Source organism: Geodermatophilus ruber, from assembly GCF_900114385.1.
GTDB classification, from domain to species: domain Bacteria; phylum Actinomycetota; class Actinomycetes; order Mycobacteriales; family Geodermatophilaceae; genus Geodermatophilus; species Geodermatophilus ruber.
This window is the reverse complement of record NZ_FOSW01000010.1, coordinates 57,114-114,784: the sequence shown is the minus strand read 5'-3', so window position 1 is coordinate 114,784 and position 57,671 is coordinate 57,114. Positions and strand designations below refer to the sequence as shown.

Below are 57,671 nucleotides of genomic sequence, written 5' to 3'. Positions count from 1 at the left end.
GCCCCCGTCGGGCACCGCGACGACCGGGATGGCCGCGCTCGGGACCAAGCTGTTCGCCAGCCCCGAGCAGCTGCAGGGCGCGGTGCTCACCGAGGCCAGCGACGTCTACAGCTGGGGGATGGTCATCGCCTATGCCGCCGGCGCCGTCCACCCGGTGGACCCCGACGACGTGCTGCCCGACGCCGAGTACTTCCTCGCCCTGCGCGCGGGCCGGCTGAACCTGTCGGCGGTGCCGGCCAACCTGCTCGACAGCGTGTCGCAGGCGCTGCGGTACGCCCCGGAGCGCCGTCCGTCGGTGGCCCGGCTGGCCCGGCAGGTCGAGCAGAGCACCCGGTGGCTGGGGCAGGCCTCGCAGATCCCCGACCCGCGGACGACGTTCGCCGACCTGCAGTCCCTCGGCGGGGTGGTCGAGGCGGCGCGGTTCGAGCTGGCCCGGCTGGAGCGGGCGGTCGCGGACACCCGGTGGGGGTACGCCGCGGCGCTCGGGGCCGCCGCGGTGCTCGGGATCGTCGCCGCGATGGTGCTGGCCGTGCTGTGGCACATGGCGGTCTGAGCAGATGGTCTTCTGAGGGAGGTCGAGCCGTGTCCGGGATGTACGAACGGGCCCTCGCCCAGCAGCGGCTGGACGCGCGCCGGCACCGCTTCCGCGAGCGGCAGCGCGTCCTGGTGGCCGTGTTCTGCGCGACGGCGATCGTCTTCTTCGCCGTCTTCGTCCGCTGACCGCGATGCCGCGCCGCGTCTGCCCCCGCTGCCTGGAGGCGCTGCACACCCCGGTGTGGCGCGACGCCGTCGGCCGCCCCCAGCCGCCGCCGGTGGCGCGGCGCACCCGGTGGCAGCGCTTCCTCGATCCGCTGCTGGGCGACGCGCCTCCAGCGCCCACGCCCAGGGCCGCCGCCGGCGCCGCGGCCGCGAACGTCAGCCCCACCTGCCCGAACGGGCACCGGCTGCCGCCGGCCTTCCTGGACCGGCCGGCCGCCGTCGTCGGCCTGGTCGGGCTGACCGGGGCGTCGAAGAGCACCTACCTGACCGTGCTGATCGACCTGCTGCACGAGGGGGCGCTGGCGCCGCTGGGGATCTCGGTGGAGATGGACGAGGACAGCGCGGCCCGCTTCGACGAGCACCGCTACCGGCTGATGGTGGAGCGGCGGCAGCTGCCCCTGACCCCGCCGCTGCTGGGCGCCGGCAGCTCACCGGAGCCGTTCGTGCTCGTGCTCCGCGGCCCCGGGCGGAGCGGCACCGAGCGGGCGATCAACCTGGTGTTCTTCGACGCCTCCGGCGAGCAGCTCTACCGCAGCGAGGACATGGGGCAGTACGGCAAGTTCCTCTACGCGACGTCCTCGGTGCTCGTGCTGCTCTCCCCCGGCGTCTTCCCGCGGCTGCGGCACCTGGCCGACCCCGGCGAGGAGGGCATGGGGCTGTCCCGGCACACCCAGATGGTGGTCAACCTGGCCACCCTGCTGCGCAGCGCGCGCAACCTGCACCCCGACAGCCACCTGGAGGGCGTCTCCACCGCGGTCGTCCTGAGCAAGGCGGACAAGGTGCGCGACGTCGAGGGCTTCCCGGCCGAGGTGCTGCGCGACGCCGACCTGGCGAGCATGCCGCTGGCCGCCTGCTTCGAGGACGTGCGGCGCACCAGCTCCCGGCTCGTGGACTTCCTCGAGGTCAACGGGGGCTCCAACCTGCTGACCGCCGTGCTCAACCGGCTTCCGCAGCCGACCGTGCACGCGGTGTCGGCCACCGGCGCCGACGCGCGCGACGGCGGCTACCCGCGGATCGCCCCGGTGGGTTGCCTGGAGCCGCTGCTGGTGCTGCTGGCCCGGCACGGCTTCCTCACCGACGAGGGGCTGGACCCGGAGGAGTCCACCGCCCGCGGCGAGTGGTCGCGGTGAGCGGCCGCGCCTGCCCGCAGGCGGTCTACACCTCCGCCCGGCGGACGCTGGAGGGCCCGGGCTTCGGCGTGTTCGCGCTGTCCCCGGACTGGCCGGCGGAGCTGGGCCGCACCCGCACCGCCCTGGGCGCGTTGGTCGGCTTCGCCGCCGAGGCCGGTGAGGCGTTCGGCGTCGTGCAGCGGGACGCCGGGCGGGTGCTGTTCCGGAAGGTCGCCGTCCGCGCGGACGGCTTCGGCCGGGACGGCAACTACCTGGTCCACCTGCTGTGGGACGACAGCGACCGGCTCGGGGTGCGCGACCTGCTCGGGCTGCGCCGGGCCGGCCGGTTCCTCGACGCGCTGCCCGACGGCGCGTCGCCGACGCGCGACCTCCCGCCGCTGCGGGTGCCGTTCGCGCCGCGGACGCCGCCGGCGCTGACCACCGACGAGATCGAGGCCCTCACCCCCGGCCTGGCGCTGCTGCTGGCCGCGCTCGCCGCCGGGGAGGGCGCCGTCGCCCTCCCGCGGCGGACGGCGGCCGGCCGCGCCCCGGCCGACGTCGTCTTCGACGTGCTGCCCCGGGCGCTGACCGCGGCGGTGACGCTGCGCTGCGGCGCACCGGGGGACGCCGGGGACCGCGCGGCGGTCACGGTGCAGCTCGACGACGTCCCGGTCGCGCGGGCCGCCGCGGGCGGGCGGCGGCTGGCCGCGGAGGCGATCGACACCGAGCGCGCCCGCACCCTGCTGGAGGCGGCCAGCAAGGGCGAGCTGCCCCCGGACGAGTGCGCCGACCTGCACCGGCTGGACCGCTGGCTGTTCGCCGGCACGTGGGCCGAGCAGGACGCCGCCGAGCTGACCGCGGAGCAGGTGGCCTGCGTGCTGGAGTCCGACGCCGCGCCGCGCTGGCTGGACCGCGGCGGCAACGCCCGCGCCGCGCTGGACGCCGTCGCCACCAGCCGGCCGCTCGGCGCGGCGCTGCGGGCGGCGGTCGAGCGGCACCCGGGGGCGGCCGCCCGCGTTCGCGCGGAGGTGCTGCGGGCGCTGCTCGACGAGGTCTTCGACGGCGCTGCGGGCCCGGAGGAGCAGGCGGTGGAGCTGGCCGGGCTGACCCAGGGCGACCTGTGCGCCGCGCTGGCCGACGCCGCCGCCGCCGGCCGGCGGATCGCGCACCTGGACCCCGCGGCCGGGCTGCTGGTGGAGCAGGCGCTGAGCCTGGGCTTCCCGCTCCCGCTGCTCTCGCTCACCGGCGACCACTGGGAGCTGGCGCTGCTGGCCGGCCGCCGCCCGGTGGTCGGTGACGCGCTGGCGGAGCAGTGGCGGGCGTCCTGGACCGCCTGGGACGAGCAGCACCGCGCGCTGCTCGGGCACCTGCTCGTGGCCGACGTCGGCTGGCTGGACCGGCTGGCCGACGCCGTCCCGCCGTCGGGGCTGCCGGCGGTGCTGCGGTGGGCGTCGCTGCGGCTGGACGTCCCGGGGGTGGAGCGGCTGGCGGCGGCGGTCGCCACGGGGGCGACCGCCGGCAACGGGTGGGCGCTGCGGGAGGTCGTGTTCGGCGCGGAGCTGCCGCCGGCCGAGGTCGCCGGCATCCTCGACCGGCACCTGGCGCTGCTGCTGGCCGACGACGGCTGGCCGCGCGCGGTGGCCGAGGCGCTGGCCCGCGGGCCCGCCGACGGCACCCCGGCGCGCCGCGGCCGCAGGTCCCGCCGCGGCTGACCGGGGGCGGATCAGTCGACGAGGTCGAGGGCCACACCCACCACCGACTCGGTGTCCAGCCCGTGGTGCCGGTAGACGCTGGCCAGGTCGCCGCTCTGCCCGAACGACGTCACGCCCAGGTGCGCGGCCGGCACCCCGCGCACCCCCGCGAGGAACGCCAGCGTGTGCGGGTGCCCGTCGAGCACGGTCACCATCGGCGCCGCCCGGTCGGCCGGGAAGGCCGTGTCGAGCACCCAGCCCGGCGCGTCGTCCAGGCCGCGCCGGGCCCGCAGCGCCCGGAACAGCAGCCCCGGGCTGGTCACGCAGACGACGTCGGCGGGGAAGCCGAGTCCGGCCAGCCGGTCGGCGGCGGCGAGCACCTCGGGCACCACGGCGCCCATGGCGACCAGGGTGACCGCCGGGCGCGGCGTCCGCCGCAGGGGGTAGGCGCCGGCGACCACCTGCCGCCGGCGCCGTTCGCGCGCCGCCGGGTCCTCCGGGACGGCGGCCAGCGCCTGGTCGACCGGCCGGGTGGACAGCCGCAGGTACGCCGAGCTGCCGCCGGGCTTGCCGAGCTGCGCCATCGCGGCGAGCAGGCACCACTCGGTGTCCAGGGCGAACGCCGGCTCGTAGGTGACGCAGCCGGGCTGCTCCAGGCCGATCGAGGGGGTCGTGATGGACTGGTGCGCGCCGCCCTCCGGCGCGAGCGTCACCCCGGACGGCGTGCCGACCAGGATCGACTGCCCGCCGGCGTAGATGCCGAACGACCAGGGCTCCAGCGCCCGCTCGACGAACGGGTCGTACAGCACGCCGATGGGCAGCAACGGCTGGCCCCAGCGGCTCCAGGTGGCCCCCAGCTCGCTGATCGCGCCGACCAGGTTGGTCTCGGCGATGCCGAGCTCGATGTGCTGCCCGGTGGGCCGTTCCCGCCAGTGCAGGATCGTCTCGGCGTCGTCGGCGAACCAGTCGCGGCGGTCCTCGTGCGACCAGACGCCGACCTTGTTCACCCAGCCGCCGAGGTTGGTGCTGGAGCTGACGTCGGGGCTGACGGTCACCACGCGGCGGCCCACCTCGGGAGCGGCCCGGTGCAGGTCGAGCAGGGTCCGGCCGAGCGCCGCCTGGGTGGTCGCCGTCCCGTGCGGGGTGCGCCCGAGGTCCCCGGGCACCGCCGGGACCTGCTCCGCGGAGAGCGCGGTGCGGCGCAGCCGCCGTGCCGCGTCGGCGAGCAGCCGGCCGGGTGCGCTGTCGGCGGCGAAGGCGACCCACGGGTCGGCCGGGTCGGTGCCCAGCCGCTCCGCCAGCTCGCCCAGCTGCGCCTCGGTGAGCAGCGCGGAGTGGTTCTGCGGGTGGGCTTCGGTGGCCAGGCCGTATCCCTTGAGCGTGTAGGCGAGGATCACCGTCGGGCGGGTGTCGTCGATCTGCGCGAAGGCCTCGCGGAGCGCACCGAGGTCGTGCCCGCCCAGGTTGCGCACCGCTGCGGCCAGCTCCGCGTCGGGCACGTCCGCGACCAGCGCGGCGATCGCGTCGGCATCGGGCCCGGTGCCGGTGAGCGCGGTGCGCAGCTCGGCGGGCGAGCGGCGCAGCATCCGCTGGTACTCCGCGTTGGACATCTCGTCGATCCGGGCGCGCAGCGCGGCGCCGCCCGGCCGCGTGAACAGCTCCTCGAGCAGCCGGCCGTACTTGACGGTGAGCACCTGCCAGCCGGCCGCGGCGAACATGCCCTGCAGGCGGGGCGCGCCGAAGGTGGGGACGACGCGGTCCAGCGACTGCCGGTTGAGGTCGACCACCCACACGACCTCGCCGAGCTCGGCGACCATCGGGTCGAGCACCGCCTCCCACACGGCGCCCTCGTCGAGCTCGGCGTCCCCGACCAGCGACCACTGCCGGCCGGTGCCGCCCGCGCCCAGCTGGGTGTTGACGTAGCGGCGGGCCAGGGCACCCCAGATCGGCGCCGTCGCGCCGATGCCCACCGACCCGGTGGAGTAGTCGGCGGGCACCGGGTCCTTGAGGCGGCTGGGGTAGCTCTGCAGCCCGCCGAACTCGCGCAGCGTGGTCAGGTAGGACCGGTCGAGCTGACCGAGCAGGTACTCCAGCGCATGCAGCACCGGCGAGGCGTGCGGCTTGACCGACACCCGGTCCTCGGCGCGCAGCTGCTCCAGCCACAGCGCCGTCATGATCGTGACCATCGACGCGCTGGACGCCTGGTGCCCGCCGACCTTGAGCCCGCCCGGGTTCGGCCGCACCCGGTTGGCGTGGTCGACGATCGCGGTCGCCAGCCACAGCACCCGCTGCTCGACGGCCCGCAGGGCCCGGTCCCGCTCGGCCTCCTGCGGCCGCACGCCGAGCCCGCTCCGGGCGTCCGTTCCGCTCATGGGTCGCGCTCCTCGGTACTCGTCGGCCGGCGTGCGACGGCCGTCCCCGGGCGCGCCGCGCGCCGATGCCTGGCGCCGGCGGCGGCCGGAAGGTGTTCTACACCCCACCACACAGCACCGAGGGGAGACCGCCGATGACCGCCACCGGTGAGCTGGAGGAGTTCAGGCTCTTCATCGACGGTAAGCCCGTCGACGCGCTGTCGGGTCGGACGTTCGAGTCGCAGGACCCCTACCTCGGGCGTCCCTGGGCCCGGATCGCCGACGGCGGTGCCGAGGACGTCGACCGCGCCGTCGCCGCCGCCCGCGCCGCGTTCGACGGCGAGTGGGGGTCGCTGACCGGCTTCCAGCGGGCGGCGGTGATGCGGACCTGCGCCGAGGCGATCGCCGACTCCGCCGAGCGGCTGGCGCTGCTGGAGGTGCGCGACTCCGGCAAGCTGCTGCGGGAGATGCGCGGGCAGCTGCAGGTGCTGCCGCAGTGGTTCCTGTACTTCTCCGGGCTGGCCGACAAGCTGGAGGGGCGCACCGTCCCGCCGGTCAACCCCGCCTACTTCGGCTACACCCGGCGCGAGCCGGTCGGGGTGGTCGCGGCGATCACGCCGTGGAACTCGCCGCTGCTGCTGCTCACCTGGAAGCTCGCGCCGGCCCTGGCCGCGGGCAACACGATGGTGGCGAAGCCCTCGGAGCACTCCCCCGCATCGACCGTCGCCTTCGCGCAGGTGCTGCACGAGGCGGGGCTGCCCGCCGGCGTCCTCAACGTCGTCACCGGCTGGGACCGGTCCACCGGCGCGGCACTGGCCGGGCACCGCGGCGTGGACAAGGTCGCCTTCACCGGCTCGACGGCCACCGGGGTCCAGGTCGCGCAGGCGGCCGCGGCCAACGTCAACCGGGTGACGCTGGAGCTGGGTGGCAAGAGCCCCCAGCTGGTCTTCCCGGACGCCGACCTGGACGCGGCCGCCAACGGGCTGGTCGCCGGCGTCTTCGCGGCCGCGGGGCAGACCTGCATGGCCGGCTCCCGGCTGCTGGTCCACGCGGACGTGCACGACGCGCTGGTCGAGAAGATCGTCGCCCGGGCGAACACCATCGCGCTGGGCGACCCGACCGATCCCGACACCGAGATGGGGCCGGTCGCCAACCGGCCGCAGTACGAGAAGGTGCTCCGTCACCTGAAGGGCGCGCGCGAGGAGGGGGCCACCTTCGCCTGCGGCGGCGAGCCGGCGGCCGGCCCCGACGGGCTGTTCGTCCGCCCCACGGTCGTCACCGGCGTGACCCCCGAGCACACGATCGTGCGCGAGGAGGTGTTCGGGCCGGTGCTCGCCGTCGTCCCCTTCACCTCCGAGGAGGAGGCGCTGGCGATGGCCAACGACACCCCCTACGGCCTGGCCGGTGCGGTCTGGACCACGGACGTGCACCGCGCGCACCGGGTCGCGGCGAGGCTGCGCGCCGGCACCGTGTGGATCAACGCCTACCGGGTGGTCGCGCCGAACATGCCCTTCGGCGGCTTCGGGGCCAGCGGCCTCGGCCGGGAGAACGGCATCGAGGCGCTGCACGAGTACACCGAGACGAAGTCGGTCCTCGTCGAGCTCACCGGCGGCACCCGGGACCCGTTCCAGCTCGGCTGATCTCCTCCGCCGCTGCGGCTGGTCCGACGCCGGCGGGAGTCCGGCGGGCCCCCGCGGGTACCGGCGGGGCGTGGAGAAGATCAACGACCGCCTGTACAACTGGGCGTCGATCCTGGAGCCGACCACCCGCCTGCAGGCCGAGCGGACGGCGTCCCTGCCCTTCATGTACCCCCACGTGGCGCTGATGCCCGACGCGCACCTGGGCAAGGGCGCGACGGTGGGGTCGGTGATCCCGACCGACGGCGCGATCATCCCGGCGGCGGTGGGGGTGGACATCGGTTGCGGGATGAACGCGGTGCGGACCCAGTTCACCGCCGACGACCTGGGCGGGCGCAACCTGGCGGTGCTGCACGAGCAGGTCTCGCGGGCGATCCCGCTGTCGGCCGGGCACCACAACCGCAAGGTGCGGGACACCGCGGCCGGGCGGGTCGCCGAGCTGCGCGACCTGCCCGGGGCGGGGCAGGCGGACGCCGCCGCGCCGAACTGGCCGCTGCAGCTGGGCTCGCTGGGCTCGGGCAACCACTTCATCGAGGTGTCGCTGGACGAGGCCGACCGGGTGTGGCTGTTCCTGCACTCGGGCTCGCGCGGGGTGGGCAACAAGCTGGCGTCCAGGCACATCCGGGTGGCGCAGGAGCGGGCGCGGGCCGAGCACCTCGACCTGCCCGACCGCGACCTGGCCTGGCTGGAGGAGGGCGAGCCCACGTTCGACGCGTACATCGAGGCGCTGCGGTGGGCGCAGCGGTTCGCCTTCCTCAACCGCGCGGAGATGATGGACCGCCTCGCCGAGCAGGTCTCCCGGTTCCTGGGCATCGAGGTGGAGCGGCGCACCGAGATCTCCTGCCACCACAACTACACCGAGCGGGAGACCCACTTCGGCCGCGAGGTGTGGCTGACCCGCAAGGGCGCGATCGCCGCGTACGAGGGGCAGGACGGGCTCATCCCCGGGTCGATGGGGGCGGCGTCCTACGTCGTCGTCGGCAAGGGCAACGAGATGGCGCTGAAGTCCGCACCGCACGGGGCCGGCCGCAACCACTCGCGGGGCGAGGCGCGGCGGATGTTCAGCCGGGCCGACCTGGACCGGCGGATGGCGGGCATCGCGTGGGGCCGGTCGGACGCGTTCCTCGACGAGCACCCGGACGCCTACAAGCCCATCGATCGAGTGATGGCCGACGCCGCCGATCTGGTCGAGCCGCGCCACACGCTGCGCCAGATCGTGAACGTGAAGGGCGACTGAGCCGGGCGGCAACGTGGTCTGCGGAAGCTCGTGCTCTGCCCACCGTGGTGGGCAGAGCACGAGCTTCCGCGGAGGACCCACTGGGGGCCGGGGTAGCGCGACCCGGTGAGGACGCCGGCGACGCGGCGAAACACGTGGCCGCCCGGCACTGCCGGCCGTGGGAACGGTTGGCCAGGGGTGGTGTCAGCTCCGGTCGTCCCCGACCGGCGGGTCGTCCGGGTTCGGCACGCCGCTGCCGGGCTCGCCGGGGTGGCGGGACATCTCGCCCTCCCGCGCGGCCCGCGGCTCCTGCTGGGGAGGCGGCGGCCCGACCTCGCCGGGCGCGGGCTTCTCGCCCGGGAGGACGTCGTCGTCCGGCGGCTTGTTGACGCCGCCGTGGGGGCGACCGGTCATGTTGCCCTCGGTCATCGCGGGCCTCCTCGTGCTCGCCCTCCTGGCTACCTGGGCGGGAGAACTCGAACCGGTGCGCCGTGGAGCCAGGCGGCGACGTCCTCGACGGCGTCGCGGAAGAAGATCGCGTAGGTGTCCCGGGTGACGTAGCCCAGGTGCGGGGTGAGGACGGCCCGGGGTTCCCGCCGCAGCGGGTGGTCGGGCGGGAGGGGCTCGCGGTCGTAGACGTCGAGGCCGGCGCCGGCGATGCGGCCGTAGCGCAGCGCGTGGAGCAGGGCGGCCTCGTCGACGATGGGGCCGCGGGAGGTGTTGACCAGGATCCCGGTGGGCTTCATGCGGGTCAGCTCGTCGCGCCCGACGAGGCCGCGGGTGCGGTCGGAGAGCGCCAGGTGGAGGGTGACGACGTCGGCGGTGGCGAACAGCTCCTCCTTGCCGACCCGGCGGACCCCGGCCTCGGCGGCGCGCTCGTCGGTGAGGTTCGGGCTCCAGGCGACGACGTCCATCTCGAAGGCCTGCCCGAGGCGGGCCACCCGGGTGCCGAGCCGGCCGAGGCCGACGACGCCGAGGCGGGCGCCGGCGAGGTCGGCGCCGAGGGTGTGCTGCCAGCCGCCGGCCCGCATGGCGGCGTCCTCCTGCGGCACGTGCCGGGCCACCGCGAGGATCAGCGCCCAGGTGAGCTCGACCGGGCCCGAGGCGCGGGAGCGCGTGCCGCAGACGGTGATGCCGCGCTCGGTGGCCGCCAGGACGTCGATGGCGGCGTTGCGCGGGCCGGTGGTGACCAGCAGCCGCAGGTTCGGCAGCCGCTCGAGGAGGCTGCGCGGGAACGGGGTGCGCTCGCGCATGGCCACGACGATGTCGAAGGGTTCCAGCCGCTGCACGAGGGCGTCCTCGTCGACGAGGTGGTCGGCGAAGTAGGTGACCTCGGCCGGTTCGGGGAGCTGGGTCCAGTCGCAGAAGTCGGCGGCGACGGCCTGGTAGTCGTCGAGGACGGCGATGCGGTGCACGGTGCCCCTGTCCGCGTGCAGCGGCCCCCGCCCGGCGGGTGCCGAGCGGGGGCCGCCGTGCGCCTGGTTCAGCGGGGGAAGCCCTTGCCGTAGCCCTTCCCGCCGCCCTTCTGCTTGGCCTGGAAGTCGGAGATGAACTTCTTGATCTTCTCCTGGTTGTGCGGCTTGCGGGCCTCCTGGAAGACCTTCGCCGCGATTCCGGACGCCAGCACCTTCCGGAGCATGCCTGCCATCGTCTACCTCCTCGTCGGTTGACCGTGATCGTGCCCGCCCAACGCTCCGGCCAACCCTTCCGGTTCCACCACTCATTGCTGTGGATCAGGTACGTGTTGTGACGGCGCTCCGTGAGCGACGACTTTGGTCCCTACTTTCTGACCTGGGCGTTCGTGCTCGCAGGGCGGTGACCCTCCGTCGTCCTCAGAGGTGGGGGTGGGGTTTCCCGGTGCGACCGCCGTCGTCCCCCCGAGGTGCTTGAAGCACGCAGGGACCTTGGGCCCCGTCTTACCTTCGATCTCAGTCCGGACGGGGCCCTTAGTCACTGGTCCGTAGTGACCTCCGTCGGACACCGCCGAACTGGGCGTCGGCCCTCTGCCGACGCCGGACCGGGGACCCACCGCAGCACTGGGGTGAAGCGCAGCCTTTTTCAGGCTGCGCCGGGCGACCTCCCCGCCCGAACCCGTCAGCTAACTCGGTAGGCGGACGGAAGGAACAGGAGAACCGTCGTCGATGACGACTGCCCGCAAGTCCGTCGCCCGTAGCTCGCTCCGCGGTGCCGCCGTCGCCCTCATGGCCACTGCCGGCATCGCCCTGACCACCCTGCCGGCCTCCGCCAACGCGGGCGGGGGTGGCGGCGCCGCCGTCGCCGCCGCTCCGGCCGCCGCCTCCAGCGGCAAGGCACAGATCGCCGTCAACACCGCCCTGGCCCAGCGGGGCGACCCCTACGTCTGGGGCGCGACCGGCCCGAACGCCTTCGACTGCTCGGGGCTGACCACCTTCGCCTACAAGGCGGCGGGCATCACCATCCCGCGCACCTCCAAGGCGCAGGCCGGCTTCGGCACCCCGGTGTCCAAGGCCGCCCTCCAGCCCGGTGACCTGGTCTTCTTCAACAGCCCGGTGAGCCACGTCGGCATGTACATCGGCAACGGCCAGATGGTGCACGCCCCGACCCCCGGCCAGACGGTCAAGACCATCAAGCTCGACTCGATGCCCGGCTTCGTCGGCGCGCGTCGCATCGCCTGATGCACCGCTGCCCCGGCCGCTCGTCTTCGAGCGGCCGGGGCAGCGCTGTTCCTCAGTCCTGCCGGCAGCTCTCGGTGACCTCGTCGGCGGGCTGCAGCGAGAAGACGGCGCCCCGGTCGCGCGGCCAGGAGCGGAGGAACAGCACGCCGTGGTGCGTGTTGAGCAGCGCCTCCGGTCCGGTGGCGCGAGTCACCTCGGTGATCCGCGCGGCCTCGTGGTTGCGGTAGCGGCGCAGCTCGTCGCCGGCCGCCACCGTGACGACGTCCCCGACGGCGCCCATGACGATGACCGGCAGCCGGTGCTCGTCCGGGCCGCTCTGCGCGAGCTGGACGAGCACCGGGTGCGGCGCGTGCCCGCGGGCGTAGCGCCGGCACGTGCTCGTCGAGTCGACCCGGCACGCGGCGGGATGCGGCTCGAGGTGGTCGGACATCTGCGGCTCCCCCGGGGTCTGCACTCGACTCTCAGCGAAGCACGGTCATGTCCCGTCGGTGCGGGGAACTAACGCCTGTGACGGACAAGTCCCCCGTGTGGGTGTCCGCCGGAGTGTGGCCGCGGCGGAGTTTCCCTCGCAGGATGCCCGAGTGATCCCGCGCATGCACCGTTCGCACCGCGTCGCCGGCGCGCTGGTCGGCTCGGCCGTCGGCGACGCCCTGGGCGCCCCCTTCGAGTTCGGCCCGGCCGGCCGGTTCTCGGCGCGTTTTCCCTCCCCGGCGCGGGGCGCGCACACCGAGATGTGCGGCGGCGGCTCGCTCGGGTGGGAGCCCGGTGAGTTCACCGACGACACGCAGATGGCGCTGCTCGTCGCGACCTCCCTGGTCGAGCGCGACGGCCTGGACGAGGCCGACCTGTTCGACCGGTTCCGCGGGTGGGCGGCCGCGGATCCCCCGGACGTCGGCGTCCAGACCCGCGCCGTCCTCGGCTCCGGGCTCGCCTGGGACGCCGCCGCGGCCGAGCACTTCCGCCGGACCGGCCGCGCGGCCGGCAACGGGTCCCTGATGCGCACGACGCCCGCGGCGATCCGGTTCGCCCGCGAGGGCCGCGCGGCCACGCTGGACGCCGCCCGCCGGATCTCGGCGCTGACCCACGGCGACCCGGCCACCGGTGAGGGCTGCGCGATCTTCCACGAGCTGATGCGGGTCGCGCTCGAGGGCGAGGACCCGCTGGCCTTCCTCCCCTTCGCGCTCATCGCGGTGCCGGCCGAGCACCGGGCGCGGTGGGCCGCCGTCCTGGCGGAGGACTGGACGCCGGAGCAGGCGACGGAGTCCAACGGCGCGGTGTGGCCGACGCTCGGCCAGGCGGTGTGGGCGCTGCGCCACGGCCGGGACTTCGCCGAGGTGCTGCGGCTGGTCATCGACCTGGGCGGGGACACCGACACGGTGGCCGCGGTGGCCGGCGGGCTGGCCGGGGCGGTGTTCGGGATGGGCGGCATCCCGATGCGGTGGGCGTCGGTCGTGCACGGCCGCATCCCCGGCCACGGCAACCGGCTGTGGCGGCTGGCCGACCTGCAGCAGCTGGCGGCCGCGCTCGACGGCGGCGTGCAGCAGAGCTACGACCCGGGGGTGATCCCGCGGATCGGGCCCGCCGAGGTCCTGCCGGGCATCTGGGCCGGCAACCTCGACGGCGCCCGCTACAGCGAGGGCGACTTCGCCGTCATCTCGCTGTGCCGGCTGGGCGATCCGTTCCCGCACCCGGTTCATCGGCTGGCCTACCTGGCCGACAACGAGCACAACGCCGACATCGACGCGGTGCTGGCCGACATCCTCGACGACATGGCCGCGCTGCGCGCCGAGGGGCACCGGCTGCTCGTGCACTGCCACGGCGGCGCCTCGCGGACCGGGTTGGTGCTGCGCGGCTGGCTGGTGCGCGAGGAGGGGATGTCGGTCCAGGCGGCGACGGCGCACGTCGCCGAGCGGTGGCCGCACCTGGGCCTGTGGAACGACAGCTTCACCGCCGCGCTGCACCGCCTCCGGCCGGACGGCTGAGGCGGCCACCGGCGCCGCTTCCCGTGTCCGCGGGGGTCACACGGCGAGCAGCCGGTGGGCGAGCTGGATCGCGATCGAGCCCTCGCCGACGGCGGAGGCCACGCGCTTCACCGAGCCGTGCCGGACGTCGCCGGCCGCGAGGACTCCCGGAACGCTCGCCTCCAGCGCCAGGGCCGGGCGCCCGAACCCCAGGAGCGCCTCGGCGCTCAGGTCCGCCCCGGTCATGACGAAGCCGGCGGGGTCCCGCTCGACCGTCGGGGGCAGCCACTCGGTGTGCGGCCGGGCCCCGATCATCAGGAAGAGCGCGTAGGCGCTGACGGTCTCCTCCGCGCCGTCCGCGCGGTCGCGCAGCACCAGGTGCTCCAGCCGGCCGTCGCCGCCGCCGTCGACGACCTCGGTCGACGTCCGGACCTCGATGTTCGGGGCCTCCTCGACCTCGCGGACGAGGTAGTGCGACATCCCGGCGTCGAGCCGGGCGGCCCGTACCAGCAGCGTGACCCGCTTGGCGTAGCGGGCCAGGTGGAGGGCGGCCTGCCCGGCGGAGTTCGCGCCGCCGACGATGTAGACCTCCTCCCCCGCCACCAGCGGTGCCTCGGAGGCGGCGGCGCTGTAGAAGACGCCGGCCCCGCGCAGCGCCTCGAGCGGCTCGACGCCGAGGCGGCGGTAGCTGGCGCCCATCGCCAGGACGACGGCGCGGGCCACCACGACCCCGCCGGTGTCCAGGCCGACGACGATGCCGTCGCGCTCGCGCGCCAGCTGCGTGACCTGCTGCATGAAGGCGAAGCGGGCGCCGAAGACCCACGCCTGCTGATAGGCCCGGCGGGCCAGGTCCGCGCCGCTGAGGCCCCTCGGAAAGCCCAGGTAGTTGCGGATCGACGAGCTCGCCGTGGCCTGCCCGCCGATGCTGCCCGAGTCGATGACGAGGGTGCGCAGCCCCTCTGAGGCGCCGTAGACGGCCGCGGAGAGGCCGGCGGGTCCGCAGCCGACGATCACCAGGTCGTACCGGTCCCCCGAGGGGTCGATCGCCGTCCCGGACGCCCGCGCGATGTCGGCGTCGCTGGGGTCCTCCATGACCCGCCCGTCGGGCATGACGAGGACCGGCAGCTTCCCGCTCGCGCCGGCACCGGCGAGGACGGCGCGCCCCTCGTCGGAACCGGCCAGGTGGAAGCGGTGCGGCATCGCGCACCGCCCGAGCACCTCGCGCAGCTCGTACGCCCGGCCCGACCAGGTCTCCCCGACCACCTCGATCGTGTGCGGGGCGAGGCGGCGGGCCTCGGCCCAGGCGAGCAGGAAGCTCGCGACGGCCTGGTGGAACTGCTCGTCCGGTGGCGAGGCCGGCCGCACCAGGTACTGGTCCATGCGGCCGCGGGCGATCGCCTCGAAGATCGCATCACCGGTGTCCGGCTCCCCCAGGTGGCCCCACCCGATGAGCAGGGCGCGCTGGGCGTGCGGGAACAGCCGCCGCACCTCCGCCAGCACCTCCGCGCCGGGTGCCCCCGCGACCGCCTCGCCGGCGAGCACCAGGGCGACGTCCTCGCCGGCCGCCGCCAGCTCCTCCAGCGCGACGAGCGCCTCGTCCGGCGAGCTCAGGCAGCAGACGCGGTAGTCGGGCTCGTACCGTTTGCGCAGCTCGCGCTCGACGTCGCGCAGCAGGTCAGGATCGTCGTCGACGGCGACCAGCAAGGGACTGCCCATGCGCCTCGAGCGTAGGAACGGACCGCTACGGCACCAGGGTCGAACGCACCTCGTTGCCCCTCCGCAACGGCGAGCGCCGGCTCGGCCGTGCCGGCGGTCGCGGCCCTACGGTCAGCGCATGCGTGGCCCGCTGAGCCTGGACGACGTCGAGGAACTGGACCTGGCCGTCCGGACGCCGGAGCAGTGCCGGGCGACGGCCGCCCGGCTGGTGACGTGGTCGGAGCAGCCCCACCCGGAGGACGACGCGGAGGTCACCCCGGCGATGCTGCTGGTGCACGCCGGGGAGCTGCTGGCCATGGTCGGGGACCACGAGGCCGCCCTCGACCTGTATCGCCGCGCGATCCGCGCGGAGGGCGACGTCGTCCCGGACGTCCGCTGCTACCTCCACCACGGCCTGATCGCGGTCGGTGACGTCGACGCGGCCCGCCGGCTCGCCGAGGAGGTCCGGCGCTCCCGGCCGACCGACGCGGACGTCTACCTGCTGATCGCTGAGGACTACGAGGCCGCCGGTGACCTCGCCGCGGCCAACCGATGGATGAGCCTGGGGCTGCGCTGGCTCCTCGAGGGGCTCGAGACCGACAGCGAGGACCCTCCCGGCAGGAGGGCGACGATGTTCCTCAGGGCTCGTCGACGGATCCGGCAGGCGCTCGGGTTCGCGCCCGACGAGCTCGACGGCCTCCTGCCGCCGCCCTGACAGCAGACCGTCAGCGCCAACTGCTGCGCGCGCAGCCCTCGATCAGGAGGAGCACGATGACCACCGAGAAGACCACCACCACGCCACTCGTCGTCGACGTCGACTGGCTGGCCGCCCACAAGGACGACCCAGGCGTCGTCGTCGTCGACGCGACGACGTTCCTCACCTTCCCGGAGGGCGACGGCTACTACGACGTCGAGTCCGGCCGTGAGGCCTACCGCAAGGGCCACGTCCCTGGGGCGGTGTTCGCCGACCTCCTCCACGACCTCGCCGACGAGGCCGCGCCCACGACGTTCACCGCGCTGGACTCGGAGACGTTCGCCCAGCGGATCGGCCGGCTCGGCATCGGCAACGACCACGTGGTGATCTACGACCAGGGAGCGCTCATGTGGGCCACCCGCCTGTGGTGGAACCTGCGCTTCGAGGGCTTCGACAACGTCTCCGTTCTCGAGGGCGGCTTCCCCGCCTGGCGGGACGCCGGCCTGCCGGTGGCCACCGGGGACGAGACGCGCGAGCCGAAGGCGTTCACCGCGCGCCGGCGTCCGGAGCTGCGGGCGGACGTAGAGCGGGTGCTCGCCGCCACGCAGGCCGACGGCACCCTGCTGGTGAACGTGCTGGACCCGGAGACCTTCCGCGGCGAGCGGGTGACCTACGCCCGACCCGGGCACATCCCCGCGTCGAGGAACGTCCCCGCGATGTCGCTGTACAGCGCCCCGGGCCAGGTGGCGACGCCGGAGCAGATCCGGGAGGCATTCGCCGGGACCGGGGCGCTCGATGACGACAGGCAGGTCATCACCTACTGCGGCTCGGGGATCGCGGCGACCTACAGCGCCTTCTCGCTCGCCCGCCTGGGCCGTGACGACGTCGCCGTCTACGACGGCTCGATGACCGAGTGGGCGGCGAACCGGGACCTGCCGCTCGAGACCGGAGAGTGACTGCCCGCGGATGGTGACCCCCACGCGTCAGGCGCCGTCCTCGGCGTCCGGCTGTTCGCGCACCTCCTGCGCCGGCGCGCCGGCGGGTACGGCCGCGTCACCCGGGGCCAAGCGTGGCGTGGGGACCGACCGCCGGGCGCGGTCTCGCCTCCGGCCCTCCCGGGCCGGGCGCTTGCCTGCACGGTCGGCGCCCGACGCCCCTGCCAGCAGCGTCCTGGCCCACCGTCGGTCCGGGTCCTGGGCGACCAGGACGGCGACCACGAGGAGCGTCAACGGGATCGCCAGGACCGCGCCGAGGGGTCCGAGGACGACCGTCCACACGATGACGGACAGGAAGGTCAGGGTCACCGAGAGGCCGACGACGTCCCCGACGACGAGCGGCTGGAGGACCGACTGGAGGACGAAGTTGACCACGACGTAGATGACGACCACGAGGACCGCCGTCCCTGGCCCGCCGACGAGGAGAGCGAGGATCGTCGGCGGCGCCAGGCCGAGGAAGAACCCGATGTTCGGCACGTAGTTGGTGAGGAACGACAGCAGGCCCCACAGCAGGGCCAGCGGGATCCCGAGGACGACGAGGGCGATCGTGTCCACCACGGCGACGGCGAAGCCGAACACGGTCGTCGTCACCAGGTAGCGCCGGGTGTTCCTCGCGAAGTCATCGAGGGCCGCGCGGAGACGCGACGTCCCGGGAACCTCGGCCAGTCGCTCCGGCATGCCGGTCGCGTCGACGGCCATGAAGACGACGGTCGCCAGCACCAGGGCGAGCGCGCCGACCGCGAGGGCCGTCCTCGACAGCACGCTGACGAGCGCGGAGAGGACCGTCCCCAGCTGCACGGAGTGGAGTGCCTGTTCCACCTGTTGCCGGCCGATCCCCGCACCAGCCAGGGCGGAGCGCAGCCCGTCCAGCATGTGCTGCCACTCGTCGGAGTACTCCGGCAGCACGGTCGCGAGCCGGCCGACGGAGACGATGAGGGCGAGCGCGAAGGCGATCAGCCCGCCGTTGACGACGAGCACGGCCACCGCGACGGCGAGTCCCCGCCGCATCCCGCGGCGGACCAGCGCGCCGACGAGCGGGTGGACCGTGACGGTCAGGACGAAGGCCAGGACGACGGGGCCCAGGATCGGCGCAGCGGCGCGGATGCCCCAGAGCGCGACGGCCGTGCCGGCCACGCCGAGCACGACGGTGAGCCACAGCGGAAGGGTGCGTCGGATCTCGACCTCGGGTTCGGCCATGCCCTCACGGTCGACGCCACGAGCGGCCCCGGCGTCACCTCGCAGGGGTGAGCCGCCGGTCGGACGCAGCAGGCCGGTTCGCAGCCGCGCCGGGACCCGGCCGGTCTTCTCCTCGTCGTCGGCCACCGTGCCGTGCCTAGTCTGGGGGCGTGCCCGACCGCGCCGAGATCGATGAACGGATCGACCGCGCGAGCGCGCGGCCTTTCGGGCGGCGGTTCCACCTGCGCGGGCGCGAGCGGGCCACGGCTGAGCTGCGCGGTCCGCAGACGATGCGGGCTCACGCCGCGGAGATCATCGCCGAGCGGCTGGCGCCGGCCGAGCCCCGCAACGACGGCCGGCAGACCCCCTACCGCAACCACCCGGTCTTCGTGGCCCAGCACGCCACCGCGACCTGCTGCCGCAGCTGCCTGGAGACGTGGCACGGCATCGCCAAGGGGCAACGGCTCGACCGCGCCGAGCGGTCCTACGTGGTCGAGGTGATCGGGCGCTGGATCGACCGCGAGCTGGCGACCTCCCTCGAAGGTCGGGACCCCGGGAGCTCCACCTCACGCCGATCGTGAAGGTGGCGCGGCGTTCCTGGCCTCAGCGGTCAAGCGCCCCGCGGCATCATCCGGGCGTCGGGGCGAACGCTCGCCCGCAGCAGCGCGCGACGGCTGAGCACGGCCCGTGTCCGCCGCCGCTGGGCCCTCGTTCGCCCCGGAGGGTCACCACGCACCCTTCTCCGACTGCGGTTCGGGAACGGGGGGCCGCCGCCGGAAGCCGGGGTCGGACCGCTGCGTCATCTCGAGCTCGCCGTCGTCCTCGGCCGCGTGCCGGCCGACCCAGGGCAGCTTGAACTCCGCCGTCTCGTCGAGCAGGTGCTTGCCCACGATGCCGTCCTTTCACGCTCGGTCATGGACAGCCTACGTACCGGAACCGGCTCCCACAGGGGCGTGCCGGGAGCGCGAAACGGACGTGGTGCCCGGGGCGAGCGGGCCACCGAACATGCAGCGGGCTGAGCCCGCGGTCAGCCGACGACGGTCGCCATTTCGACGAGCCGGCACAGCGCGTTGACCTGACGCAGCTGCTCCGGCGTGCGGACGGCGGCGTCCAGCAGCTGCTCGCTCATGACCACGACGGCCAGCGCCTTGGCCCGCGACACCGCCACGTTGAGCCGGTTCAGGTCGTAGAGGAACGAGACCCCGCGGGGGGCGTCCTCGGCGCTGGTCGACGTCATCGAGTAGACGACGACCGGCGCCTCCTGGCCCTGGAACTTGTCCACGGTGCCGACCCGCGCGCCGTCCGGCAGCAGGCTTCGAATGCGCGCGACCTGGTTGTTGTACGGCGCGACGACCAGCACGTCCTCGGGCCCGATCGGCCGCTCGACCAGCTCGTGGTCGACCCAGACGACGCCCTGCAGCGACCGCCACAGCTCCGCCACGGCGGCCGCCTCGTCGTCCGATGCGGCCGCCGCCGGCTTCGTATGCGCGACGAACCGGACGGCGAGGCCGCTGGCCCAGCCGCGCACCGCGATCCGCTCGCGGTCGGCCGCCGACTCCAGCCGCCCCTCATAGGCCAGGTCGGAGACGAACGCGGTCAGCGCCGGGTGCATCCGGTAGGTCCGGTCGAGGAAGACGCCGCGGTCCTCGGGCACGGTCGGGTGCCCCTCCAGCAGGTGCTCCAACGCGGAGAGCCCCGACTCCCCCGGGTGCACGGCCTGCGTCGGCTGCGCCAGCTGCTGCGGGTCACCGAGCAGCACCAGGGAACGGGCCGAGCGGGCGACGGCGACCGCGTTGGCCAGCGAGAACTGCCCCGCCTCGTCGACCACCAGGACGTCGACCGCCTCGGCGAAATCCGGCCGGCACCAGAACCAGGCCGTCCCGCCGACCAGCGACGCCGACCCGTCCAGCAGCCGGGAGGCCACCTCGCCCGAGTCCTTCGACCACTCGACGTCCGGCGCCCCGCAGGCCTGGTGCTCCTCGCACTTCTGCAGCGCCGGGCGGCCCACGGCACGCAGCACGTTGCCGATCACCGCGTGGGAGGTCGCCGTGACGCCGACCTTCTTGCCGGCGTCGAGCAGCGCGCGGATCAGCCGCGAGGCCGCCCGCGTCTTGCCGCTGCCGGGCGGCCCCTGCACGGCGAGCACCTGCCCCTCAAGCTCCAGCCCGAGCCGGACGACGGCGTCCCCGGCCTCCTCCCCCGGCAGCCGCCGGCAGTCGGCCGGGACGACGCGGTCGAGCAGCGCCCGCCCGAGGCAGGGCCGGCCGGCGAGGACGTCGTCCGCGGTCGCGGCGATCGCCGCCCGCATGGCCTTGTCGTCCAGCGGGCCCTCCGGGCCGAGGCCGCGCGGCGGCGCCGGCGGCTTGGCGCTCTTGACCACGACCCGGCCGGCGACGGCGTCGATCTCGCGTACCTCGCCGACCCGGACGCGGGTGTCGACGTCGAACGCCACGGACTTGACCGACAGCTTGGTGTCCTGCGGCGGGAAGGTGAACTCGTAGAGCTTGCTGCGCTTCTCGGTGCCGATCTCGGCGCCGCCGGAGAGCGCGCCGAGCGCGGTGCGGTCCTCGACGAGCTGCTCGTCCTCCAGCTCGCCGCGGCTGAAGAACTCCCACCAGCCAGGCCGGGCCTCGCGTCGGTGCCACTGCACCAGGTCGCCGAGCAGCGGGTGGCCCGTGTCCTGCAGCCGCTCGACCAGCGCCAGCTCGGTGACCTCGGCGTCCGACCGCGGCGCCGGGGCGTCGATCTCGGACAGCATCGGGCGCGGCAGCTCACCGTGCTCGGCCTCCAGCTCGGCGCGCTGGGTCTCCAGCCAGTCGTGCAGCTCGCGGGTGGAGTCGACGTCGTCCCGGTTGTAGTCGTGGATGGCCTGCAGGCGGGCCGGGTCGCGGTCGGCCAGCCACTGCTCGTACTCGACGACGCTGGACATCGCGTCGGCGACGTCGCCGGTGTGCTCGCGCCCGTAGAAGGCCTCGACCTTCTTGATCGAGTAGGACTCCTTGCTGATCCGCATCGACTGGCGGACGACCGGATAGAGGTCGACGAACCGCTCGGCGCGCAGCAGCTGGTCCAGCTCGGCCTCGCGGACGCCGTACCGGCCGGTGAGCCGCTTGAGCGCGCTGACCTCGTAGGCGGCGTAGTGGTAGACGTGCATGCCGGGGTCGGCGCGCCAGGCCTCGACGATGCGGTCGATGAGGTCCTCGACCATGCGGCGCTCCTCGGCGGCGTCGTGCGCCCAGAGGGCGGTGAACCGGCCCTCCCGGTCGCCGAGGCCGGCCAGGTACTCCAGCCCCTCGCCGTCGCCGGCCAGCGGGTCGCCCTCGAAGTCGAGGTAGAGGTCGCCGGGGCTGGGCGCGGGGAGGCGCAGCAGGCCCTGGGCCGGCTGGGGTGCCAGCAGGGTGCGGGTCGGCTCGCCTGCGCGGCGGCCGCGGAGCTGCTCGCGGGCCTGGTCCCGCAGCCGCTCGCGGGTGCCTCGGCTGATGCCGGTGGCCTTGAGGGTCTCGTCGTCGGCCGCGGCGAGCTGCTCGAGGGTGGCGACCCCGGCGTCGAGGAGGGCGGCGCGCTGGTCGCGGCGCATGCCGGCGACCAGGCTGAGGTCGTCGCCGGTGCGCAGCTCGTCGGCGCAGCGGGCCTGCCAGGTGCACTGGTCGCAGTGCGCGATCGGCACGGGGCCGGTGGATGGGACGTCGTCGACGAACTGCTCGAGGCGGGTGCGGGCGCGGCGGGCGTAGGCGGCGACGTCGACCAGCCGCCAGGGACGGGTCTCGCCGTCGCCGGTGACGACGCTGATGCGCTCGGGCGTGCGGCCCTGCAGGGTGGCCAGCCGGTCGGCGTAGGTGGCCATCTGCAGCAGCGCCGGCACCTTGATCCGGCGGGCCAGCTTGGCGTCGGCCACCTCGTAGGACCAGTCGCCGAGGTCGGACGGCTCGTCGATGCGCAGCAGGAAGTCGGCCTGGCCGCCCCAGGTGCCGTCGAACAGGGTCGCCTGGTGGATGACGTCGACCCCGGCGCGCATCGCCTCGACGGTGGCCGCCTCGCTGCGGCGGCCCTGCAGCCGGACCGTCGTCAGGCCCTGCTCCTCCAGCGACTCCAGGTAGCGCAGCTCGTGGGCCAGGCCGAGGTCGGCGACGAGCACCGTCTGATCACTCGCCCCCTCGGCCGGCGGCTGCAACCCGCCGCCGGCGACGGCGAGATTGAGCGCGGTGAGGTGGTGGCACTCCTGGTGCCGGGTCAGGTCGCTGGGGCTGAGGACCAGCCGCCCGTCGACGCGGTACACGGCTCAGTTCTCGTTCGAGCGGACGGCGGCGGGCAGGGATGAGTGCGACAACGTTCCCCCGTGGTGCAGCGTGCAGAGCCTCGAGGAGGCTGTCACGGAGGGCGCCGTGCCGGCAGGTGCCGCGCCGTGGCAGGCCACCCGGGCGGACAGCATCGCCGTCCGCGACCGCCTGCCCTGAGATTCTGGGGCGCCCGTGCAGCCCGGTCAGCCGGTCGGCAGGGTGATCTGCGACGGCGACGCGGCGGAGTGTCCGATCCGGTGGGTCACCGGCACCCCGCGGGTGGCCCGGCCGGGCGGCTCGCCGGTGCCGAGGTTGCGCGCGTAGCGCGGATGGGCCCCGCCGGAGACCTGCAGCCGGATGCGGTGGCCGGCGAGGAAGCGGTGCGCGGTGTCGGGCAGGGTCGCCTCGACGGTCCGCTCCCCCGCTCGTGGTTCCTCCCCCTCGGCCGGGTCGAGCCGGACCAGCCGGTCGGTGACGTTGACCGACCGGCCCCGCGGGTCGACGTCGCACAGCCGGAGGAAGACGTCGGCGTACGGGTTGTCCGAGGTGAGGAACAGCCGCACCCGCGCACCGCCGAGCAGGTCGACCGGTGTCTCCAGCGGCGCGGTGGTGAAGGTGCGGACGTCGGCCCGCGCCTCCAGCCGGCGGTTGTCCCGCCGCCCGGCGCGGCGGGCCAGAGCCCGGCCGCCGACCGACGGGGTGGGGTCCATCGGGTCGTACCGGAAGGTGGTCGCCGCGCCGGTCTCGGTCGGCGGTTGGTCGGCCAGCCGGCCTCTCGAGCCCAGGAACCAGGTGCGGTCGATGCGCCCGGCCGGCGGCCAGTCCGGCATTCCGCGCAGCTCGCGCGCGCCCGTGACATACACCCGTACCCGGTCCGGCCGGGGCCCTGGCGGCGCGCCGTCAACCGGTAGGTGCCTGCGCAGCCAGGCCAGGCTCGCCGAGGTGGTGACCGCGGTGTCGAGGCCCAGGTGGGCCCACGGTCCGACGACCAGCTCGACGTCGACCCCGCGGTCGCGGAGGGCGGCGTACTGGAACAGCGTCTGCTCCAGGAACCAGTCCTGCCAGCCGCCGATGAGCAGGGCCGGGACGGTCGAGGAGTGCACGGCCGGGGTCGCCCGGTAGCGGTCCCAGTAGGGGTCGGCGAGGTCCGGGTGGGCGAGCCACTCGTCGAACCACGGCGCCGGCGTCCCGCCGAAGCGCTCGGCCAGCCCCTGCAGCGGCAGCCGGTGCAGGTGCGGGGCGAGCCGCCGCTCCGCCGTCATCAGCCGGAGCGTCCCGCGCACCACCCCGAAGCGCTCCTGGTGGGCGATCAGCTCGGTCCAGGTGGCCAGGTTGAGCAGCTGGAAGGCGCCGTCGATCATTCCGGCCGCGGCGAGGTCGTGCGGCCCGAGCTGGAGGACCATCCCCTTCAGCTCGGGCGGCGGGTCGAGCGCCAGGGCCCACTGGGTGTAGGCGAGGTAGCTGGGGCCGAGCGTCGCCAGCCGCCCGTCGAACCAGGGCTGGTCGCGGAGCCACGCGACGGTGTCCTGACCGTCGTGCTCCTCGTTGACGACAGGCGCGAACTCGCCGCCGGAGCCGAACGTGCCGCGCACGCTCTGCAGCAGCACCGCGTAGCCGCGCGCCGCGTACGGCAGCGCCATGGCGACGGTGGAGACGGGGCCGCGGCCATAGGGCGTCCGCAGCAGGACGGTCGGGTGCGGACCGCCGGTCGCCGGCAGGTGGACGTCGGCGCGGAGGACGGCGCCGTCGCGCATCGGCACGCCGACGTCCCGCAGCAGCCGCACCGGCCCGGTCGGCGCCGGCAGCCGCCAGCGGCGGCCCAGCGCTCTGCCGGCGAACCGGACGGTGCGGGACAGCGGCTGCCCCGACACGTCGATCTGGGTCACGAGCGCTCCTGGTGAGGGCCGACGGCGCGGACCTCGCCGGTAGCCACGGGTCCTCGCAGGTACCCCGGATACGGGGACGCCGACCCATTCCGGACGGAGGAGCCCATATGCGTGGTGCTCGACCTCGCGCGGGCCGGCGCGATCCACATGGAGGTCGAGCGGTACTCACTCGAGAGGTACCCGCGGCCTACCGCAAGCTGCACGAGGGCACGGTGGGCGGCCGCGCCGTCGTCGTTCCCGGGGAGTGACGCGCCGGGAGGCGGTCACCTGGCCGCCTCCCGGGTCGCAGGACTCAAACGGGAGCCGACGACGAGCCGGCCAGCCGGCTGTCCTGCGGGTCCTCGGAGCCGAACGAGTCGGTCGAGTACAGGGAGTCGAGGTCGTCGGCGGAGGAAGCCCCTCGCGACGCCGTCGTCCGCCCGAGCTGCTCGTCCCGCCAGCGGTGCACGCCGTCGCGGGTGACGTCCAGTTGGGCGTCGAGGACCATGCCCGTGGCCCGGGACTCCGCCTCCAGCGTCCTGGCCGCCCGGGCCTCCGCGGCCGCCAGCGCCGAGCGGGCCAGCGTCTCAGCCTCCTCGTACTCGGTCTGCAGACGCAGCCGGATGCGCTGCTCGACCTTCTCCTCCTCGAGCGAGACGAGCCGCTCGTAGAGGGACGGCGGCGCCAGCGCGAGCATCGTCTTGAAGATGATCGGCAGGCACTCCAGCGCGGTCATGAAGAGGAACAGCAGCAGGTGCGCCGTGTGCAGCACGGGGTCGGCGTCGCTGATGCGCCCGAGCGCGGCCAGCCGGGCCAGGATCCCGTCGCTGTCTCCGACGGCCGCCCGGTGGTCGGCGATCTCCCGCGCCCGCTGCTCCTCGATGTCCGCGAGGTCTGCCCGGAGGTCCGCCAGGTCCGCCTGAGCGTCCGCGTTCTCGCGCTCGTCCTGCTGCTGGCGCTGCTCAACCACCTGGGGCTTCAGCTCCTCAATCTGCCGGCTCAGGTCGTCCCGCTCCGCGCGCAGCCGGTCCCGTTCGGCGATCTTCTGCTCTGCGGCGGCCGCGATCCCCGGGACGCCCGTGCCGCAGGTGCCGTCGATCTCGCACTGCACTGCTGCGGCCGCCTCGTTGTACTGCCGGGTGACCTCATCCAGCCGCCGCTGCAGGTCCGCGACGGCCGGGTCGCTGTTGACGTCGGCCTCGGTGGGGTCCTCTCTCAGCTCGCGCTCCAGGTCCGTGATCTGCTCACGCATCTCCGGCAGCCGGCCGTAACGGCTGTCCCGCTCGAGCTGGTCGTTGAAGGCCGCCTCGTCCTCGGCCGCCATGACCTGGACCTCGGTGCTGATCTCCGCGCTGAACACGGCCAGCGTGAGCGGGGTCGAAATGACCGCGCCGATGAGCACGGCGAGGAGAACGCGCGGGAGCGCCATCGCGATGGTGCCCAGCTTGGTCTTGAGCCGCGGGGTCGAGACGACGAGCCAGCGGTCCAGGTTGAGGATGACCAGGCCCCAGGCAACCCCGCCGAGGACGGCGAACGGCCACCAGAAGTGCAGAGCGAGGTGCAGGGCGTAGGACGCCGACACCGCGGCGATGGCGGCCGTGGAGAGGAGCACCGCGCCCATCGCGACCTGCTTGGTGCGCTCCTTGGGTGCGTCGCGCAGGACGTCGCGGTTCGCACCCGAGACCGTGAGCAGCTGCTCGGCGATGGCGCGCCGGGTCACCCGGCGGCGAACCGACGACCGTTCCGTCCTCACTGTCACTTCGCCTCGCCCTCACCGTTGCGACCCACTCGCCGCAGGCCGTCGACGACCGGCGCCGGCACGCCCACGAACCGCGGGGAGGCCTCGAGGCGCGGCCGCAGGCTGTCCTGCGTCGTCCAGAAGGCGTCGAGCCGCTGGGTGATCGGCGGGGGTGCGCCGACCGTGGCCACGACGTCGGCCCGGAGGGCCACCGGAGGCGGTGACGCCACGGTGGGCAGGTCGAGCTGCGGCACGGCCATGGCCACGACGGCGGCGGTGGCCACGGGCGTCGTCCCGTGCCGGTTGCGTCCGATCACCTCGATCCGCCGGGTGGAGTCGACGCGGACGAGGGCCTGGCCGCAGGCCGGGTAGCCGCTCCGGCCGTCGACGGCGACGTCCCGGGCGTGCTCGAAGCACCAGGTGACACTCACGTCCGAACCGGGGCGGACGATCGTGTGGCTCACCGACAGTGCGCGCAGCACCGGCGCCTGCTCGACCGGCGTCTCGGCGTCTACTCGTACGCCGTGCCGGCAGGCGACGGCCGCGGGGACGTCCCCGGCTTCGTCAGCAGCGGCACCCTGCTGGGCCTCGGCCTCGCGCCAGTCCCGGATCCAGCGGTCGGTCCAGGGCAGCGGCGAGGACGGCTGTGCGGCGCTGTGCGCCGTCCCGCCTCGTGCCGGCCGGGCGCCGGCGTCCAGCCGCCGCCAGCCCCGGGCGCGCAGCCATGCGAGGAGGAGCAGGAGGAGGAAGGACCAGAGGAAGGCCTCGGCGAGGTCCTTGAGGAAACCCGCGACGCGGTCGGCCTCGAGCTGCCCGCTCCACTCGGTGTTGTTGCTCAGCGCCACGAGGCCTGCGACGAGCATGACCAGCGCCCAGCCGATGACCAGCGGATCACGCCGCAGTGGTTCCCGGAACATGTCTCCCCCGTTGCGCGGCGTGACCGCGCCTGTCCCCCGTGCGCCGATGCGTTCTCTCGAACACGATCGACTCCTGACCCTCAGTGTCACGGTGCGTAACCGGCGGACGAAAGGCCCGTCACCCGAAGGTGCGAGCGCAGGGGTACGGACGACCCAGCGGCATCGGGCTGGAGGTGATCCCCGTGGCAGAGAGCGACGACGTCCCGATCCTGCTGCTGGACGTCGACGGCGTGCTCAACGCGGCCCGGGTGGACCTGCCTCAGGGGTGGAAGCGGGGGACCTTCAACGGGTTCGTGCTGTCGTGGGACCCGACGGTCACGGCTCGGCTGCGGGAGCTGCACGAGTCCGGCCGGGTGGAGATCCAGTGGCTGAGCACGTGGGCCGGGGACGCCGACCGCCTGCTGGCCGAGCCGATGGGGCTGCCGCGCGGGCTGAAGGTGCACGCCCGGGAGGAAGCCGCGCCGACCGGGTTCCTCGGGGTCTTCGGTGGCCAGGCGGGTTGGCGGAAGCTCGACCTCGCCCGCGCGGTGGCCGAGGCGGAGCCCGACCGGCGCATCGTGTGGATCGACGACGACCTGGCGATGCAGGCCGCCGACACCGGCGGGTGGCTGGCCGCCCATCCGCACGTGCTGGTGGTCGCGCCGGATCTGTTCGTCGGGCTCACCCACGAGCAACTCGATGAGATCGAAGCGTGGCTGTAAGGGCTATCGAGCACTCCCCTCGGTGAGCCGAGGCGGAGGTTGATCAGCCCCGACTGGGGGTCACTCGCCGACGTAACGCCGCCGGAAGTCCCGGCTCCACGCGGCGAGCTCAGGCACCCGGTCTGCCGCTGACGCGAGCTCCCCGTGGCCGATGAAGCGGACCGTTGTCGGCATGTCGCCGCGGTCGGCGTCCAGTGCGTCGACCGCGGCGCGCGCCGTCGTGTCGTCGTCCCGAGCCAGGACGACCGTCACCGCCTGGTCGAAGATCGGTGACCCGGTTGCTCCGCCGCGCCGGACGCTCTCGGTGAGCAGCACGTTCCGCAGCAGCTGCCGCGTCGGGAATCTCCCGAGCCGCTCGAAGGCGCCCTCCGCCATGCCGAACTGTCGGCAGAAGCGGTCGTACTTCCGGTCGGCGTCGGCGTTCTCGGGGTCGCGGCTGAAGTTGTCGACGTACTTGGTCTCCACCGCCACCAGCAAAGTGCGGCCGTCCGCCAGCCGGGTCGAGACCACAGCATCGAACGCGGACCGGTCGTCCAGGTGCTTGCGTCGCTCAGGCGCCCACTCGCATTCGATGCCGTCGATGGCCCGGTGGCCGACTCGGACGGGTACCAGCTCGGCGATCTCGACATCCAGCAGATCACTCAGGACGCGGACTGCGGCATCGCGGTGCGTCCTCAGGTGCCCGAAGACACTGAAGGCCAAGGGCATGGAGCTCAGCATGTTGGTGAACAGGCGGGTCTTCTCCAGCTGTCCGCCTTCGGCCTGAACGGCTTCGGCGCGCCGCTCGGCGTACTCGGCGGCCTCCTCGCTGAGGAAGTTGCGTCGCCAGTGCTCGGCCGGCAGGTAGTTGCCGAGAGTCCGACCGCTCCGGTCAGTCCCGGCGGGGAGGCCGAGCACCTGCCCGCGGAACTGCGACTGTCGTCGCCGCTCGCGCCGCGTGATCGCGTTGTCCGATGCCACGTGTGCGATGTCGGCCGTCGTCATACCGTCTCCTTGAGGGCCGACCGCAGTCGGCTGAGTGTCTGTCGCAGCGGCGTGCGGGCCACGCCGCTCAGGTTCAGCGGCGGATCCGCCACCTTCAGCAACTCCGTCTCGCCCGCGCTCACCTCGTCGGGCTCGAGCGGCAGGACGGCGACGCGCAGGTGCTCGTGCATCCAGGCGCTCAGCTCGGCCTCGGTGACAACTCGCCCGGCCGCCGCTGAGAGACACGCGGCGAGGGTCAGCCGGAACGTGGAGAACGACCGGTTGCCTCCGAGGTGCATCTCCGCGACCCGGCCCCACAACGTGTTCGTCGAGGACGACCCGTTGGGTCGCACGCCTCCTGCCCGACCGGCGTAGACGAGTCCGGGATCCACCAGGTCGCCGAGAGCGGCGGAAAGTGCGTGGGCTCCCTCGGCATCGACCCACCAGCTGTAGAGCCCGGGACGGTCGACATTGGCGCGTCCCGCCGCGAGGAAGTCGGCAGGCGCGACGGCGTGCTCAGGGTCGAGCAGCCAACTGACGTCGGGGATGACGTACGGATCTCGTGTCAGTGGGATGTCGTCGGCCGCCGGCGTCCGGGCATACCAGGCCAGCCGCTCCCCTTGCCGGAGCCCGGCGAGTGGCTGGTGCAGCGTCGCTCCCGCGGCGGCGAGGGGAGCCGCGAGCGGGTCGCAATACGTCCGGCCGGCGTGGACCTCGACCACAGCACCGCGCAGGTCGTGACGATCGGCGAGCTGGGCAACCACCCACGCGCCCCACGCCGTCCGGTACTCAGTCGAGCGGTCTCCCAGGTAGACGTCGTAGGGAGCAACCACCTCATCAGGGTCGAGCAGGCCCCACTTGGCACTCAGCACATACCAGGGCAGCCCAGAGCTGCGAGCCAGGTCCCGCGCCTTGCCGAAGGCACCTCCGGTGAACAGCTCGGCCGCCGGCCGAGGGGTTGGGGCCTTGGAACTCGAGCAACCGACGAGGACGACGCGGAGCGACGACGTGGCGGCCTCCGCGCCGTGGTGCGTCGATGCAGGGGTCGCTTCCGGAAGCGGCTCGGGAGCCGGCTTCGGAGAGGTCCCGGACGGGCCCCACTTGCTGGTCCGGAGACCTAGACGCTGAAGTTGGCGCAGCGCCGTGTGGGAGGTGAATTCGGTTCGCTCAAGACCGGTGGCCAGCGCGAACACCTGCTTCGGCGGCCAGTGCACGCCATCGACGTCCACCCAGTGCTCACGCACGGCGTCCGGAGTGACACCCCGCAGAGCGGAGCGCACGGTCCCTGCGTCCAGCTCGCAGTGGACGCCGTTCAGGATGAAAGCCACGTCGCTCCTCAACCCGCAACCGACTTGGACAGGCGATGGGCCACCGCTTCGCCGCCGACGCGGCGGATGAGCTCCGCGTCCCCGCAGACGACCAGCAGGTCGCGGGCGCGGGAGAGGCCGACGTACAACATCTCCCGGGCACGGGCCTCGTCCCGGAAGCCGTTGACCGCCAGCACGACGGCCGGCCGCTCGAGCCCCTTGAACCCGAGGACGTGCCCGTAGAAGAGGTCGTCGTTCTGCCAGTAGGTCGCCCAGTAGGCGTCCTGCCCCTCGGCCTGGCGCTCGACCTGCACCGGATGCCGCCGGTGCGTGGTCAGCAGGGCCAGCGATTCCGGCGGCCAGCCCTCCTCGAGCAGCGCGTCCGCGACGTCGTCGGCCGCGCCGATCGCCTCCTCCGAACTGCAATCCACGAAGCGCACCGGCACGCCGGGCAGCCCACGGGCCTTCATCCCCGGCGCCAGACTGGAGAAGGTGCCGGCGATCTGCTTGGTGTTGCGCAGGTTCTCGATGAGGGGAAACGACTCCAGGTCGACGGTCGGCCGCCCCTGCCGCGCGAAGATCCGCTGCCCCTCGTCGGAGAAGACGTAGAGCGCCCCCTTCTCGGGGTCCCGCAACGCCGCGAGGACGGCGTCCCACCAGCTCTCGGCGAAGTCCTGCGCCTCGTCGATGACGATCGCGTCGAAACGCTCCGACTCCGGCAGGGCCCCGGCCAGCGACACCATCTCGGCCGGCAGGAACTCCTCCCAGTACCGGCTGTCGTCGTCCGACCCCTGCAAGACACCCCAGCCGATGCCGAGGTTGTGGAAGGTGCCGACGTAGTGCGGCCGCTGACGCTTCGGCAGCTTCTCGACCCGGCGCCTCAGGAACTCCGCCAGGCCGCGCGAGTAGCACATGAGCGCCACCCGCTGGCCGTCGGCGGCCAGCCGGCGAGCCTTCTCCACGGCCAGCCAGGTCTTGCCGGAACCGGCGCCTCCGGTGATCTCGACCCGGTGCCGCCCGTCCAGGAAATCCAGCAGCTTGGCCTGGTCCTTGGTCAGCAGGTCGCAGGCCGCCTCCCGCTCGGCGAGCCGCGCCAGCAGGTGCTGCTGGGGGATCGCCGTCCCGGCGAGGCAGTCGACGAGGTCGGCCACGTCCTGAGCGGTCGGCGGCTCGGGTTCGTCGCGGACCTTCTGCAGCGCCGCACGGATCCGCGCGGCGGCGTGCGGGATGTCGGTCTTGTCGATCGCCATCCAGCGGGCCAGGCCGGGCGCGATGAACTCCGCGGGCAGCGTGGTGGCCGGCACCGCGACGAGGTGCGCGGCGCGCGGGCGGCCGGCGGACCAGCGCGGGTGCTCCGCCAGGTAGTCGCAGAGCAGGTACTTGCACGCGACCGCCTGGTCGACCGGGTGGATGACGCGGTCGACGCCGTCCCCGATCTGGCGCCACTCCCCGCGCTGCAGCGAGACGCTGCCGCCCTTGACCTCGACGACGGCGACGCCGACGCCCGGCCAGGCGACGATCAGATCAGCCTCGCGGTCCTCTCTGCCGTCGCTGAAGCGCAGGTTGCAGAACAGGACAGCGTCGTCGGGCAGGTTCTCCTGCAGCGCCTCGACGAACAGCTGCTCGGCGGGCGAGCCGAACACCGGCTCGTCCGGATATCTGCGCGCGGTCACATCTACTCCCCCGTTGGTCACAGCTCCCGCCCGGCAGCCTGACACCCGCGGGCCCCGGTCCCCGAGATCGGCGCCCCGTGTCCCTCCCGGGTGTCGCCTCCAGCTCGTCCGCAACTCCGTCGCGACCTCGCCTTCCCGGGCTCGGCGGCCCTCCGCGGGTAGACAGGATTCATGGGCAGTCCCCCGGGAGCCGGTCCCCGTCCGGCTCCGCCGCCCGTGGGGATCGACGTGACGCCGACCCCCGTGCTGAGCCTGGCGCTGGCGGCCGGTGGGGTGCCGGTGGTGTCCCGCCTGGCCCTCACGTGTGCGGGCGAGCCGGTGCAGGCGGCGTCGGTCACGCTCTCCGTGCGGACGGCGGAGGGTCCGCTCGGCCCCGACGCCGAGCTGCGCGTGGACCTCGAGCCGGGGCGGACGGTCGTCGTCCCGGACGCCGGCCTGCGGCTGGACCCGGCGGTGATGAGCCGGATCGGACGGGGGTCCGCGGGGACGATGGACGTGGAGGTGCGGGACGGCGACCGGCTGCTGGCCGACCGGAGCGTCCCGGTGCGGGTGCTCGCTGCCGGCGAGTGGCCGACCCTCCCGCGGCCGCTCTCCTCGGAGCTGCTCGCCGCGCACGTCCTGCCCCAGCACCCGGCGGTCACCGCGCTCGTCGGGGCCGCCGCCGACATCCTCGCCGCGCGCACCGGGGATCCGGCGATGGCGGCCTCCGCAGCCGACCCCGAGCGGATCGACCAGGTCGCCGGGGCGGTCGTGGACGCCGTGCGCCGCCGGGGCGTCCGCGCCGCCGGGGCGGCAGAGCGGGGCGAGCTGGGGCGGCCGATCCGCTCGCCGGTCGCCGTCCTCGAGGACCGCATCGCCACCCCGCTGGACCTGGTCACCGTGCTCGCGGCCGCCCTCGAGCAGGCCGGGCTGGAGCCGCTGCTCTGGCTGACCGCGGACCACGCCTTCCTCGGCTACTGGCGCGAGCGCGACCGCACCGGCGGCGCCGTCACGCCCGACGTCGCCGCGCTGACCGAGCTGGTCGACCGCGGGCGGATCGCACTGGTCGAGCCGGCGCTGCTGACCGACGCGGCCGGGCCGGCGACCTTCGGCGACCTGCACCGCGCCCCCTACACCGCCTGGCTGACCGGCGACCTGCTCGGGGTCCTCGGGGTCACCGATGTCGTCCGCGCGCGGCTCGCGGGCATCGCGCCCCTCCCCGTCCGGATCCGGGGGGCGGACGGGGAGGACACCGAGGTCGGCTACGACCCGGCCGTGCACAGCCGGGCCGCGACGCGGCGGGCGTCGGCCGGGCGGTGGCGGTGGCCGGGCGGCGACCCGCGGCGCCGGCTGCTCGACGTTTCCCCGGACTCCGGCCTGGCCCTGTCGGTGCCCGGGGACGACCTGGCGCCTCTCGCGGAGCTCGTCGTCTCCGGGGCGCCGGTGACGCTCGTGCCCTCGAACCGGCCGCGCCAGGTGCCGGCCGGCGCACTGCTCGAGGACGCGGCGGTGCGGGCGGGTGTCTTGGCAGCCGACTATCCGGCCCGGCTGCGGGAGCTCGCCGCGCGGGCCCGGACGGCGGTCGCCGAGACCGGCGCCGTCGACCTGCACCTCTGCCTCGGCAGCCTCGTCTGGGAGCTCGACGGCAGGCCGGTGCGCTCGCCCCTGGTGCTGGTGCCGGTGGTGCTCTCCGGTGATCCGGATACCGGCGCCTACCGGATCGCCCTGGCCGGTGCTGGTGCCGTCACCCGCAACGGCGAGCTGCTGGACGCGCTGCGCCGGGTACACGGCCTGCTCGTTCCGGAGCCGGAGCCCGGCGGGAGCCGGCTCGACCCGGTAGCCGAGCTGGAGGCGGTCGCCCGCGCCGTCACCGGTCTCCCCTGGCGCGTGCAGCCGACCGCCGAGCTCGCGTTCCTGCCGGTGGCCGCGTCCCGGCAGCTGCGGGACCTCGCCGCGCACTGGGCCGACTTCGCGCGCAATCCGCTGCTCGCCGCGCTGGCGGCGCGGACCGCCTTCGCCGATCCCGTTCCGGAGCCCGCCCGCGTCGACCTCGACGAGCTGGCGGCGCGCTGCCCGCTGCCGGCCGACGCCGACCAGCTGCGCGCCGTCGCGGAGACCACCGCGGGCCGCACCTTCGTGCTCGAGGGCGCCCCCGGCACCGGGAAGTCGCAGACGATCGCGAACCTTGCCGCCCGGGCGGTCGCCGAGGGCAGGCGGGTGCTCGTGGTGGCCGGGAAGCGGACGGCGCTGGACGTCGTCGCCCGCCGGCTGGAGACCGCCGGCCTCGGCAGCACGGTGCTCCCCCTGCACCGGCCGGCCACCGTCAGCGCCGCGGCCCCGGCCACCGGGGAGCACGGCGCCGATCCGGAACGGCGGCACGCCGCCCGCCGAGCCCTGGCCGACTACGCGCGCCGGCTGCACGAGGAGAACCGGGCCGGGCTGTCCTACTGGTCGGCATGGGCCGGGATGCTGGCGGCCGGGGACGACGTCCCGGCCCTGCCGGTGCCGCCCGGGTTCGTGACCAGCAGCTCCCCGCAGACGGTGGACCGGCTGCGCCGCACCCTGGGCGAATTACCGGGACCCGCTGCGGGGGCCGGCCCCCGCTCCCGCTCCCCGTGGGGGTTCCTCGACGACCCCGACGCCGATCCGTACGAGGTGGCCCAGGCGGCGGTCGCCGTCGACCGGGCGGTCGCGGAGCTACCGGCCGATGGTCCGCCGGCCGCCGTCCTGGCCGAGGTGCGGACGCCGGAGGACCTGGACGCGCTCGCCGCCGTCCTCGCCGCCCCCGCCGTTCCGCTCGACGTGTTCGACGCGACGCGGACGGCGGGCTGGTCGGCGAGCGCCGCCGCGGTCGGCGCCCGGACGGCCGCCTTCCCCGCCGCGCATCCCGTGCTCGCACAGGCGACTCCGGCCGTGCTCGACCTGCCCCTGGCCGAACTAGCCGCCGCGGCGCGGGACGCCGCCGCGGCGAACCCGCTGGCCCGGCGCCGGCGGCTGCTGGCGGTCCTCGCCCGGCTGGCGCCGGGGCTGCGGGCGGACGCCGAGGTGGATCCCCACGAACTGCCGCAGCTGACCGCGGCGCTGCGGGAGGCGCAGGCCGCCGCCGGCGAGCTCCTGGAGCGGGCCGCGGCGGTCCCGGGGCTGGCGCCGCCGTCCGGGTGGACCCCGCTCACCGACGGCGGGTTGCTCGCCCGCCGGGTGCAGGAGCTGCGCCGGGCCGGCACGGCGGTGGCCGGGTCGACCGGCTTCTCCCGCGTGCTGCGGGAGGCGGCCGTCGGGCCGGCGCCCGCCGCGGCGGTCGCGGTCGCCCGGCTCCGGGACGCCGTGGAGGTGCTGCTGTCGGCCGGCCGGACGACGTCCGAGCAGCTCGCCGCCTGGGCAGGCCCCGACGGCCTGCCGGCTCGGTGGCGGGCCACCGCGGAGCAGCGGGATGCCGACCTCCCCGGGCTGCCCGCGCTGCGCGGCTGGCTCGACCTGCTCGACCGGCTCCAGTTGTTCCGCGCCGCCGGGCTGGAGGAGGCGCGGGAGGTGCTGCTCGCCGGGGCCGTGCCGGCCGAGGACGCGGCCCGGGCGTTCGCCCGCGGGCTGGCGGAGACCGCGATGGCCGAGCGCCGGGCGGCGACCGGGCTCGACGCGTTCGACGGCGAGGAGCACGAGCGGACGCGGCGGCAGTTCGTCGCGGCCACCCGGGCGGCCCGGGCCGCCCGGGTGGCCGGCGCGCGGGGGGTCTGCGTGCTGGCGAGCCCCGACGCCGTGGCGCGCCTGCTCCCGGCCGGCGAGCGGTTCGACCTGGTGGTGTTCGACGAGGCGTCCCGGCTGCCGGTGGCCGCGGCCGCCGGCGGGCTGGGTCGCGCGCGGGCAGCCGTCGTCGTCGGGGACCGCCGGCAGCTGCCGCCGCCGGACGGCGCGGAGGGCCTGCTGGCGGCCTGCGCGCGGGCCGGCGTGCCGCGGCTGGAGCTGTCGTGGCACTACCGCAGCCGGGACGAGGCGCTGATCGCGTTCAGCAACACCGCTGTCTACGGCGGCGGGCTGAAGAGCTTCCCGGCGCCGTCCGAGGGGACGGGGATCTCATTGGTGCGGACGGACGGGACGTTCGTCCGCACGGGGCGGCTGCGCGGGACGAACCCGGGCGAGGCCGCGGCGGTCGTGGCCGAGGTGCGGCGACGCTTCGCCGCCGTATCGGACGCCGTCCCGTCGCTGGCCGTGGTGACGCTGACGCCCCAGCAGCGGTCGCTGGTCGAGGGGATGCTCCGCGACGCCGGGGACCGGCTGCTGGTCGAGGCGCTGGACGCCCCTGACGGAGTGTGCGTCACGGACGTCGAGCACGCGCAGGGCGACGAGCGCGAGACCGTGCTGCTCTCGGTGGTCCTCGGCGTGGACGAGCGCGGCGTGCCGGCACCGGACGTCGGGCCGCTCGCCGGGCCGCGGGGGCCGCAGGCGCTGAATGTGGCGGTGACCCGGGCGCGGCGGGAGGTGGTGGTCTTCTGCTCGTTCGACCCGGCGGCGCTGCCGGCCGAGGAGACGTCGTCACCGGGGATCCGTCTGCTGCGGGCCTACCTGGACCTGGCGGCGCTCGGGCCGGCTGGGGTTCCGCGGGACGGACGCACCGTGCGCCTCCCGGACCCGCACCGGGAGGAGATCGCCGCGGCGCTGCGTGCCCGCGGGCTGGCGGCGCGGACGGACGTCGGGCTGTCGGAGTTCCGGATCGACCTGGCGGTCGCCCCGGCTCCGGGGGCGCCGGAGGCGGCGGTGCTGCTGGACGGCCCGGCGTGGGCGCGGCGGCCGACGGTCTGGGACCGCGACGCGCTGCCGGCCGACGTGCTGGCCGGCCGGCAGGGGTGGGCGCGGGTCGAGCGGGTGTGGCTGCCGGCGTGGCTGGCCGACCGCGAGGGCGTGCTCGACCGGCTGGAGGTGGCCGCCCGGGACGCCGCGGCGCGGACCCGGGAACGGGGCGGCGCCGGCGGAGCCGGCCGCCCCGGTCCGAACCGCGGCCCGGCCCGCGGTGGCCCCGGCCCGGCTCGAGGGCGAGGTGCCCTTCCGGCCGTGGACGCCGGAGCCGGCGGGTGACGCCCGGCTGCTGGACCTGCTGCCGTCCGCGACGGCAGCAGCGACGGTGCGCCGGGTGCTGGAGGAAGGGCTGCGGGCCGAGGGGCCGGTGCACGCGAACCGGCTGGCCCGGCTGACCGCCTGGGCGTTCGGGATCGACCGCGTGCCCGCCGCGCTGCGGGAGTCGATCCTGGCGGTGCTTCCCGAGTCGGCCACCGCCGTCGGCGAGTTCCTGTGGCCGGCGGACCTGCACCGCGCCGGCTGGACCGGATTCCGTCGGCAACGCTGGAGCGCCGACCGCCCCCTGGAGCACATCGCGCCGGAGGAGATCGGAAACGCCATGGTGGCGCTGTCCCGGGCCGGGGCCGGCGGGACGCGGAACGACCTTTTCCACGCGAGCCTCGCCGTCTTCGGCCACCGCCGTCCGCACCCGGTGCTGTTCCCGTTGCTGGAGGTGGCGCTGAGCCAGGCGCTGGTCGAGGACCGGCTGACCGACACCCCGTCCGGTCTGATCCCGGCTGCGCCGAGATAGTGCCGGCACGTCGAGCGGCGCCGCGGCACGACGGGCTCAGGCGCCGAGGTCGGCCATGGCGTGGACGGCGGACACCACGCGTGAACTCGAGGGAGACATGGCAGCTATTCGCAGCCTGCTCGCCAAGTATCCGTACTGAGGCCGGGCTCGTCGTCAGACGCCTGGCACACATTCGCCTCGTCCGAGTTCCACCAGTCCGGCGAGGTCCCCGGCGGCGAAGTCAACCACGGTGCTCGTCGTCGGGTACATGAGCTGGCCGGTGTCGGACACGTGGTCGAGACCGACGAGATGGCCGAGCTCGTGCAGAAGGATCCCGCGGGCCACTGCCGTCCCGGCCTCGTCGGCGAACATGCGGCTGAATGCCGCTGCATCCAGGTCCACGGTTCCCGTGACGAACACCTGCGGTCCGGCCGGCGGCGACACCGCGGTGCTGCCCGCGCGACCGGCGACGTCCGTGGCGAACTCCGGAGACTCCGCCTCGGTCTGCCACGAGACCAGCACAGGCGCCCACCGGTCGCCGTAGCGGTCGGGCTGGAAGATCTCCCGCTCCTGCGACGGCGCCTCGTCGGTTGGACCGTCGTACACGAACTGCAGCCCGGTCACGTTCGCCATCCGTGCGAACGCCTCGTGGACGAACCCGTCTCCGCCCGCCGGAGCGTTGTCCGGCCGGATGACGTAGTGGATGGGCCGGCACGGGTCGTAGGTCACTGGCCGCTGCCCGTCCTCCTGCACCGCGACGAACGCGTGTGCGCCTCCATGGGCCGGGGCCGCCATCGGAGTACCGAGTGGAGCATCCGCCTCCTCGAATCCAGGTGTCGGCCATGCGGCCCGTGCCCCACCTGCCCCGCTGCCGCCGAGGTCAAGGGGGTCGAGCAGTGCGGCGGCGAACATCAGCCCGAGCACGATGGCGAGGAGGACGGCTCGGCGTCGTCTGCGGAGAGGTCGTGCGCCAGCCGTCGGTCCAGCAGGCGACCAGGCCCGCCACGGGACGGCGACGTCGCGCCTACCGCTCGCCTCGTCGAGGACCCACTGGGGGACGCGGCCAGTGGGTGAGGAACGCAGCCCATCGGGGACACGTCCTCGCCCAGAGTCAGGCTGCACTGGCGATCCCCCTGCAATCCGTCCGCTGATCCGACTGGGGGTCCTATCGGCCTGTTCCGCGAGACGGTTGAGCGGTGGCCCCGACCGTGGGCCCTCGAACGGGCGACACGGTGACGTAGTTGGAACCCAGCTGGTCTTCCGTGCCCTCTGTCGCCTTCGCCCGGCGCGGTGTCGCCGCGGAGGCCGATCTCAGCCGAGCACAGACGCCATCTCGACGAGCCGACACAGCGCGTTGACCTGACGCAGCTGCTCGGGCGTGCGGACCGCGGCGTCCAGCAGCTGCTCGCTCATCACGACGACGGCCAGCGCCTTGGCCCGGGACACCGCCACGTTGAGCCGGTTCAGGTCGTAGAGGAAGGAGACCCCGCGGGGCGCGTCGTCTGCGCTGGTCGACGTCATCGAGTACCCGGGGCACTTCAGCTCGACCGAGTTCCACTACAGGGACATCTGCTCACCTTTGGATGCCCGCCCAGTCCGTCGACCGAGCCAGCGCCTCGCTAACCGATGCTGGGGTGACGTCCCATTTTGGGACCGTGTTCAGCTTCAGTCTGCCGAGTCCCTAATAGCCCCACCGCTCGCGATGGGCCTTCAGATGGGCAAGGTCGATGGGGTGCCTTGCATGCTTGGTGAGAACTTCGATGACCGCCCCATGGTGATCGTGGACCTTCAGGTCGTCGCTTACGTAGATGCCCCCCTGGTCGAACAGCGTGTGGTGATTCGGGCAGAGACACAGGATGTTGTCGACAGTGTCCGGACCGAGGTGCGGCCTTCCCAGCGCTCGAATGTGTGCACCTTCGGAGACTGAGCCACCAGGGATCTCCAGCCGTGTGCCGCAGACCTGACACGCGTTCTCGTACAGCTTCTTGATGAATACGGAGACCTTCGTGTCTCGGATGACCCGAGTAGTCACACCCTGGGCAACCTTCGGCGTCTGCCGCCCACCTGGAGCGTTCTCCTGAGGGACGTACGGAGTCGACTCCTGGTCCGAAATGCGCACCAGCCGGAACTGCCAGACCCGGAATCCGCTCTTGCCGAGCTTGCTCCAGTGGTCAGCTACCCGATAGAGCCCGTCATAGCGGTAGCCAGTGGCCGGTGAGTGCACCGGGTCTCCCTTGGCTCCCCGCACAACGCGGACCGGAAGACCGAGGTTCTGGCTCGTAACAAGGCCCGCGTTACCTGGCTGGTCAAGTGTCTGATCAGCGATCTGCTTGCCGCTCGCTGGATCATTCCCACCGGCTCCGGTGTAGATGATCTCGTGGCCGTCGTCGTAATCGTCTTCGTAGCCACCGCTGACGACGATCGAGTCGCAGCCTTCAGCTCGTGTGCCACTGATTCCGCCCTGAAGCGGTCGGTGCACACCCGCTGCAGCGACCTCGGCACGCGTCGCCCAGGTAGCACCGGCGGGAACACCAGGAAGCTCACCGAAGTACCGGTCCTTCGCCGCACCGGGCCGTGCAGCGACATCCTGCTCAGACGTCCTTGCCGCAGACCCGGTCGACTGCTCGGCGGGCGGCTCTGAAACAGATGCGGCACCTTCGGCGCCCGGCGACCTTGGAGCGCGAACGAGCGACGCAACTGGCGGAGATCCGTCGATCGAGACGTCTTCACGAGTGGCCAGCACTGCGCCGACGAAGGAGCTGCGATGTCCCAGCGTCGGCACGTCGATCGTCACAGCGCCGTCCCGACGCAGGATGTCGAGTGCGCGCTGAACGTCGGAGATCGGCACCGGCTGGCCTTGCGGCGACCGCTCCGTGGCGACGATGACGACGGCTGGCTCCACCCTGAGGACCCGGTTCACCTGACCGGTCGCCGTCCTAAGCCGCCGACCCACGAGCTCGGTGAGGACGGTGACGGCCTCGCCATGTACTCCTGGCTCCGGAGCTGGCGCCGAGAAGAGGGACGCCATGGCGGCTTGCAGCGCAGCGTGACCGGCCAGCGGCGTAGTCAGCTTCTCGATGGCGCGCTGACGGAAGGCCGGGTTGTCTCGAACGAGGCGGTGGACCTCGCGGGTCAATCCGGCGACTGGATCCTCACGCCGAACAAAGTCCCTACCCCCGCGGCTGACCGGACCGTCCGGCTCGGGAGACAGCTGCCACCAGGGAGACCTCCGCAGGGCAAACCACGGCAGCTCGGGGTCTGGCGCACTCTCGCCCACCGCGAAGGGCGCAAGGAGAGCGCGCAACTCGTCACGCGCAGACGAGAACGACCGCAAGCGGTCACCACCGCGAACCGCTTCGGCGGTGGCCCACAGGAGGACGAGCTGCTGGTACGGCGCGGGCCGGCCCAGCTGACGGTCGACCTTCAGGTCGTCGAGCGCTTGCAGAAGTGGGTGATCAATCGCCGTCGGCTGCGAGGACGCGGCGGCGTTCAGCTGGCCGTGGGACCGGTAGCTCTCCGAGAGCAGCACGGTCAGCCGCTCAGCGTGCTGGGAGTCGACGCGCGGGAAACGCGGCAGCTGGATGGTGCCTATCCCGAGGGTCCGCTCGATCTCCGACCCGGACATCGCCACGGGTTGCTCGGGCTCGCCGAGTACTTCGATGGGGATGAGCGCGACATACCGCTCAGGGTCTGGCCACGGGACGTCATCCACCCCGCCTGGACGGCGCGCGTCAGCGGTGACCCGACACCGAGCGAGCCATCCCTGCTGGGAACCCCAGATGAACAGCTCGTCGCCTTCGCGGACGCCGAGCGCTGTCGGTGTGTTAGAGCCGAAGAGAGATGTGCGTTTGCAGATCTCCCAGTTGTCCCGCTGCTCGAAGGAGATCGATCCGACCCAATGCGTCACTCATCCGCGCCGTCCGGTGTTCGCAGCGGGTGAGGGCATGTCCTGACGGAAGCCCGTTGGGCCGTGCTCGCGATGCCGACGCTTGCCACGCCGGCCGCTCCACTATGCGGAGACTTCTGCACTCAGGACGCGATGACACTCCGGACAGATGTGCTCACGTCTTGGTGGGCGCCACGCTCCGGTGGTCGTCCGGCGGAAAGCGTTCCTCGTTCGCTCGGAGCTTCGACGCGGCTGCCTCGGCGAGGTCAACACCAACCACGTCCGCCAGGCGCAACAGGTACAGCAGGACATCGGACAGCTCTTCCGCCAGCCGGCCGTGCATGGGCTGCGAGCGAACGGCGTCCACCTGTTCCTCGTGGGGAAGCCACTGCAGGAGCTCGGCCAGCTCCCCCACCTCGCCGACCAGCGCGAGCGTTAGTGACTTGGGGTCGTGGAACCGTGCCCAGTCGCGGGCCTCGGTGAAGTGGCGCATACGACTGGTGAGGTCCTCGATGTCCGACACGGACCGAGTATCAGCACGGGCCCGGCCGAGCTGCCCAACTACTGTCTGGAGACGCGGCCCGTCAGGCTTCCGCTCTCCGGACATGCCTCCACCCGCACGAGTCGATTCGTGCTGCCCGGAGACAGTCCTTGCCCCTGCTGCGCACCTCCGCGCGAGGCCTCGCCGATCTGGCCCGAGAGGGCCGGGCGAGCGCTGCCCTCGCGGAGCAGATGTCCTTCCAGTTGAAGCGCCGGGCCTCGGCCGCCGAAATGCGCTCTTGGGACGCAAGCCTCCGCGTGCTCGCCGACGACTTGCTGCAGGCGGGCTTGGGGCAGGTCGAGGTCCTGCTGGAGTACCAGCTGCCGTTGAGCAGCAAGCGCATCGACGTCGTGCTCGCCGGCCGCCACCCGCACCGGGACGCGCCGTCCTACGTCATCGTCGAGCTCAAGCAGTGGACCGAGGCAAGCGAGTTCGAGGACGACGCCGAACTCGTGCTGCAGCCGTCATACGGACCGCGGCCGATCCTGCACCCAGTCGCGCAGGTGCGGGCGTACGCCGAGTACCTGCTGGACTTCACCGCGGTCCTGCACGGAACGACCGACGTTCTCGCCGGTGCTGCCTACCTGCACAACGCGACGACAGCCAAGGTCGGCGAGCTCTTCAACTACCCGCAGGACGAGCTGGGGCGACTGTTCACCGGGCAGAACCACGGCGAGTGGCTCGACTTCCTGCGCAGCCGGTTCGCATCGACCGACGGCAGTGTCCACGCGGACCGGTTGCTGCACTCCACCATCGCGCCGAGCAAGCAGCTGATGGCCGTCGCCGCGGAGGAGGTCCGTCGAAGGGAGCAATTCGTCCTGCTCGACGAGCAGCGCGTCGCCTTCGACCTGGTGATGCACGAGGTAGAGAAGGCCCGCGCCAGCGACCACAAGAGCGTCGTCATCGTCTCCGGCGGTCCTGGGAGCGGAAAGAGCGTCATCGCCCTGTCGCTGCTAGGGGAGCTGAACCGGCGGGGACGGTCGGCGATCCACGCGACGGGCTCCCGTTCCTTCACCCAGACGCTGCGCAAGGTGGCGGGCAGGGGCTCCCGCCAGGTCCAGTCCCTGTTCAAGTACTTCAATAGCTTCACGGACGCCGACAAGAACGGCTTCGACGTCCTCATCGCCGACGAGGCCCACCGCCTCCGCGAGACCTCGGCAAACCGTTGGACGCGAGCCGATCAACGGACTGGCAAGGCGCAAGTCGACGAGTTAATCGACGCAGCCCGCGTCCCGGTTTTTCTTCTGGACCAGAACCAGGTTGTACGCCCCGGAGAACTCGGGACGGTTAAGGACATCGAGAAGGCAGCACGCAAGCGGGGCCTCGCCGTCCACCACGTGGACCTCAGCGCTCAGTACCGCTGCGGCGGCTCGGAGGCCTACATCGACTGGGTCGAGCGGTTGCTCGGACTCAAGCCCGGCGGCCCTGTTCGGTGGGACGGCGACCCGAATTTCGAGGTACGGGTGGTCGACTCGCCATCGGCCATGGAACGCGCCCTGGAGGCCAAGCTCGCGGAGCACTTCGGGGCTCGGATGGCAGCCGGCTACTGCTGGCCCTGGAGCGACCCACGGAAGGACGGCACTCTCGTGCCGGACGTCCAGATCGGTGACTGGGCGCGGCCGTGGAACCTCAAGGGCGAGCGGTCGGTCGGCGGCGCGCCCCCGTCCGCACTGTGGGCCAGCGAGCCGGCCGGCTTCGGCCAGATCGGCTGCGTCTACACCGCACAGGGCTTCGAGTACGACTGGAACGGCGTTCTCCTGGGGTCGGACCTGGTGTGGCGTACCGACCGGTGGGTCGCCGTCCGGTCAGCCAACCGGGACCCGGACTTCCGGAACGCCATGCGCGTCAGTGATCGGGAGTTCGACGCGCTGGTGAGGAACGTCTACAAAGTCCTCCTGAGCCGAGGGATGCGAGGCACGCTGCTGTATTCGACCGATGCGGAGACTCACGCCTTCCTGCACTCACTGGTCGACGCTCATAACAGCGGCCGCACGTCCTGACCATTCGGGCCTCCGGCAGCTGCCGGAGGCCCGAACACCTGTCAGTCAGGTAAGTCGCAGCAGCCCTTCGTCCGTCCGCGTCAGACGGCCCTGGTTCAGCAGCCGTGAGATCGATCCGTAGACGGCGGCTTGGATGTCCAGTCCCTGACGACGCCAGCCGAAGAGTCGGGCGACTGTCTGGGCCACGATCTCGTCCTCGATGAAGCGGGCGTCGCCGACAATGCCCCGGACCGCGACGTCGATCTCCTCTGGAGGCACCTGGCTGACCGGACGCAGGGTGTCGGCGTCTACGGGCACCCGGACCTTGTCGAACCGGGAATCCTCGACGCGGTAGAAGCCGGCGTCATCGCGCTTGATGGCCAGGCCACCGCTCGTGGCCCGCGCCAGAGCGGCGCGGATGTTGTCCTTGATGACGTGGCCGACCCGCCCCACCCCCCAGTCCTCACGGAATGCTGCCAGGAGTCGGTCCTCGTGCACCGGTGCTTCCACGCCGATCAGCCGCTCGAAGTACCGCCGCAGGTAGGGGCGAGCCTCGGTCGACTGTGGCGCGTACGGGCACCGGTCCGGGGTTGCCACGCCACGCTGATACGGGACCGCCCACGCCGGTGGGGCGTCGAGGTCCACGTCCTCGACCACGATGCTGGCCCTCCGCGGTGTCACGACGGCCGCCGATTGGACCTTGCCGCCCGTGACGGCCGCCTCGATGGCGAGCCTCAAGCGCTCGATCTGCCCCCGCCGGTCACGGACCCAGCTAAGCCCCCAGATCCGGTGCACCGTCCAACCCAGGCCCTCGAGCACCTGTTGGCGCAGGCGATCGCGGTCTCGGGCGGCCTTCGCCGAGTGGTAGGCCGCACCGTCACACTCGACTGCTAGGACGTACTCCCCCGGCCGATCCGGATGGCGGATGCCTATGTCGATGCGATAGCCGGCCACACCGACCTGTGGCACGGGGGTGTACCCGAGCTCCCGGATGACCTGGATGACGTCTTCCTCGAACGGGCTCTCGGCGTCGCGATGATCCGTGCCGACGTCGAGCGCCAGTGCAGCCGTGCCGCGCTCGGCGAAGTCGAGGTAGCCCTGCAGGTGCAGAACGCCCTTGGACGTGGTCCCCGAGATCTGGCCGGCCCGGAAAGAGGAGATCACCTCGACCCGACGCCGGGCACGGGTGATCGCGACGTTGAGGCGGCGCCATCCCCCCTCTCGGTTAAGCGGGCCGAAGTTCATCGTGAACTTCCCGGCCTCGTCCGGGCCGTAACCGATGCTGAACAGGATGATGTCCCGCTCGTCGCCCTGGACGTTTTCCAGGCTCTTGACGAAGAAGCCGTCGAGACGGTCGTGCTCGTTGAGGAGTCCGTTCAGAAGGGGCTCGTCCAGCGCCCGTCGTTCGATGGCGGCCTGGATGGCGTCCTCCTGAGCGGCGCTGAACGTGACGACGCCGATGGACAGATCCGGGTGCACCGTCCGGTGGTGGAGTAGCCGGTCGACGACCTTCTCCGCCTCAATGACGTTGTCGCGTCCTCCGCCCCGTCGGTAGACGCCGTTGACGAAGAAGGCCTCAACCCCCAAGTCAGGCGCCTCGAACGTGGCCCCGGGGAAAGTGTGCAGCTCGCCTTCGTAGAACTTGTAGTTCGAATAAGTGATCAGTGCCTCGTGCTTGCTCCGGTAGTGCCACAGGAGCGGCAGGGAAGGCAGCGCGCCGGCAGCCTTACACACGTCCAGGACCGACTCGAAGTTGTCCGGGGCTTCCTCTTCCTCGTCCGCGACCAGGTCGTCGTCCATGGACTGGGCGAAGAAGTTCGTCGGCGGCAGCTGCTTCTGGTCGCCGGCGACGATCAGCTGGCTTCCCCGGTAGATGCAGTTGACCGCGTCAGAGGGCAGCACCTGGGAGGCCTCGTCGAAGATGACGACGTCGAATCGCATGCCTCCCGGGAGGAACTGGGAGACCGACAGCGGGCTCATCATGAAGCAGGGCTTGAGCTCCTGGACGACAGCCGCGGCTTCCCCGAGCACCCACCGCACCGGCTTGTGCCGCGACTTCTTCTGCGCCTCTCGTCGGATGATCTGCGCCGCCTTGCTGTTCGCGTTCCGTGGGCGGCGCGCCGAGCAGGCGTTGACGACCGCGCCGTGAGCGTCGGCGACGAGTCGACGATCGAGGTCCTGGAAGGCTGCGACCAAGGCGTCCCGGTCACCGGCGCGGTAGCGCCGGAGGGCCGGATCGCCCTTGACCGTGGCGTCGGTCCAGGCAAGCAGGGCCGCCCGCTCGATCACTCGCGGAACGTCGTCCGCCGGCGTCAGACGGGTCTCTAGCTGGCCGAGCACGTCGCTGAAGCCCTCGTCGGCAAGCCATGCGCGGACGCGGGTGTGCTCGCCCCACTCCTCGATGTCGCGAGCCGCGGTCTCGACGAGTTCATCGGTGAGATCGAGGGCCATCCCGAGGTCGTGGGCGAACTCTTCCGCTAGCTCTTGGGCGCGCGCCGGGAGGAAGTAGGCCAGCAGGGCGCCGCGGGCCGAGGACCACTCGTGGAGTCGTTGCGACAGATCGGCTGCGGTCAGCGTGGGGGCCAGTACGCGCTCGCCGACGACCGGCGGCACCGCACCGCCGAGCAAGCCACGGGCAGTGGCGGTCCAGTCGAGGGCTTGAGCGATCGTCGTCCAGTCCGTCTCCACAGCCTCGTAGGCCGATCCGAAGAGGGCGACGTCCTCCTCGAAGGCCTCGAAGATCCGCGCGTTGCACTCCGCCACCCGGCCGGCCTCGCGGAGAAGGGCCTTGGACTCGTGGACGGTGATGTCCCGCTTCGTCACCTGTGCCACGTGTTCGACAGCGATCAGGCCGGGACGCAGTCGCTCGGCCAGGGCCATGCACCACTCGGCGACCTCGAGGAACGTCCGCCCCTGCAACTGGGCGGCGAAGTCCCCGAGGTGGAGAACCGCTTCCTCCGACCAACGGGACAGGTCTCCGTCGAGCCGGTGTCCGACCGTGTTGAGCGCCGGGTCCTGCTGCCCCCCGAGCGCGAGCTGCTGAGCCAGCGCCTGGGCGTTGAGGTCCTCTCCCGCGAGACGAACGGCCTCGTGAGCCGCGTTGATGGCCTGGGCCACGCGACCGAAGTCGGTCTGCGTACGGCGGTAGTAGCTGCCGAGCCGGGGCGCGTGGTCATGCTCTCCGGCACTCAGGGACCATTCGGCGCGCTGCCATGCAACGGCTTCACCGAGCCGTGCCAGCACGGTCTCGTCCACCTTGCCGGACGTCGTGACGGCCCTGAGCGCCTTGCGGTCGGCACGGGCTTGACTCGACCACTTGCGAATTCCCTTGTGCGTCTCGCGGAACCTGACATCCAGGGCGGCCAGATCCAGTTGCAGCGCGTCACGGGTGAACGTCTGTGCGAGCGCCTGCTCGCGCTCCTGCACAGCAACGACGAGTTGCGCCAGGACGTTGGCGGACTCGTCAAGAGCAGCCTGGATCGACGGGTGCAGCCAGAACGACTCCGGCGGCGCTGTTCCCTCACCGAGGAGCGCCAGGCCCACGAGGCGCTGTGCCTCCGCGGCACTGGGTGCAGACCAGCTCATCCCCAGCATCGCCGCGAGTCGCTTGCTCGATTCCTGCATGTCAGCCAGCCGCGACGGTGCACCGTCGAGCCAGTTCACCAGTGCGCGCAGCGTCGTCGCCGTCGTGTGTCGTGCCGGCGCCCAGCCCTGCTCGCCGGCACGAAGCAGGTCGGCGACGACGTCTGCCAAGTCCGCGTCGAGCGTCTGCCAGTCAGGGCCGGCGTTCCGCAAGAGTCGTGAGGCCAACGACTTGTACTCGGTCGTCAGGTCCTGCAACTCGACCGCTCGACCACGGAGCCTGGTGAACGCATCGTCATCAACGGTCAACCACCCGGCCAGTACCGCGGCAGGCCGCTGTTCGACGTGCGCGAGCAGATCGCGGCGACGGACGACGTCGCCGAGCGATGGGCCGAACGCCTTTCCGAGGTCGTCGTCGACCGCAGTCGCCCGGTCCCGCAGCGCGCCGACTGCCGCGTGAGCCGATGCCGCCACGCGCCCCATCTGTTCGACGGCCGCGCCTTGGACGTCAGGGTCGGCCAGGTCCCGCCACATGAAGGCGTCACCTTCCGACACCGGTCGCCAGGCTCGCGCCAGGCGCTCCCCGTGCGAGCGGATCTCGCTGAAGGTCGCCGCGTCGAGGCGCGCCCAGCTCTCGCCGACCGGCCCGGCGTAGTCACTGACGTCGTCCAGCGAGGCCAAGCGCCCCAGGACGTCGAAGAGACTCCGGCCCAGCCCGGGACGCACGTCGTTGACCGCTCGGGCGTAGTCGGACAGCTGCGTGCGACTGGTCGAGAGGGTCTTCTCATCCGCCGAGGTGAACTGCCGACTCGCCGTCACGCTCTGGGTGAGCGCCTTGTCGAGTTCCATGACGACCTGCTTGCGGGTCGCGGCGTGACTGTGCAGCTCGAGCAGGAAGGGGCTCAGCTCCGCTGCGCTCAGTCGATTGCGGACCACGTCCAGCGCGGCGGCCTTCTCGCTGACGAAGAGAACGGTCCGGCCGGCGGCGATGAGTTCCACGATGATGTTGGCGATCGTCTGGCTCTTGCCGGTGCCGGGCGGACCGTCCATGACGAAGCTGCGGCCGTCCCGGGCGGCGAGGACACACTTCCGCTGGCTGCCGTCGGCGTCGAGAATGCTGAACAGCTGCTCCGGTGGGAGGACCTGGTCGAGTTCCTCGTCGGACACCGGATCGAAGGCGAAGCCCCCGGCCGTTGGAGAGTCCGGGCCTAGGGCGACGAGCTGGACCATCGGGTGAGCGAGCACCTGCTCCTCGTGCTCGAGCAGGTCCCGGTACATCGCCTCCTTGTGGAAGCTGAAGGTCGTCAGGACCACCCGAGGCTGGATCTCCCAACCTGCCCGCCCACGGATGGTCCTCTCGACCTGCGCCAGGTAGGTGGCGACGTCGAAGGCCTCCGGGTCGAGGTCGGGCAGCTCGAGGTCGAAGTCCTGCTGCAGCTTGAGGTCGAGAGCCGGGTTGGCGACGGCCTCGTCCTCGGTTCGCACCAGGACATAGGGCTCGTGCGCTGCCTCCCGCTTGAGTCGTACAGGGACGAGCAGCAACGGGCTGTGGGCCGGCTTGTCGTCCCTGGGGTCGACCCACTGCAGCACGCCGAGACCGAGGTAGAGCGTCCAGAACCCCTTGTCCGCGTAGGTGTTCTGGCTGTGCTGGTCCAGCCGCCGCAGGGATGCCGGCAGGTCCTTCGCCGACTTATTGGCGACGACGATCGGCTCGGGTGATCGGCCCGGCTCGGGGCGACCCACGCCCTCCACCTCTGGTCGCGGCTCGACAGGAGAACGCCCCCCGTCGACCAGCACGAGCACCTGTTCGACCGCCGGCGAGGCGATCTCCAGCGAGGCGGAGCGCGTGTGCTTGAAGTACAGAAGCCGCTGCCGGCGGTCCAGCGCGACGAGGTCCCGTCGCCACAGATCGAGCTGGCGCTTCAACTTGGCTGCCTGCTGATCCGACAGTTCGGGTCCGTCGGACTGCCCGACGGTGGCGTTGTGCTTGTCAGTCACGCTGGTGGTTTCCGTCCTTCGACGACAACCGTCGAACCAGGGAGCCGACAAGCTCCAGGTCCTCCGGGGAGAGCTCGGCCAAGAGGCGGATGATGCGGTCCAGTTCGGCGTCCGGGGCCTGGTCCCACTCCAGGACGTCGAGCTCGTCGTCCGCCTCGGTGGGCGGTAGGAGGTGCCGAAGTCCCTCGGGGAGCTGGTCCTCCTCGACGAGACGCAGCTGCTGGGTGCACCGGGTCATCGCCACGTACAGGACCCGGCGCCCGTCGATGGACGCACCGACCACCTGGGTGGGTCGCAGGAGGACGACCGAGTCGAACTCGAGGCCCTTGGCAGCGGTGGCCGGGACGACAGTGAGGTCGGAGGCGAAGTCGCCGTCGCGCCCGTCCCCCACGCTCAGACCGGCCGACCTGCAGCGCCGGACGCACTCGTCGTAGCGGTCGTCGGGGACGATCAGCGCGGTGGTCAGGCCCGCCCGTACGTCCTCGGCCGCCAGCTCGATCGCCCTGTCCACGTCGGGGACGACGTCATCCAGATGCACCGAGGGCTCGCCGGCGCCTTGTCGCACCGAGCGCGGAGCGGTCAATCCCGGTGAGATCAGGGGGAGGAGCCGGGCGGCGAGGTCGAGGACCGGACCGGGCACTCGGTATCCGATGCTCAGTGTCTCGACGCGGACCTCGGTGGAGGCGAGGTGGTCGGTCAGCTCGTCCCAGCTGTCCCGCACCCAGGGTCCGGTGGCCTGCGCCAGGTCGCCGAGGACGGTGAACGAGCCGGAAGGACACCGCCGGGCGAGAGCACGCGCCTGCATCGGTGAGAGGTCCTGAGCCTCGTCGACGACGATGTGGCCGTAGGTACGGAGCTCGCCGTTGAGTCGGTGAGCCAGCTCATCGAGGCAGAACAGGTCGCTGACGGTCCAGGGCTCCTCGGAGATGTTCTCGCGTGGCTCCCGATACAGGAGTGCACGCTCGTCCGCCGACAGGACGCCCTCTGTGACATACACCAGCCAGGACTGGGTGCCGTACAGGCTGCGCAGCAGGTCCTCCGGCGTAAACGAGGGCCACATCCGGTCGAGCGCGTTGGTGAAGGTGGACAGCCGCCGAATGGACGACTCGGTGGCGATCACTGCTCGTCCGGCGGCGTTCTGGGCGGTGCGGTATGCCTCATAGGCGGCAGCCGAGAGTGACTGGCGGAGGACCTCACGTGCGCGGTTGTGCGGCAGGTTGCGGCGCTCGACGTCAGCGATGAGCTCTTGGATGCGGCTACCCGGCAGAGTGGTCCGTGCACCGCCGAGTGAGAACTCGAGGTTCCCGCTGCCCCATCCTGTGCGCGCCTGCAGCGCACGACGCAGAACGGTGACCATGGCCGCGCTGCCCTTGATTCTCGCGACGTCGACATCCTCTGTGGCAACGACGCCGGCCTCACCGGTGTAGAGGCTGGCGAGGTCGATCTGCAGGATGTCCGACGCGTCGAGCGAGGGCAGCACGCCGCTGATGTAGCTGAGGAACGCCTGGTTCGGAGCGACGACGAGCATGCCCTCGCGGCGGAGCTTCTCGTCGTTGAACGCCAGGTAGGCGGCCCGGTGCAGACCGACGACGGTCTTGCCGGTGCCGGGGCCGCCCTGGACGACCAGGACGACGTCGCGCTCGGCACGGATGATGCGGAACTGCTCGCTCTGGATGGTCGCGACGACCTCACGCATAGCCCCGTCACGGGACCGGTCGAGCTCGTTGAGGAGTGCGTCGCTGACCGAGGACGGCGCCGTGGCGTCCGGATCGGTGACGTCCGCTGCCGCGCGGCTGACGATCTCATCGACCACGGACTTGAGGACGCGGTCTTCTTCGACGAAGACCCGCTTGAGTTCGATGCCCTGCGGGTCCTGAGGCGTCGCCTCGTAGTAGGGGACGACTGCGGGCGCGTGCCAGCTGGCCACGACCAGGTCCTTGTGCTCGTCGTGGACGCGACGGACCCCGACGTAGAGCGTCTCGCCGTCACGGTCCATCCGCCCGACGACGAGTTGGCCTGCGCCTCGGGCGTTCTTGAGGATCTCGAGCGACCGCTTGAGGGCCGACGCGGTCGAGCGGTTCAGCTCGTCGTACGTGTTGTACGTGTGCTCCGCGGTCGCCAGCCCGCGGTCGAGGAGCTGGTAGGCCCGCGAGATGTAGGCCTGCTCGTACGGCATGTCGGGGTGTTCACTCGGGTCCCCGGTGACCCGCGGGAGAACCTGGGTCACCGAATCCCCGCCCCCTGCCCAGTAGAGCTTTCACTCCACCGTCTGCGGTCATCGTCGACACACAGCGCAGGGCTGATCGGGGCAGGCATGCGAGCTCCTGTCGGGACGTCTCGGCCACTTGTTGCGCCGGGTCACTGGAGCTTGCCATCTAGTCACGACAATCGTGACCGACTCGACCTTTAGGTCACCGGTTCGAGTCGGATCGGCGCGACAAGCACCGCTGGTGTCCCGCCCCGGGTCTGATGGAGTCTCTCAATCCACGTGAGGATGAGAGGCATGGTGGCACCGAGGACCGATGAGCTGCGGGAGCGGGCGACCCGGCTGGCGGTCGAGGCCCGGCGTGACCCGGCGACTCGGTCGGGAGCGTTGCGGCGGATCGGCGAGCAGCTGGGCATCAACGCTGAGACGCTGGGCAACTGCGTCATCCACGCCGAGATCGACGAGGGTCACCGGCCGAGCACCACGACCGTGACGCCACCCGGCTGGCCGAACTGGAGCGGGAGAACCGGGAGCCGCGTCGAGCAAACGCGAACTTGAAGAACGCATCGGATTTCTTCGCGGCGGAGCTCGACCGCCCGTCTCGCTAATCGTCGCCTACATCGATCAGCACAAGCTCGAACACGGGGTCGAGCCGATCTGCCGCGTCCTCACCGAGGCCGGCGCGAAGATCGCCCAGAGCACCTACTACGCGCACCGAACCCGGCTGCCCTCGGCGCGGTCGGTTACCGACGTGGCGACCACCGCGGTGATCGAGAAGGTGCATGCCGAGAACTACGGGGTCTACGGCGCCCGCAAGGTGCATGCCGAAGTACGCCGGCAGGGCCATCCGGTGGCCCGCTGCACCGTCGAGCGACTGATGCGCGCGGCCGGGCTGCGCGGCATCACGCGGGCGAAGAGACCGCGAACCACCGTGCCCGGCACCGGCCCGGATACCCGCCCGGACCTGGTCGATCGCGCGTTCACCGCCACCGCCCCGGACCAGCTGTGGGTTGCCGACATCACCTACTGCCGCACCTTCGCCGGCTGGTCTACGCCGCCTTCGTCATCGACGTCTACTCCCGCCGGGTGGTCGGCTGGCAGCTGTCCCGCTCGTTGCGCACCGACCTGGCCCTTGACGCGCTGGAGATGAGCATCTGGACCCGACGGCGAGCCGGTCGCGACCTCGGCGGGCTAATTCGCCACTCGGATAAGGGCGTTCAGTACGTCGCCGTGCGCTACACCCAGCGCCTCTCCGAGGCCGGCGCGGTCGCCTCCGATGGGACCACCGGCGACTCCTACGACAACGCGCTGGCCGAAGCCTTCAACTCGCTGTTCAAGGCGGAATTGGTCCGCAACAAGGGCCCCTGGAAGGGCATCGACGACCTCGAGATCGCCGTGGCCGAGTACATCGACTGGTTCAACCACCGACGCCTGCACGGCGAGATCGGCCCCGTTCCACCGGCCGAGCACGAGGACGTCTTCTATCGGCACAACCCTGCGGCGGCTACCGTAGCCGCGTTAGTTCCGAGCCTCCACTGAACCCGGGGCGGGACAGAGAGGCGGATATGAACATTCGACTGCCGGACTGCCTTGCCCGCAGCGATCTCGGTCAAGCGCTTCGCTATCTGCAGATCTACTACGGCCAGCCGTACACGGGTGCTTACTTCGACACCTGGGCCTCAGCGGGCAGCGATCCCGAACGGATCACCGCAGACGACCTAGTCGCTGTCAGCTTCCTGTCCGTCGTCGTGCCGCCGATGGCTGCACGCGAACTACTCGACACTCGAGCGGACGAGTTCACGGCGCTGCTGAGGTCAGTCGGCCCTGATCGCGACCTCGCCGATCAGGCGGAGCCCGTTACGGAAGACCAGCCGGGCTCGGAGTTGTACCGAGCAATCCTCGGCCTTTATGGCGTCGGCCGAACAATCGGCACCAAGCTCCTTGCCCGTAAGCGTCCGCGACTGTTCCCAATCTATGACTCGGTCGTGGCGAAGGTGTGCGGCATCGGGAACTTCCATTGGGAGCCGTTGCGCCAGGTGCTGCGTTCCGATGGGCTATACGAGCGTCTTATCGAGCTGCGAGGGCGGGCGGGCCTCGGCCGCGAGGTGTCGGCCCTTCGAGTGCTCGACGTCGTCGCATGGATGGAGGGCAAGGCTACGGGTGTGCGACCGACGTCGCCCGAAGAACTGCTCGGGGAGTCGCTCACCGGTTTGAGAACCGCTGACCGGGAGTGAACCAGAGGCAGCGAGCCTCTCTGCGCCAACGCTGGTCGACGTGCTGCCGTTGATTGCCGTCGGGTAACGGGAGCAGTCATGCTTCGGCCAGGAGTTCACCAATTGCATCGACGAGCACCTGCTCCTTGTGCTGGTCCCCGGCCACGTCTGCCAGATACAGGGACGGGTATTTCTTCCATCCGCTATGCCGGGCGTCCTGGATCTTCTGCATGAGGGGTGGGATTTCCTCCAGTCGCCGCGCCGCCTTCTCGATGCGCTCGACGCCCAGCCGCGGAAGCAGGTCGGCGAAGTACAGGACGAGGTACGCACGGGTTGACGGGCTCTCGTTGTTTGCGTTGATGCTCCAAACACCCGCCGGTCGATCATCGATGCGATACCAGCCGCTCAGTCCGGGGGTGATACCACGCCCCCAATTGATGCGCTGACCCCGGGATTCGACGTCGTCAACGAGCCGGCGCATCAACGCGACCTCGGCCGGCGAGCATCGTCCCTCGGCCGCCGCAAAAAAGGATTCGTAGTGCCACTGCCGCCCCGATGCGGCACCGCCCGACTTGGTCATGACCGCGCCGCTCGTCCGCCCAACGAGACGGGGAACGTAGACGGTGTGCTGACTGCCGGTGAACTGCTGCAGCTCGACGCCAAGAACTTCCGCTGGATTCATCTGCTCGTTAAGGAACTCGATGATCCGCTCGAGTTCCTCGGGCAGCTTGTCAGCAACGAAGACCAGGCGGACCCGGCCGGCCTTGAGGTTCGTCTCGACGGTGCGCCAGAACTCGTCCGGGTCAACGCCAGGGTGTAGCTCTTCAATCAATTCTTCGGGCGAGGCGTTCCTCTCCGCCGCCGTCTGCGCAAGGGACTGCTGCAGCGACGCTAGAGGCCAGTACTTCACAGCGTTGGCGGCGTAGTCGAGCATCTGGCCGACCACTTCACGACGTATCCGAGTGTCAGATGAGCGCTTGACTTCTACGAGCACCGGGACGCCCTCGGCGTCGACGAAGAGATGGTCGAGACTGAATGCTCCCTGCTTTTCCTGGCCGCCTGGCACCTGCATCTCCCGCCGAATCAGGAGCAAGCGTGCCTCGTCATCGCCGGTCGTGGTTGGGCCGGCGATGAACTCCGGGTACTGAGCCAGTGCGGTCTGCAGGATTGCCTCGGAGTCATAGGCGGTCTGCTTCAAGACGGCGAGGCCGTCACCGGACCGCAAGAAGATGCCCTCAGCAGGCAACGTCATTCCCTCTCATGTCGGAGTGCGCAACGAGGACCGTCCTCGTCACCCCATCAGTCGTGCACGTCGTCAGCGAGTACCGGCACCAGTCGCGTCAGGTCAATCAGCTCCACGTGCGACGCCGGGCCGTTTGAAAAGTCCCGGACTGCGATCGATGGATCGCCGAAGTGCTCAGCGAACCGCGCCCGGAGCCGCGGCGAGGAACGACCGAGTGCCCACTCCGCTGACGACGAGCCCGTTCGGAGAAAGTGGATCGGCCGAGCGCCGACGACGAAGAGCTGAGCCCGGCGGCCCGAGTCATCCATCGCCAGATGGACGAGGTCAGCGAAGACACCGCGCATTCGCATGGCGTCGGCGCCCTTCCAAAAGGAAAGCTTGAACTCGGCGATTCGTCGGTCAGTCTCCAAATCAAATGGCCTACTGGAGTCGTTGCCCGCGCCGAGCGACGGCCGGACTCGGACGCACTCCCCAGGCTCGAGCAGGGTAGGCAGGAGTTGGACGATCGTCGTCGCGTGCACTACGTCGTTTAGCCGCCCCGCTTGTTGACGGACGAGAAGCGCTGACGCCAACAGCTCCTCGGTCATCCCGAAGCGCTCGACGATCGCGGCAGCTTCTACTCCGTCCGCTCCGTCGAGGGCCGCTTCCGCCTGACTTATGCACTCAGTCAGCCCGGAGGACAGGAACCCCACCAGCATCGCGAACGCCGCCGCGGAGTCGGCTGCATCGACGTGCAAGCGAGTCGGTGTCGTGCGTTTGGACAACCCCGTTGGGCTGCGCTCATGCGGTGATGAGGTGGGGCGCGATCTGCCCGGACCACCACTCCATTGGCTAGTTGGGAAACCAAGTCGCTGAAATTGCCGCAATGCCATACGGGAGGTGAAGTCTCCGCGATCGATGCCCGCGGCGACGGAGAGTGCGTGTTTCGGGGGCCAGCGGATCCCGTCTACCTCTACCCAGTGGTCCTGAATGCCATCCGGCGCGCCACCCCTCAAGGCGTTCCTTACCCCGTCGACCTCCAGATCATGGTCGACGCCGTTGAGGCGAAACCTCATGACGCTCTCCCCGTCATCGCCCTCACGACGCTGCTTCCCCTTGCGCCACTGTGTCGTTCAGCTGCAGTGCTTCGCTAAGCCCGGTCACCGCGGTGTGCCACGTCCGAAGTTCGGCAGCCGTCGGTGCCAGCTCGTAGGGGTGGTGGTGACAGGCCCGACTCAGCGCGTGCCAGGTCGCCGCGACATCCCGCGCCGTCTCAGCCCCGGGCGGTGAGGACATCGCGAGCACAAGCAGCTGCGCCCTCATCGATGCCTCTCCCGTGCCCGGCGCGGTGCAGTCCCAGAAGGCTTGGAGTTCCAGCTCCAGAGCGGCCCGGATGAGGAAGGCGACAGTTCGCGGCCACCAGCCGCGGGCGTCCGCGCCGCCGGCGAGGAGAAGAAAGTCGGCCTGGGTAAGGAGATTCTCCGATTCGGTCACGGGGTGGCCGCGTTCGGATCGATGGCACGAAGGAAATCGGCCACCTTTTGTGTTTTCTCCACCAGGTCAACCGCGTCGAAAGCTGGCCCTCCGTGCACGCCCTTGTTGCATGCCTGATGCACGTCCCCCGCCCACGAGCCCAGGCGCCTGTTGTAGCGCGCCAGCACCTCACCGCCCCGTCCTGCGTCGTCGAAGAGTGCGAGGGCGGTGACGGCCGTCAGCGTGGTCGCGCGGACCAGCGCCCCCTCCACGTCGGAGTGCCGGTCGCCCCTCCCGAGACGCCGCCTCCGCACAACGTCGTGACACGCCGCCTCTAGCGCACTGCGACAGAAGCCGGCGACCACCCGTTTTTTCGCCGCGTCGTTGAGACTCTCGGTCCGGGCGACCGCCCGGGCATCATCGAGGTAGCGGGTGACGGGGTGGTCGGACTGCATCAGCTCGACAACGCTGCGTTCCCGACGGACGACCTCCCAAATGGTCGCGGGTAGCTGAAGCCTGCGGACGGCGTCGGGAAGGCGGTCGTCGTGGGTGAAGACGACGACCTGGTGGGTGCGCGCGGCCCCGGCGAGCACGCGGGCGAGTCCATCAACCTTCGACGGGTCCATGGCCTGCACGGGATCGTCGATCACAACAAAGCGGAACGGGCTCTGGTCGAGCATCGCTCGCGGCAGGAAGAGCGCGAGGCCGAGGGCGTGCAGCTCTCCTTGGCTCATCACCCCGAGCGCCGCCCCCGCATCGCCGTCGACAGTGACGTCGAGCTCAACCCGTCGCCTGGTCTTCGTGCCCTCCAGCCGAACGGGCCCCAGGTCGACGTTGCTTTCCTGACGCAGCTGCCGCCAGACATCGGCGGCTTGGTCAGCGATCGGCCGCAGGCCCTCGTCGCGGAGGTCGTCAGCCTGGCCCTTCAGCCAGTCGCGGGCGGACTTCACGTCTGCGCGAACCTGCGACTGCGCGGACACGTCGCGGGCCCTCGGCAAGTGCGCGCTCAACCGCTCCGCCAGGGGCTGCCAGGCGTCCTGGCGCCGCCGAAGTTCCGCACCGGCCGCCGCTGAGGCCGCGCTGATCAGCTCTGCAAGGGCTGTGGTGTCATCCCGCAGAGCGGCGATCGCGGTCGCCGGGTCATCGGTTCGAATGGCCGCCGTCCAGGCGGTCCAGCGTGCGTGCAGGGCAGCCCCGTCGATGTCGGGTGGTGCCACCTCGCGCAACACGGCCGGCAGCGAGACCGCAAGCGGGTGGAGTGCAGCCCGGGCTCCGCGAAGCGCAGCATGAGCCCGGTCAGCAGCTTCGGCTTCCTGACGCAACCGCGCCAGCTGCTTCTCGGTAGCGGCCCGCCACGTGGCATCGATCCGCCCAGGCGCACTGCACACCGGGCAGTCGGCACTCGCGGCGTGATCGGCATGGTCGACCGCCTGCTCGAGCAGCGCGACCAGACGCCGCGCCTGGTCACTGTCACCGCCGGACAGCTCCTGGACAGCACCGGCGGCCGCCTCGAGCTCCTCGGCCGCACGCAGGGCCGCGGCAGGGTCCGGAGCGATGAGATCGGTCCATGCCCTGAGAACGGCCGAATTGCCGGTCGGCGCCTGTTCGCCTCGGAGCACGTCGGCCACGACATTGAGGTCGGGCGCCTGTCCGCCG

At 72.3% G+C, this 57,671-nt stretch carries 41 protein-coding genes, 1 pseudogene, 1 riboswitch and 1 other annotated feature (2 of these 44 cut by a window edge); of the genes and pseudogenes, 17 read left to right on the top strand and 25 right to left on the bottom strand.

The window, feature by feature from the left end:
- The 4 genes in view from BMZ50_RS16280 to BMZ50_RS16270 are tightly spaced (at most 29 nt apart) and all read left to right on the top strand, a layout consistent with a single transcriptional unit that may run on beyond the window.
- A protein-coding gene (locus BMZ50_RS16280) for a serine/threonine-protein kinase (RefSeq protein WP_143087201.1) crosses the window boundary here: on the top strand, positions 1-553 show its final stretch. Its footprint begins 554 nt before the window's first position; the window shows 553 of its 1,107 coding nt (coding positions 555-1,107); its start codon lies beyond the left edge, outside the window; it ends in the stop codon at positions 551-553.
- Positions 554-582: 29 nt separating this feature from the next.
- Positions 583-720, top strand: a complete 138-nt coding sequence (locus tag BMZ50_RS24310; protein WP_177212836.1) for a hypothetical protein — start codon at positions 583-585, stop codon at positions 718-720.
- Between the two features lie 5 nt (positions 721-725).
- On the top strand, positions 726-1,889 hold the full coding sequence (locus tag BMZ50_RS16275; RefSeq protein WP_091326584.1) for a TRAFAC clade GTPase domain-containing protein: 1,164 nt from the start codon (positions 726-728) through the stop codon (positions 1,887-1,889).
- The gene (locus tag BMZ50_RS16270) at positions 1,886-3,580 is read left to right on the top strand and encodes a GAP1-N2 domain-containing protein (RefSeq protein ID WP_143087200.1); all 1,695 of its coding nucleotides are present in this window, start codon (positions 1,886-1,888) and stop codon (positions 3,578-3,580) included. Before BMZ50_RS16275 ends, BMZ50_RS16270 begins: the two co-directional genes overlap by 4 nt.
- Positions 3,581-3,591: 11 nt before the next feature.
- On the opposite strand, the gene BMZ50_RS16265 is transcribed toward BMZ50_RS16270, so the two are convergent.
- Complete coding sequence (locus BMZ50_RS16265; RefSeq protein ID WP_091326579.1) at positions 3,592-5,931, bottom strand: transketolase-like TK C-terminal-containing protein; 2,340 nt, start codon at positions 5,929-5,931, stop codon at positions 3,592-3,594.
- Positions 5,932-6,065: 134 nt separating this feature from the next.
- Between BMZ50_RS16265 and BMZ50_RS16260 the strand changes: the two genes are divergently transcribed.
- Both BMZ50_RS16260 and BMZ50_RS16255 read left to right on the top strand, forming a co-directional pair.
- Complete coding sequence (locus tag BMZ50_RS16260) at positions 6,066-7,550, top strand: aldehyde dehydrogenase (RefSeq protein WP_091326577.1); 1,485 nt, start codon at positions 6,066-6,068, stop codon at positions 7,548-7,550.
- 70 nt (positions 7,551-7,620) lie between these two features.
- On the top strand, positions 7,621-8,784 hold the full coding sequence (locus BMZ50_RS16255; RefSeq protein WP_091326574.1) for an RtcB family protein: 1,164 nt from the start codon (positions 7,621-7,623) through the stop codon (positions 8,782-8,784).
- A 183-nt stretch (positions 8,785-8,967) separates the two neighbouring features.
- Here BMZ50_RS16255 and BMZ50_RS16250 read toward each other — a convergent pair whose 3' ends face one another.
- The 3 genes from BMZ50_RS16250 to BMZ50_RS24305 all read right to left on the bottom strand — a co-directional run bounded on the left by BMZ50_RS16250 (position 8,968) and on the right by BMZ50_RS24305 (position 10,411).
- Positions 8,968-9,192: a hypothetical protein gene (locus BMZ50_RS16250; protein ID WP_091326572.1), complete on the bottom strand. Its 225-nt coding sequence runs from the start codon at positions 9,190-9,192 to the stop codon at positions 8,968-8,970.
- A gap of 29 nt (positions 9,193-9,221) precedes the next feature.
- Complete coding sequence (locus BMZ50_RS16245) at positions 9,222-10,178, bottom strand: D-2-hydroxyacid dehydrogenase family protein (RefSeq protein ID WP_091326569.1); 957 nt, start codon at positions 10,176-10,178, stop codon at positions 9,222-9,224.
- Between the two features lie 68 nt (positions 10,179-10,246).
- A complete protein-coding gene (locus BMZ50_RS24305) occupies positions 10,247-10,411 on the bottom strand; it encodes a hypothetical protein (protein ID WP_177212835.1) in 165 nt (54 codons plus the stop codon).
- A 323-nt stretch (positions 10,412-10,734) separates the two neighbouring features.
- Positions 10,735-10,889, top strand: a riboswitch (cyclic di-AMP (ydaO/yuaA leader).
- A gap of 15 nt (positions 10,890-10,904) precedes the next feature.
- Between BMZ50_RS24305 and BMZ50_RS16240 the strand changes: the two genes are divergently transcribed.
- Positions 10,905-11,417, top strand: coding sequence for a C40 family peptidase (locus BMZ50_RS16240; RefSeq protein ID WP_091326567.1), 513 nt, complete (start codon positions 10,905-10,907; stop codon positions 11,415-11,417).
- A gap of 52 nt (positions 11,418-11,469) precedes the next feature.
- Here BMZ50_RS16240 and BMZ50_RS16235 read toward each other — a convergent pair whose 3' ends face one another.
- Positions 11,470-11,847 (bottom strand): hypothetical protein, encoded by a 378-nt coding sequence (locus BMZ50_RS16235; RefSeq protein WP_091326565.1) that lies wholly within the window; start codon positions 11,845-11,847, stop codon positions 11,470-11,472.
- Between the two features lie 163 nt (positions 11,848-12,010).
- Between BMZ50_RS16235 and BMZ50_RS16230 the strand changes: the two genes are divergently transcribed.
- Positions 12,011-13,399: an ADP-ribosylglycohydrolase family protein gene (locus BMZ50_RS16230; RefSeq protein ID WP_177212834.1), complete on the top strand. Its 1,389-nt coding sequence runs from the start codon at positions 12,011-12,013 to the stop codon at positions 13,397-13,399.
- Between the two features lie 36 nt (positions 13,400-13,435).
- Here BMZ50_RS16230 and BMZ50_RS16225 read toward each other — a convergent pair whose 3' ends face one another.
- The gene (locus tag BMZ50_RS16225) at positions 13,436-15,094 is read right to left on the bottom strand and encodes an NAD(P)/FAD-dependent oxidoreductase (protein ID WP_091326561.1); all 1,659 of its coding nucleotides are present in this window, start codon (positions 15,092-15,094) and stop codon (positions 13,436-13,438) included.
- Between the two features lie 118 nt (positions 15,095-15,212).
- Between BMZ50_RS16225 and BMZ50_RS16220 the strand changes: the two genes are divergently transcribed.
- The gene (locus tag BMZ50_RS16220; protein WP_091326559.1) at positions 15,213-15,788 is read left to right on the top strand and encodes a tetratricopeptide repeat protein; all 576 of its coding nucleotides are present in this window, start codon (positions 15,213-15,215) and stop codon (positions 15,786-15,788) included.
- 56 nt (positions 15,789-15,844) lie between these two features.
- Positions 15,845-16,723, top strand: a complete 879-nt coding sequence (locus BMZ50_RS16215) for a sulfurtransferase (RefSeq protein ID WP_091326557.1) — start codon at positions 15,845-15,847, stop codon at positions 16,721-16,723.
- Between the two features lie 27 nt (positions 16,724-16,750).
- Here the strand turns inward: BMZ50_RS16215 and BMZ50_RS16210 are convergent, their stop codons facing one another.
- On the bottom strand, positions 16,751-17,959 hold the full coding sequence (locus BMZ50_RS16210) for an AI-2E family transporter (RefSeq protein ID WP_091326747.1): 1,209 nt from the start codon (positions 17,957-17,959) through the stop codon (positions 16,751-16,753).
- Between the two features lie 149 nt (positions 17,960-18,108).
- Here BMZ50_RS16210 and BMZ50_RS16205 point away from each other — a divergent pair, with 149 nt between their 5' ends.
- Complete coding sequence (locus BMZ50_RS16205; RefSeq protein ID WP_091326554.1) at positions 18,109-18,519, top strand: DUF4186 domain-containing protein; 411 nt, start codon at positions 18,109-18,111, stop codon at positions 18,517-18,519.
- A 144-nt stretch (positions 18,520-18,663) separates the two neighbouring features.
- On the opposite strand, the gene BMZ50_RS24300 is transcribed toward BMZ50_RS16205, so the two are convergent.
- The 5 genes from BMZ50_RS24300 to BMZ50_RS16185 all read right to left on the bottom strand — a co-directional run bounded on the left by BMZ50_RS24300 (position 18,664) and on the right by BMZ50_RS16185 (position 26,735).
- Entirely contained in the window at positions 18,664-18,828 is a 165-nt protein-coding gene (locus BMZ50_RS24300) for a hypothetical protein (RefSeq protein WP_177212833.1), read from the bottom strand.
- Positions 18,829-18,965: 137 nt separating this feature from the next.
- Complete coding sequence (locus BMZ50_RS16200; protein ID WP_091326552.1) at positions 18,966-22,214, bottom strand: TM0106 family RecB-like putative nuclease; 3,249 nt, start codon at positions 22,212-22,214, stop codon at positions 18,966-18,968.
- Between the two features lie 204 nt (positions 22,215-22,418).
- On the bottom strand, positions 22,419-24,101 hold the full coding sequence (locus BMZ50_RS16195; protein WP_091326549.1) for a CocE/NonD family hydrolase: 1,683 nt from the start codon (positions 24,099-24,101) through the stop codon (positions 22,419-22,421).
- A 292-nt stretch (positions 24,102-24,393) separates the two neighbouring features.
- Positions 24,394-25,800 (bottom strand): DUF4407 domain-containing protein, encoded by a 1,407-nt coding sequence (locus BMZ50_RS16190; protein WP_091326547.1) that lies wholly within the window; start codon positions 25,798-25,800, stop codon positions 24,394-24,396.
- A 35-nt stretch (positions 25,801-25,835) separates the two neighbouring features.
- On the bottom strand, positions 25,836-26,735 hold the full coding sequence (locus tag BMZ50_RS16185; protein WP_091326545.1) for a hypothetical protein: 900 nt from the start codon (positions 26,733-26,735) through the stop codon (positions 25,836-25,838).
- Between the two features lie 182 nt (positions 26,736-26,917).
- Here BMZ50_RS16185 and BMZ50_RS16180 point away from each other — a divergent pair, with 182 nt between their 5' ends.
- Complete coding sequence (locus BMZ50_RS16180; RefSeq protein WP_091326542.1) at positions 26,918-27,436, top strand: HAD domain-containing protein; 519 nt, start codon at positions 26,918-26,920, stop codon at positions 27,434-27,436.
- Positions 27,437-27,496: 60 nt separating this feature from the next.
- Here the strand turns inward: BMZ50_RS16180 and BMZ50_RS16175 are convergent, their stop codons facing one another.
- Genes BMZ50_RS16175 through BMZ50_RS16165 form a run of 3 tightly spaced genes read right to left on the bottom strand, consistent with a single transcriptional unit; the run spans position 27,497 to position 31,379 of the window.
- On the bottom strand, positions 27,497-28,420 hold the full coding sequence (locus BMZ50_RS16175; RefSeq protein ID WP_091326539.1) for a PGN_0703 family putative restriction endonuclease: 924 nt from the start codon (positions 28,418-28,420) through the stop codon (positions 27,497-27,499).
- The gene (locus BMZ50_RS16170; protein WP_091326536.1) at positions 28,417-29,727 is read right to left on the bottom strand and encodes a DUF6884 domain-containing protein; all 1,311 of its coding nucleotides are present in this window, start codon (positions 29,725-29,727) and stop codon (positions 28,417-28,419) included. Before BMZ50_RS16170 ends, BMZ50_RS16175 begins: the two co-directional genes overlap by 4 nt.
- 8 nt (positions 29,728-29,735) lie before the next feature.
- The gene (locus BMZ50_RS16165; RefSeq protein WP_091326533.1) at positions 29,736-31,379 is read right to left on the bottom strand and encodes a nuclease-related domain-containing DEAD/DEAH box helicase; all 1,644 of its coding nucleotides are present in this window, start codon (positions 31,377-31,379) and stop codon (positions 29,736-29,738) included.
- Positions 31,380-31,607: 228 nt separating this feature from the next.
- Between BMZ50_RS16165 and BMZ50_RS16160 the strand changes: the two genes are divergently transcribed.
- A complete protein-coding gene (locus tag BMZ50_RS16160; RefSeq protein WP_218146298.1) occupies positions 31,608-36,425 on the top strand; it encodes a DUF4011 domain-containing protein in 4,818 nt (1,605 codons plus the stop codon).
- Complete coding sequence (locus BMZ50_RS24565) at positions 36,388-36,936, top strand: DUF3320 domain-containing protein (protein WP_218146297.1); 549 nt, start codon at positions 36,388-36,390, stop codon at positions 36,934-36,936. Before BMZ50_RS16160 ends, BMZ50_RS24565 begins: the two co-directional genes overlap by 38 nt.
- Before the next feature lie 153 nt (positions 36,937-37,089).
- Here the strand turns inward: BMZ50_RS24565 and BMZ50_RS16150 are convergent, their stop codons facing one another.
- The 4 genes from BMZ50_RS16150 to BMZ50_RS16135 form a co-directional block, all read right to left on the bottom strand.
- A complete protein-coding gene (locus BMZ50_RS16150; protein ID WP_245753678.1) occupies positions 37,090-37,839 on the bottom strand; it encodes a matrixin family metalloprotease in 750 nt (249 codons plus the stop codon).
- A 387-nt stretch (positions 37,840-38,226) separates the two neighbouring features.
- Positions 38,227-38,436, bottom strand: coding sequence for a hypothetical protein (locus BMZ50_RS16145; protein ID WP_091326523.1), 210 nt, complete (start codon positions 38,434-38,436; stop codon positions 38,227-38,229).
- A 160-nt stretch (positions 38,437-38,596) separates the two neighbouring features.
- The gene (locus tag BMZ50_RS24560; protein WP_218146296.1) at positions 38,597-40,822 is read right to left on the bottom strand and encodes a YDG/SRA domain-containing protein; all 2,226 of its coding nucleotides are present in this window, start codon (positions 40,820-40,822) and stop codon (positions 38,597-38,599) included.
- Positions 40,823-40,976: 154 nt separating this feature from the next.
- Positions 40,977-41,324 carry a nucleotide pyrophosphohydrolase gene (locus BMZ50_RS16135; protein ID WP_218146295.1) on the bottom strand — a complete coding sequence of 116 codons (348 nt, stop codon included), beginning with the start codon at positions 41,322-41,324 and terminating at the stop codon, positions 40,977-40,979.
- Between the two features lie 128 nt (positions 41,325-41,452).
- On the opposite strand from BMZ50_RS16135, the gene BMZ50_RS16130 reads away from it, so the two are divergent.
- Positions 41,453-43,342, top strand: coding sequence for a DUF2075 domain-containing protein (locus BMZ50_RS16130; protein WP_218146294.1), 1,890 nt, complete (start codon positions 41,453-41,455; stop codon positions 43,340-43,342).
- A 45-nt stretch (positions 43,343-43,387) separates the two neighbouring features.
- On the opposite strand, the gene BMZ50_RS16125 is transcribed toward BMZ50_RS16130, so the two are convergent.
- Both BMZ50_RS16125 and BMZ50_RS23775 read right to left on the bottom strand, forming a co-directional pair.
- Positions 43,388-48,901 carry a DUF4011 domain-containing protein gene (locus BMZ50_RS16125; RefSeq protein WP_177212832.1) on the bottom strand — a complete coding sequence of 1,838 codons (5,514 nt, stop codon included), beginning with the start codon at positions 48,899-48,901 and terminating at the stop codon, positions 43,388-43,390.
- Positions 48,894-51,128, bottom strand: a complete 2,235-nt coding sequence (locus BMZ50_RS23775; protein ID WP_143087199.1) for a HelD family protein — start codon at positions 51,126-51,128, stop codon at positions 48,894-48,896. The genes BMZ50_RS16125 and BMZ50_RS23775 overlap by 8 nt, the downstream gene beginning before the upstream one ends.
- A 267-nt stretch (positions 51,129-51,395) precedes the next feature.
- Here BMZ50_RS23775 and BMZ50_RS16110 point away from each other — a divergent pair.
- Positions 51,396-52,646: pseudogene (locus tag BMZ50_RS16110) on the top strand (IS3 family transposase).
- Positions 51,676-51,804 (top strand) — a sequence feature (AL1L pseudoknot). Its footprint overlaps the pseudogene before it by 129 nt.
- Before the next feature lie 26 nt (positions 52,647-52,672).
- A complete protein-coding gene (locus BMZ50_RS16105; protein ID WP_177212831.1) occupies positions 52,673-53,341 on the top strand; it encodes a DUF6308 family protein in 669 nt (222 codons plus the stop codon).
- A 76-nt stretch (positions 53,342-53,417) separates the two neighbouring features.
- On the opposite strand, the gene BMZ50_RS16100 is transcribed toward BMZ50_RS16105, so the two are convergent.
- The 4 genes in view from BMZ50_RS16100 to BMZ50_RS16085 are tightly spaced (at most 47 nt apart) and all read right to left on the bottom strand, a layout consistent with a single transcriptional unit that may run on beyond the window.
- Positions 53,418-54,572: a PDDEXK family nuclease gene (locus tag BMZ50_RS16100; RefSeq protein ID WP_091326518.1), complete on the bottom strand. Its 1,155-nt coding sequence runs from the start codon at positions 54,570-54,572 to the stop codon at positions 53,418-53,420.
- A 47-nt stretch (positions 54,573-54,619) separates the two neighbouring features.
- Complete coding sequence (locus BMZ50_RS24555) at positions 54,620-55,618, bottom strand: hypothetical protein (protein WP_218146293.1); 999 nt, start codon at positions 55,616-55,618, stop codon at positions 54,620-54,622.
- Positions 55,619-55,640: 22 nt separating this feature from the next.
- A complete protein-coding gene (locus BMZ50_RS16090) occupies positions 55,641-56,036 on the bottom strand; it encodes a hypothetical protein (protein ID WP_091326516.1) in 396 nt (131 codons plus the stop codon).
- A protein-coding gene (locus tag BMZ50_RS16085) for an AAA family ATPase (RefSeq protein WP_177212830.1) crosses the window boundary here: on the bottom strand, positions 56,033-57,671 show its 3' portion. It continues 830 nt past the right edge of the window; 1,639 of the gene's 2,469 nt are visible here — the last part of the coding sequence; its start codon lies off the right edge, out of view; it ends in the stop codon at positions 56,033-56,035. The genes BMZ50_RS16090 and BMZ50_RS16085 overlap by 4 nt, the downstream gene beginning before the upstream one ends.

Coding starts and splice junctions, on each gene's coding strand:
- BMZ50_RS16215 (WP_091326557.1), top strand. CDS start 15,845: ATGACCACCGAGAAGACCACCACCACGCCACTCGTCGTCGACGTCGAC.
- BMZ50_RS16185 (WP_091326545.1), bottom strand. CDS start 26,735: ATGTTCCGGGAACCACTGCGGCGTGATCCGCTGGTCATCGGCTGGGCG.
- BMZ50_RS16210 (WP_091326747.1), bottom strand. CDS start 17,959: ATGGCCGAACCCGAGGTCGAGATCCGACGCACCCTTCCGCTGTGGCTC.
- BMZ50_RS16240 (WP_091326567.1), top strand. CDS start 10,905: ATGACGACTGCCCGCAAGTCCGTCGCCCGTAGCTCGCTCCGCGGTGCC.
- BMZ50_RS16105 (WP_177212831.1), top strand. CDS start 52,673: ATGAACATTCGACTGCCGGACTGCCTTGCCCGCAGCGATCTCGGTCAA.
- BMZ50_RS16220 (WP_091326559.1), top strand. CDS start 15,213: ATGCGTGGCCCGCTGAGCCTGGACGACGTCGAGGAACTGGACCTGGCC.
- BMZ50_RS16225 (WP_091326561.1), bottom strand. CDS start 15,094: ATGGGCAGTCCCTTGCTGGTCGCCGTCGACGACGATCCTGACCTGCTG.
- BMZ50_RS16265 (WP_091326579.1), bottom strand. CDS start 5,931: ATGAGCGGAACGGACGCCCGGAGCGGGCTCGGCGTGCGGCCGCAGGAG.
- BMZ50_RS16250 (WP_091326572.1), bottom strand. CDS start 9,192: ATGACCGAGGGCAACATGACCGGTCGCCCCCACGGCGGCGTCAACAAG.
- BMZ50_RS16235 (WP_091326565.1), bottom strand. CDS start 11,847: ATGTCCGACCACCTCGAGCCGCATCCCGCCGCGTGCCGGGTCGACTCG.
- BMZ50_RS16175 (WP_091326539.1), bottom strand. CDS start 28,420: ATGACGACGGCCGACATCGCACACGTGGCATCGGACAACGCGATCACG.
- BMZ50_RS16275 (WP_091326584.1), top strand. CDS start 726: ATGCCGCGCCGCGTCTGCCCCCGCTGCCTGGAGGCGCTGCACACCCCG.
- BMZ50_RS24555 (WP_218146293.1), bottom strand. CDS start 55,618: ATGAGGTTTCGCCTCAACGGCGTCGACCATGATCTGGAGGTCGACGGG.
- BMZ50_RS16100 (WP_091326518.1), bottom strand. CDS start 54,572: ATGACGTTGCCTGCTGAGGGCATCTTCTTGCGGTCCGGTGACGGCCTC.
- BMZ50_RS16230 (WP_177212834.1), top strand. CDS start 12,011: ATGCACCGTTCGCACCGCGTCGCCGGCGCGCTGGTCGGCTCGGCCGTC.
- BMZ50_RS24305 (WP_177212835.1), bottom strand. CDS start 10,411: ATGGCAGGCATGCTCCGGAAGGTGCTGGCGTCCGGAATCGCGGCGAAG.
- BMZ50_RS16260 (WP_091326577.1), top strand. CDS start 6,066: ATGACCGCCACCGGTGAGCTGGAGGAGTTCAGGCTCTTCATCGACGGT.
- BMZ50_RS16145 (WP_091326523.1), bottom strand. CDS start 38,436: ATGACGTCGACCAGCGCAGACGACGCGCCCCGCGGGGTCTCCTTCCTC.